The organism is Lachnospira hominis (ex Hitch et al. 2025) (assembly GCF_040096395.1).
Taxonomy (GTDB): domain Bacteria; phylum Bacillota; class Clostridia; order Lachnospirales; family Lachnospiraceae; genus Lachnospira; species Lachnospira hominis.
The window spans coordinates 1-57671 of the sequence record NZ_JBBMES010000014.1 but is presented as its reverse complement, the minus strand read 5'-3'; the positions used below and the strand labels follow the sequence as shown (position 1 = coordinate 57671).

Sequence of the window (57671 nt, the reverse complement as noted above, 5' to 3'; positions counted from 1 at the left end):
GGTTTACATTGTAAACGATAGTCTTTAAATCATTACCAGCTGGTGCAGAAATAACAACCTTCTTAGCACCTGCATTGATATGAGCCTGAGCCTTAGCCTTTGATGTATAGAAACCTGAACACTCAAGAACTACATCAACACCAATTTCGCCCCATGGACAGTTGTTAGCATCTGGCTCTTTATAAATTTTGATTGTCTTACCCTTAACAGTAATTGTACCAGCTTCATCATCAGCAGTAACCTGATCTTCTTCACCGAAGTTTACATATCTGCCCTGTGATGAATCATACTTTAAAAGATGAGCTAACATCTTAGGACTTGTTAAATCGTTGATAGCTACTACTTCGTATCCTTCTGCACCAAACATCTGTCTGAATGCAAGTCTGCCGATACGTCCAAAACCATTAATTGCAACTTTTACTGACATAAAAATTTCCTCCTAATATAAATTAGATTGTTAATTATTAATCAACTAGATTGTATTTTACATAATATAAGTAAAAATATCAAGTATTAATTACCTTTTTTTACAAAATGCAAAAAAAATCTTTCTATAAAGTTCTCCATTTAGTTAATTTGACGAAATTTCTTCCTGAACACACTCCGCAATATTTTTTGCATGATCCGACATTCTCTCAAGATTTGATAATATATCAAGGAAAACAACGCCATTTGAAGGGAGACATTTTCCATCTGAAAGCCTTTTTATATGCTTATCTCTCAATTCTTCTTCGAGATCATCAACCTCATCTTCTATTCTATATACATCACGTATAGCTGCATCATCGCCTGTTTCCCTGGCAACAACTGCCCTGTCAAAACAGCAGAGTACTTTATCCCAGAGCTGTCGTAATTCATCCTGCCCACGCTGTGAGAATACAATATCATGTTCTATTTTATATTTTGTAAGATCTGCAAGATTCTCCGCATGGTCAGATACTCTTTCAATATCAATAACCGCATGGAACAGGTCATTTACAAGAAGATGCTGCTTATCTGACAATGACTGGTTATTAAGTTTTATAAGATACGAAGTCAGATATTTTGAATAGTAATCAACTTCTTTTTCAAGCTCATATATCCTGTCTACAAGTTCCTGACTGTTTTCCCTTACTGCCCTTGACGCAATCTCAATATTGTCATAGGCAAGACGCCCCATGTTAATAACTTCATTTTTAGCACGTTCAACAGCAACAGACGGCTGTCCGAGAATTCTGTCATCAAAATGCCTGCTGATTTCAAGTTCTTCTTTATCACTTATTTCCTCTATCTGTTCGGTCTTCTTTTCAGGAACAATAATACCTGAAAGCTTAACAAGGAGCTTGGCAAAAGGAAACATTACAGCTGTACATGTAATATTAAAAAATGTATGGAATATTGATATCTCAACACCCGTTATATTATGAACTGCAATGTCCGGTCTTATACAGAAAAGAATAAAGCCAGCTGTACCAAACAGCAACGCACCTGCCACATTAAACAATAGATGCATACATGCAGCTCTTTTAGCAGTACGCGTTGTTCCTGCACTCGAAATAAGAGCTGTAACACATGAGCCTATATTTTGTCCAAGTGTTATAAAAATCGCCGCATTCGTCGTTACAACGCCGTTCATGGCAAGAGTCTGTAATATTCCGACAGATGCTGATGAGCTCTGTAAAATCGCAGTAACAACAATACCGATAAGTATTCCAAGAAATGGATTACTGCCTACAATCTTAAATGCATTTGAAAAAATCGGTGCATCTGTGTATGGTGCAATTGATGCACTCATAAATTCAAGTCCTTCAAACAGAAGACCGATACCAACAAACAACTCACCAACTGTCTTTGACCTGTCTTTTTTTGAAAAAAGACTAACAAATGCACCGATGCCTATAAGAAGCGGTGCATAAAAAGACGGCTGCAATGCTTTTGCAGCATCACCAATCTGTCCGAGTGATACAATCCATGCTGTAATTGTTGTTCCTATATTGGCTCCCATAATAACGCCTACAGCCTGAACAAGTGTCATAAGTCCTGCATTTACAAAACCTACAACCATTACTGTTGTCGCACCACTGCTCTGTATAATTGCAGTAATAAGTGCACCAACCAATATTGCCAGAAATCTGTTTCTTGTAAGATAGCCAAGCAGCGACTTCATTTTGCCTCCGGCTGATTTCTGCATGCCGTCTGCCATTCTATTCATACCATAGAGGAACATTCCTATTCCTCCCGCAAATTCAAACAAGCTGCCTATTCCATTCATTATGAACATTTACCGTCCTTTTCGTCACATAGTATTTTAATTTTGTGTTAATTTAATTTTACACTTATTTTACATAATATCAATTGCAATCATTAATTTCAAGTTATATTCAATCGTTTTTATAAAAAAGCCGTAATGTTTTTAAAATTATCACAAATATGGTATACTTAATTTTGAAAAAATAAACACATTACACATGTGCATTTTATACATTTTAATTATTCAGCTATGAAGATTGGAGATTAAACATGAACAGACCTGCCGACTTTCACACACACAGCCTTTTCTCTTCGGATTCTGATGCAAAACCCGAAGAAAACATTAAAGCTGCGATAAATCTTGGACTTTCGTCAATATGCTTTACTGAACACAATGATTTTGATTTTCCACCGGAAGATAACAAAGATGTGTTATTCCAGCTTGATTTTGACAATTATATTTCAAGTATTGCCAGCATCAAAGAATTATATTCAGAACAGATTCCTGTATATATAGGTGTTGAACAGGGACTTTGCCGCTCCGCCGCAGACAGAATTAATGACTACGACAAAAATCATATTCTTGATTTTATAATAGGTTCTTCCCATCTTGTATACGGCAATGATCCTTACTATCCAAAATTCTGGGAAGGCCGCAACATAGATGAAGTAATCTATGCTTACTACGAAAGTATCCTTGATAATTTAGACACTTGTAATAATTTTGATATTTATGGTCATATTGATTATATAATACGTTATATTCCGGATAAATCATACGAGTATAACTATAAGAACTTTTCTGATATCATTGATGAAGTGTTAAAAAAAATCATCTATAATGGCAAAGGAATAGAGATTAACACTGCAGGGCTTCGTTATGGTCTTAATGCCACAAACCCATCAGCCGAAATAGTTTTAAGATACCGCGAACTCGGTGGTGAAATAATAACCATCGGCTCAGATGCACATTACAGCCGCGATATCGGAAGCGGATTTGATATTGCCTACGATATGCTCAAATCATGTAATTTCAAATATTATAATATTTTCAGGAAGAGAAAGCCCGAATTTATACAGTTATAAAAATATATCAAAGCAGGGAATTTCTGCATTAATATGCTTACGTTCCCTGCTTTTGTTATACATATTTTCTTAACTCTTCTACATTTCTTTTTATACATTCCACAACATAATCAACCTGTTTTTTTGATATTTCTTCATTTATTGTAAATCGCACTGTCGAATATGCTCTCTCATCAGAAAGGCCTATTGCTTTGAGGACATGCGATGGCTCTTTTTGTGCCGATGAACAGGCTGACCCGGCAGATGCACATATCCCCTGCTGGTCAAGCATCAATATAAGTGTAGCACCATCAACACCTTTAAACGAAAAATTCATATTATTAGGAAGACGCTCTTGTTCATCTCCATTAAGCCAGACATCTTTTATCTGCGTTGTGACCTTTTTTATCATATAATCACGGAGCATTTTTTCTTTTTTTATCCTCATATCCCTGTTTGTCATTGCTATCTGTGCCGCTTTTGCAAGCCCTATTATTCCGGCAACATTTTCAGTTCCTGCACGCATCCCATATTCCTGACCTCCTCCATTAATAAATGGTGTTTTAAGCTTTCCCTTTTTTATATATAAAAAGCCTACGCCCTTAGGTCCCCTTATTTTATGTGCACTAACACTAAGCATATCAACATTCATTGCATTTACATCTATATATATATTTGTATAAGCCTGGACTGCATCCGTGTGAAATAAGATGTTTCTTTCATGTGCGATTCTTCCTATGGCAGCCACCGGTTCAACCGTTCCAATCTCATTATTGGCTGCCATAACTGATATTAAAAATGTATCACGGAAGATATTACGCTCAATTGCTGCTGTTCTTACTTTACCCTTTTTATCTACCGGAATCTTGATTATTCTGCAATGTCTCTTCTCAAGTGAATCACATGTTCTTAAAATTGCATGGTGCTCTATCGGTGTTGTAATTATGCTTCCATATGGGTGTTCCTGTGCAGCCATTTTCAAAGCCCAGTTATCAGATTCTGAACCTCCCGATGTGAAAAAAATTTCATCCGGCCCTGCTCCTATTGTTGATGCAAGCAGTTCTCTTGCCTGCGTAATATCTTTTTTTATATTTTTAGAAAATGTATATATGCCGGAAGGGTTGCCATATCTGTTTCCCATGTACGGAAGCATCGCCCTGACAACATCCGGGTGCATTTTTGTAGTTGCGGCATTGTCCATATATATCATTACATCACATGCACCTTTCATTATTTTCCTGTTAATATTATATTCATAAATCACATATAATTGATAATAATAAGACTGTTTACTTACGTTTACGGAGGCATTTTGAAAAAGTTTAATAATGTCATAAAAGGCACTCTGATTCTTACTACCGCAGGTATTCTAAGTAAAATTCTCGGCTTTTTTTACAGAATTTATCTGTCACGATGCATAGGTGCCGCCGGCATGGGACTGTTCCAGATTGTTATGCCTGCTGCCGGAATTGTATTTGCAATATGTTCATCCGGAATACAGACAGCTATTTCAAAATTCTGCTGTGATAAAAAAAATGATTTTCTGTGGCTTATATCAGGGCTTTTACTCAGCATTCCAACATCTTTAATTCTTACTTTTATTGTGTATACAAATGCAGATTTTATTGCAACACGATTTATTTTAAATGAAGCATGTTCTTCATTGTTAAAAATTCTTTCATTATCATTCCCATTTGCAGCTTTTCATAACTGCATTAATGGATTTTATTTTGCAAAAAAGAAAACCGCAATTCCGGCATTCTCACAGCTTTTTGAACAGATTATACGATTTTGTGCTGTATACATTTATGTCACCATCTATGCTTCTGACGGAAATGCCTCTGTATTGTGTGCAATATACAGTAATCTGTTCGGTGAAATTGCCTCATTTTTATATTGTACTTGTGCCATTTTTTATACATTTATAAAAAGCAAATACAACAATACACATAAAAAATCCTCTCTTATGTCTAAAATACGTGAAATGTTCAAATTTTCATTTCCACTTACCGCAAACCGCCTGCTTATGCATATTTTCCAGAGTGCGGAAGCTGTTCTTGTTCCCGCACAGCTTATTGTTTATGGATTGTCAAAGAGTGATTCTGTTTCAATCTACGGAATTCTTACAGGCATGGCAATGCCTCTTATTTTATTTCCCACGGCACTGACTAATTCACTTGCAGTTATGCTTCTCCCGGCGGTTTCAGAACTAAATCTTGAAAACAATAATAAAAGTATTAAATCTACAATCAATAAATGCATTACTTTCTGCATATCAACCGGCGTATTAAGTACCGCCATTTTTATATTTTATGGCTCATATGCCGGAGCTATAGTTTTTAATCAGCCTGAAGTTCGTAATTACGTATGTATTCTTGCATGGCTGTGTCCATTTATATATCTTACCGTTACAATGGGAAGTATTCTCAATGGTCTTGGCGAAACAACGGCTACCTGTATACAAAATATTTCCGGTATAATAGTAAGATTGATATTTCTCGTCATTTTGGTTCCAAAATATGGAATAACAATGTATATGGCAGGACTTTTATGTTCGCAGATTCTTGTATGTATCTGCCATTATATAAAATTAAGCCGCATGCTTCATATACGTATGAATGCACACGGCTGGTTTCTGATACCGGGATTTTTTTCATTATTATCAACCGGTATTTCTCTTATTTTTTACAAATATATAAGCAGGCTGGTTTCCGGCTTAATTCCTCTCTTTGGGGGAGCCGTAACTGCCTGCATTATATACATTTTTTTATATGCTACTTTTTATCCTTATCGGAATAAACCGCATTGAGGTCAATGGGTGCTTCCAGTATTGTGGGAGCACTCTCCCATCGTTCCTTATCTTTTTCATACATCTGTTTAAGCCAGTCAACCAGCTGAAGCCGTCCTTCCTCACTTAAAGGAAATGTATCAGAGATTATTTCTTCTTTGGGTGTTGCTGCAAAGCTGTATGGCTTCTGCCACACATATGCCTCGAGAACTTCATCAGGTTTTTCACCCGTTTTTTTTATCCTGTAACGCATACCATGATGTTCACCACTGTATACACCTTTGTACATAAAGAAATTAAGCGGCATTATCTGACTTGCATCTATCATTTCACCCTCCGGAACTCTTTAATATTAATGAGCATGTATAATCTTCTTTGGACACTTCTCAGCACACTTGCCACAACCTGTACACTTGTCATAATCAATATGTGCAATGTTATTTTCAACTGTTATAGCACCGAATTCACACTGCTTTGTACACATCATACAACCGATACATCCTGTCTGACATACTGACATTACATCTTTACCTTTATCTTTTGATGCACATTTAACAACCTGTTTTGCATCATAAGGAATAAGTTCGATTAAGTGTCTTGGACATGTAGCAACACACTTGCCGCATGCCTTACATTTTTCTTTATCAACTACTGCGATACCATTTACAATGTGAATTGCATCAAAAGGACAGGCTTTTACACATGAGCCGTACCCCATACATCCATATGTACAAGCTTTTGAACCACCATTAGGAACAAATGGCATAACTGTACAATCCTGCACACCTGTGTAGTGATAATTTTCTTTTGCTTTTTCACAGTCGCCCGCACATTTCACAAACGCTGTCATTCTCTTTGAATCGCCGACTTCTGAACCCATGATTGCTGCAATCTTCTTTGCAACAGGTTCACCACCGACAGGACATGCTCCAACTTCAGCTTCTCCTGCAGCGATAGCTTTTGCAAGTGCATCACAACCCGCATATCCACATCCGCCACAGTTATTGCCCGGAAGTTCTGCTCTGACATCAATTTCTTTCTGGTCTACTTCAACTGCAAACTTTTTACCCATGAATCCGAGGAAAAGACCAAGAATTAAGCCTACAATGCTGACAACAGCAGCTGCTATAATAATACCTGTCATCTTTATTTCCTCCTTATAAAATTCCTGAGAATCCAAAGAATGCTATCGACATAAGGCCTGCTGTAAGCAGAACAATAGGCATACCCTGGAAACTTTCAGGAACATCGTTATATTCATTTCTCTCACGGATACCGGCCATGATGATAATGGCAATTGTAAATCCGACAGCTGTACCGAAACCACTGATAACTGATTCGATTAAGTTATATGAATTCTGTACATTTGTGAGTGCTATACCAAGCACGGCACAGTTTGTTGTGATAAGAGGAAGGTAAACACCAAGTGCTTCATAAAGAGCAGGTGAACATTTCTTTAATACCATCTCAACAAACTGAACAAGTGCAGCAATTACAAGGATGAATACAATTGTATTCAGATATGTTAAGTCAAGCGGTGTAAGAATATAATCATAAATCAGACTACAAAGTGCTGATGAAATTGTTATAACACCGATAACTGCACCACCCATTCCGGCGGCTGTGTTAATTTTCTTAGATACACCGAGGAAAGGACACAGACCAAGGAACTGGCTTAAAACGACATTATTTACAAGTGCCGCACTAATTGCGATTATAAGTAAATTCATTTAATTTCCCTCCTGGTTTATTCTTCTTTTGTTGTATCATCGCCAACATAGTCAGGAACCTCAGCAGGTTTCATTCCATGTTTTCTCTTGATACGGTTCATAACAGCGATACACATTGCAAGTACAAAGAATGCACCAGGTGCAAGAATAAAAATACTTGCAGGTGTAAATCCGTAATTAGTAAAGTCAACAAGTGCTGAACTTCCTGTTGAGAGGATTGTTCCTGCACCGATAAGCTCTCTTATTGCACCAAGAATTGTAATTGCACAAGTAAATCCGAGACCCATGCCCAGTCCATCAAATGCAGACGGTATAGCCGGATTCTTTGAAGCATATGCTTCTGCACGTCCAAGAATAATACAGTTTACAACAATAAGAGGAATATAAATTCCGAGTGAATCGTAAAGTGATGGCAGATAACCCTGCATAAGGAACTGTACCACTGTAACAAATGAAGCAACAATAACAATAAACGCAGGCATACGGACACCATCCGGAATCACCTTACGAAGCAATGAAATCAACAGGTTTGACATAACAAGAACTACTGTTGAAGAAAGTCCCATACCGATACCATTGATTGCTGATGTAGTAACGGCAAGTGTCGGACACATACCAAGTGTCAGAACAAATGTAGGATTTTCCTTGATTAAACCGTTATAAATTCTCTCAACACATTTATTCAATTGAAGCACCTCCTACCGTCTTAACATTTTCTGACTTTAATTCTTTAAATACAGCAAGTGCTGTATTGATACCTTTCGTAACAGCCTTAGATGTAACTGTAGAACCGCCGATTGCATCAATCTTATCCTCTGATGAACTTCCTGTTCCATCTTTAACAACTGTAAACTTATCTACTGATGCACCGTTAAACTGTGCAAGGAATGCAGGGTCAGTCTTTGCCCTCATACCAAGTCCGGCTGTCTCACTGATTGAAAGAATTGATGTTCCCATATACTTTCCATCTGATGAAATACCTGTTGAAAACTTGATATCTCCGCCGTAACCGTCTCCTGCAACTACTGTTATAACAAATCCGACGATTTTTCCATTTTTAACACCGGCTACTACATCTGTAACCTCATCTTTTGAAAAATCTTCTTCTGTATCCTTTAATCCTGACACAAGTGCTGCAAGATTAGCTTCTGAATATTTTTCAGAATCAATTGCTTCAAAACTGTCAGCATCTGAGAGAACCTCCCTGTAAGCAGTCTGTTTTGCTTTTTCATTCTGCTCTGCTATAGGTCCTTTTGTAATATTGTAAACTGCACCAAGCACGATACCGGCAACAAGTGTTATAGCAAACAAAATACATGCGTCTTTAATAATCTTATTCATTTATTTTGCCTCCTTTACCGGTTTCTTCTTGCCAAATGACTTCGGTACTGTAACCTTTTCAATCAATGGCACTAAGAGGTTAGAGAAGATAATTGCATAAGAAACACCTTCTGCTGAACCACCAAACATTCTGAATATGAATGTAAGCAATCCGAGGATTACACCAAATACTATCTTGCCGTTTGGTGTGATAGGTGATGTTACATAATCAGTTGCCATGAAAAATGCACCGAGCATAAGACCACCGCCACAAAGTTCTTTAAGCATATATTCTGCATCGAACTGATGTCCAGGTGCAAAAAGGAAAATAAGAACTGCAAATGTTAAAATATATGATGCAGGAATTCTTAATGAGATAACTTTTCTCACAAGAAGATAAATTGCACCGATAAGCAGACAGACAACTGATGTCTCACCAATAACACCGGCATGCTTTCCGATAAACATTGTAAGAAGACTTGTTGCCGTTCCAGGCTCCGCACCCGGCTTTAATACTGCAAGAGGTGTAGCACCTGAAAATGTATCTGTGACAAAATTTGTCATCGGACCTGTAAATGCAATAAGAAGGAAACATCTTGCTGCAAGTGCAGGGTTCATGAAATTCTGTCCAAGACCACCAAATAACTGTTTTACAATAATAATAGCAAATACACATCCAACGATTTCATAACCGACATTAAGTGTTGATGGAATGTTAAGTGCAATTAAAAGGCCTGTTACAGCCGCACTTAAATCTGAAACCGTAATTTTTTTATGCATAAAATACTCATATAAAGCTTCGCTGGCCACACATGCCGCAATACCAACAATAATGCGGATAAGTGCACCAAGCCCGAAATTATAAATACCAAATATACTAGCAGGTGTCAGTGCTATGAGAACATCTCTCATAATTGTCTGTGTTGTATCCTTGCTTCGTACATGAGGATTCGCTGATACGTTAAATACTTCGCTCACTTTTATCCTCCTCCTACTTCTTTCTTCTGTTAGCCATAATAGTTCTTCTCATGGCTTTAATCTGCTGCGTAAGCGGTCTCTTAGCCGGACAGACATAAGAACAGCTTCCGCACTCAACACATTCCATACCGTCAAACTTGGTGAATCCAGTCTCATCATTTCTTGATGCAAAACCTGCAAGCTTTGCCGGAAGAAGATGGCTTGGGCATCCTTCACCGCATCTGCCACATCTGATACATGCAGATGATGAAATATGTGATACAATATCCTTTTGCATAACAAGAAGTGAAGAACTTCCCTTTACAACAGGAACATCAAGACTATACATGGCAAATCCCATCATAGGGCCACCAGAAATAAACTTCTCAGGCTCACCGTTAAGACCACCGGCAGCATCAACAAGCTGTCTGTAATTCATACCAAGCCATACATAAAAGTTGCCAGGATTCTTAACACCATCACCTGTTACAGTAACAATTCTCTTAGTAAGAGGCTTACCTTCAATTACGGCCATATAAATTGAATAAATTGTATCAACATTATGTACAATACAACCTGCATCAGCCGGAAGCATTGATGAATTAATGCTTCTTCCTGTTGTTGCATAGATAAGACATCTCTCACCGCCCTGAGGATACTTTGTCTTTAAGACCTTTACTTCAATATTCGGCTCATTAGCTGTCTTTTCCTGCATAATCTTAATAGCATCAGGCTTATTATCTTCAATACCGATAATACCTTTTGCATGATCAAATAAGGCAAGAGCGACTTTAAGACCCATTACTACTTTATCTGACTCTTCAATAAGTCTTCTGTAATCAGATGTAAGATAAGGTTCACATTCCGCACCATTTACAATGATGTAATCAATCTCGTCCGGGTTCTTTGGTGTGAGTTTGACATTGGTAGGGAAACCTGCACCGCCCATTCCGACAACGCCTGCCGCCTTAATTCTCTCTCTTATCTCGTCCCTTGAAAGCTCTGCAAGTGTCTTTGGCACATACTCAACTTCCTTATACTCGCCATCATTCTCAATCACAATGGAATTGCACTTACCACCTGTTGCAAGAGTTCTTGGCTCAATAGCCTTAACTGTTCCTGATACAGATGAATGAATGTTAGCAGAGACAAAACCTCCTGCCTCAGCAATAAGCTGGCCGGCAAGCACATAATCGCCTTTTGCTACAACCGGAACTGCCGGTGCACCAATATGCTGTGAAAGGGGATATACCATATCACCTTCAGGGAATAATTCTTTTATCGGCTTATCTTTTGATAACTCTTTGCCGTCAAAAGGATGTACTCCGCCTTTAAATGTACATTTACCCATGACATACTACTCCTTATAAATTTTTTATCTAAACAATATTTTATCTCAATAAACAACAAAAATCTACTTTTTTTTGTGTATACATTAGTGTATAATAGACAAAAACTGATATTATTTTAACATTTATATAAAATTTGTATGACAATTTTTTCACAAGTGACTAATTTGCACCTGTATACAAATAATTTATCTTATCCGGAGTCTGACTATGCAAATAATAACAAACACATTAGACACATATACTTATCACGAACTGGCAGATATTTTACATTCGTATAACAATACTGCCGCCGTATCTGACTTTTTATTTTTTGATATAGAAACGACAGGATTTTCTGCCAGAAATTCCATGTGTTACCTCATAGGCTGTGTAAGCCTAAATAATGAAAATTTTATTATAAAACAATTCTTTGCAGACAATCCTTCTGATTGTGATGACGAAAAAAAGATGCTCACTGAATTCATGCATTTTGCTTCCGGCTTTAAATATATAGTACACTTTAACGGTGATGTATTTGATATTCCCTATCTGAAAGAACGTATGTATATTAACGGATTGCCAGAACATCAATTTCCGGAAAGCATCGACCTTTTCAAAAAATCAAAATCTTTACGCCTGTTGTTTAAATTAGAAAATTACAAACAAAAAACAATTGAACATTTTCTTGGCATAAACCGCAGCGATAAATCTGACGGCGGTGAACTTATCAATGTATATAAGCAGTATCTGACCGGAAAAACACTTGGAAAAAATGTTACTTCTGAATATAATATGCTTCTTTTACACAACCACGATGACGTTTGCAATCTGCCTTTTATATGCCATGTTCTTTCATATAATCAGATATGGAATGAAGAGACTTACAAATCAACTTCATTTTCAATAACAGATGGATATGCTTTTAATAATAATCCCGTAAAAGAAATAACTTTCAGTATTACACTTCCATGCTGTGTGCCTAAAGACGTATCTTATGGAAATGATTTATTTTACATAAAATTAAGCAAAAATCTGCTGAAACTGCGTACCAAAATACACGAATGCGAATTAAAATATTTTTACACCGATTATAAAAACTACTACTATCTGCCGGATGAAGACTATGCAATCCATAAAAGCATTTCTTCTTTCGTTGATAAAAGCCGCCGAATACCGGCAAAGGCATCAACATGTTATTCAAAAAAGAAAGGCTCATTTATAGCACAGCCCTCAGATATTATTGCTCCGTCATTCAAATATGATTACAAAGATAACATAAGTTATTTTGAAGCATCTGACAGCTTTTTTAACTCTCCACAAAAAATAGATAATTATGTATACAAAACAATAACGTCACTGTTATGAACCACATAACAATGACGTTGTTAAACTTAAATCTCTTTACTCTTTCTATAAAAGAAAAGTTTGTCATATTCATATCCCAAATCACGATAATTAATAATCTGTTCTGTATTACCAACAAAAAGGCATCCATCAACTTTAAGAGCTTTATTAAATTTCTTATAAATCTCCTGCTTTGCATCTTCTGTAAAATAAATCATCACATTACGGCATACAATAAGATTACATCCTGATGGATATGGGTCTTTTAAAAGATTAGCTTTTTTGAATTCAACACATTTTTTAATTTCATCACTTATTTTGAAATATTTTTCACCCATTTTTTCAAAATATTTATTCTTATATTCATCAGGAAGACCTTTCAGGCTTGACGCAGCATATACACCGTCTCTTGCTTTTTCAAGAACCTGATCATCAATATCTGTAGCTATAATATGTATCTTGTTCAAAGGCATCTTTTTTGCAAGAACCATTGCAAGAGAATATGGTTCATCACCTGTAGAACACGCTGCACTCCAAATTTTCAAATTAGAGCCAAACTTCTTAATCAAATCAGGCAGTATTACATCTTCCAATGTCTTCCATAATGCCGGATTACGATAAAACTCAGATACATTAATCGTAAGATAATTGACAAACTGATCCATCAATTCTTTGTTTGTCTTTATTGCTTTACTATAGCTGTCATATCCATCATACTTATTTCTTTCAATAAGAGAGTCTATTCTTCTTTTCATCTGTCTCTCTTTATATGCATTCAGGTCAATACCTGTATTTTGCAGTACAAATTTCTTAAAATCCTCATAATCCTTAATCATAAATCCTCATTTCTGTGATTTAATCACATGCCATACTTATTGTTCGTTTATATTTTAACATATCCCACCGTAAAAATCTCTATATTTAATTATTTTTCTGTTATTTTTTCATACTTTCTGTTAAACTTTTACCTGTATATTATAATTAATATTTATGAAGTTATTTTCAGATTGGAGAAAATATGGATGAAGAAACTCTTTTAAGGCGTAAAATTCTTGACACAGCCAACAAATCGTATAATCAGAATATATATACTTATACAGGATTCTTAGGATTAAGCGAACTTGCAATATATAATTCAATGAAAAAAGAACTTCAATTTGCTTATCCTTCTACTTTTGGTGGAAGTGAATCAAGTGAAAGGCAGATTATACGATTCGGAAGTCCTGAAATTTTTGGATACGATGACAGTTTTCCAATTTCAATACTTAAGATTTCACCGCTCACACCAAAATTTGCCCAGGAACTTGAACACCGTGATTATCTTGGTGCAATTATGAATCTTGGCATTGAAAGAAGCCTCATTGGTGATATTCTGATAAAAGAAAAAGATGCTTATGTATATTGCATGAATCATATAGCTGAATTTATAACTGATAATCTCACAACAGTAAAACATAACCATGTACGTGCCTCTGTCTGTGATGAAATTCCCGACATTATACGCCCTGTACTCACTGAGTTTGAAGTGATTGCGGCATCAGCCAGAATTGATGCAGTTGTTGCAAGCATTACTAAATTATCAAGAAGTTCTGCACTTGAATTTTTTTCAGCTAAAAAGGTGTTTCTTAACGGAATGAATATTGAAAATAACAGTGCACAATTAAAACCAGGTGATATTCTCGTTATAAGAGGTTTTGGGAAATTTATTTTTGACGGCTGTGGCGATGAAACAAGAAAAGGACGCGTTTATGTCCATATGAGACGCTATTGAAACACTACTAAAACATCACATCTACATAAAAGGCAGGACATAATGTCCTGCCTTAATTTTATGAATATTAAGCTTATTAATTATTCAGCATCATCTGTTGAATATTCTGTTGGTTCTTCATCTGCCTGAAGAGCCTTCATGCTAAGGCTTATCTTCTTCTCAGCTTCATTGATATCAACAACCTTAGCTTCAATTTCCTGACCAATTGCAAGAACATCTGAAGGCTTGTTGATATGTTCTCTTGAAATCTGTGATACATGAAGTAATGCATCAACACCATCCTCAAGCTGTACAAACGCACCAAAATCTGTCATTCTTGCTACAGTTCCTTTTACAACTGTGCCAACAGCATACTTTGTAGCTGCATCATTCCATGGATTCTGGTCTGGATACTTAACACTAAGTGCAATCTTATTACCATTAATCTCTTTGATAAAGCACTTAACTGAATCTCCAACTTTGTAAATCTTCTTAGGGTTAGCTGTTCTTCCCCATGACATCTCAGAGATGTGAAGAAGACCATCAACTCCGCCTAAATCAATGAATGCACCAAAATCTGTTACATTCTTAACTGTTCCTTCGATTGTATCACCTTCGTGAATCTTTTCAAGAAGTTCCTTCTGAGCCTTTTCCTTAGCTTCTACGATTAACTTCTTGCAGTCACCGATAATTCTTCTCTTCTTAGGATTATATTCTGTGATAACAAATGATACTTCCTTATCTTTATATACAGATAAATCTTTAACAAATGTATCTGAAACAAGACTTGCCGGTATAAATACTCTTGCCTCATCAACAACTACACCAAGGCCACCGTTCATAACCTGGCTTACTGTTGCTGTGATTACTGTCTGGTTTTCAAATGCTTCTTCAAGCTTCTTGCTTCCCTGTTCAGCTACAAGACCTTTTCTTGAAAGGATAACCTGACCTTCGCCATCGTTAACCTTGCGAACTTTTGCCTGCATCTCGTCGCCTACTTTAACAACATCTCTTAAATCTACGTTTGGGTCTGATGAATATTCATTACGTGTAATAATACCATCAGCCTTGTATCCAATGTTAAGAATAATCTGATCTTCCTTAACATCAATAACAGTGCCGTCAACGATCTCTCCTGTATGTATTTGCTTAATTGATTCCTCTAACATCTCTGCAAAACTTTCTGACATTAGTGCAAACCTCCTCGATAATATTGTTTGGGGTCGATGCCCCTGCTGTAATACCTATGCACTCTGCTCTGCCCAAACTTTCTAAGTCAAGGTCGTTTATCGTCTGAATGTAAAATGTATCGTAACATTCTTTCTTACAGATTTCATACAGTTTTCGCGTATTGGAACTGCTGCTCCCGCCGATTACTATCATAGCATCGACCCGCTTTGCAATTTCTCTTGCCTCTGTCTGTCGTTCCTCAGTTGCATTACAAATTGTATTACGAATGATTATATTGTAACCCTTTTTAGATATAATTTCAACTAATTCTTGAAATTTATTGTAATTAAATGTCGTTTGTGATACAATGCACACCCGCCTCTGGGAATCAAGTACCAGATTTTGTGCTTTTTCTGATGTATCAATCACATATGTATCAGAAAGTGACCATCCCATAATTCCCTCAACTTCCGGATGATTCTCATTTCCTATTATAACAATCTGGCTTCCATTAGCACTTTCTTCCTTTACAATCTTATGTATTTTAAGGACAAACGGACATGTTGCATCAACAATATTTACATTTTTTTCATGTAATGAATCATACACATCTTTGGAAACACCATGTGAACGGATTATAACTGTTGAATCATCATTTATCTCGTCAGCCGAATTAATAACATGCACACCTTTATTTTCAAGATCTTTTACAACTTCTTCATTGTGTATTATCGGTCCATATGTAAATACATTTTTTCCACCACACTGATTGTATACAGTATCAACTGCTCTCTGTACGCCAAAACAAAATCCAGCTGATTTTGCAACTATTACTTCTTTCATATCGCCTCACCTGTTATTTACGCTCATTTATAATATTTTCAATGCACTCTACCACCTGCTCAATATTCATATCTGATGTATCTACTAAAACCGCATCATCAGCCTGTTTCAAAGGCGATATTTCCCTGTGCATATCCTGATAATCACGCTGTTCAATATCTTTTTTTATGATATCATAATCACATTTTTCACCCTTCTGTGCAAGCTCATCATATCTTCTTTTTGCTCTCGCATCTACACTTGCAGTAAGGTAAATTTTGCAAAACGCATCCGGAAGCACAGTTGTTCCAATATCTCTTCCATCCATTATAACATCTGTCTTTTTTGCAAGTTCTCTTTGCAATTCAACAAGCTTTCTTCTCACAGCAGCATATTTTGATGTTTTTGAAGCCATGCTTCCAATCTCTTCTGTTCTTAACATGCCAGTAACATTGTCACCGTTTAAAATCACCTGCTGCACTCCGTCCATATACTCAATTGTTATATTAACACCTGTGACAGCTACATTTATCTCTCTTTCATCATCAGGATTAACATTATTCTGTACAAAATAAACTGCCATTGCACGATACATTGCACCCGTATCAACATATATATATCCCATTTTCTTTGCAAGAAGCTTTGCAATTGTACTTTTTCCGGCTCCTGCCGGTCCGTCTATAGCTACTGAATAACTCATATTTTCCTCCATAAATCAATTATTTCCCGCGGCATACCCAGTTGACCATGCAACCTGAAGATTAAATCCTCCTGTAACTGCATCCACATCCAGCACTTCACCTGCAAAAAACACATTACTAACTATCTTTGACTCCATTGTTGACGGATTAATCTCTTTTACATTAACACCACCCTGTGTAATTATTGCCTCGTTAAATCCTCTGAGTCCTGTTAGTGTCATTCTGAAATCTTTCAATGTGTCAACAAGTTTTTTCCGCTCCTCTTTTGTTATCTCATTAACCTTTTTGTCTTCTGGAATTCTCGTAAGCATTATCACAACCGGAATTATTTTTTTCGGAAGCAGCTTATCAAGTGAATTTTTAAATGATTTATTTTTATTTTCTTCAAAATCACGTAAAACTCTCTCGTCAAGCTGTTCATAGGTCAGTGCCGGTTTTAAATCAATAGAAAGTGTAAGATTTTTCTGTTTTATAATTCCGGCAGTGTAACTGCTGGCTGAAAGAATTGTCGGTCCACTCACACCGAAATGAGTAAAAAGCATCTCACCAAAATCTGAATACACTTCTTTTTCTCCATCAAGAATCCGTACATTCACATTTTTAAGACTCAGTCCTTGAAGTTCCCGTTCCCACTCTTCTTTTACATTAAACGGTACAAGAGCCGGAAGTATAGGCGTTACAGTATGTCCAAGTGATTTTGCAAATTTATATCCGTCACCAGTTGAACCTGTGCTCTGATATGAATTGCCTCCTGTTGCTATTATCAGCTCATCACCTGTGATAACTTCTTTTTTCCCGATTTCATTTTCAACTGTAAGGCTTTCAAATTTTATTTTTCTTTTATCATTATTGTTATCATCATTTTCCTGCGATACAAAACTTGTATTTATATTTACAGCTTTTGTATTAAGTCTGATTTCAACACCTCTATTTTTCATCTCACGATTAAGTGCTGATATCACATCAGATGAATGGTCTGACGTTGGAAAAACTCTGTTTCCTCTTTCGACTTTAAAATCCAGCCCAAGTTCTCCAAAGAAACCCATCGCATCATAATTAGAAAATTTATTAAGTGAACTGTACATGAATTTTTTATTTGTCACAATGCTGTTCATAAGGTCATCTGAATCACCTGCATTAGTAAAATTGCATCTGCCTTTTCCGGTTATAAAAATCTTTTTTCCCAGTTTCTCGTTTTTTTCAACAAGAACAACTTTATTATTATTTCCGGCCGCTGTAATTGCTGCCATCATCCCGGCAGCACCTCCGCCTATAACTATAATTTTTTTCATTTTATTACTCCGAATTTATTTGTTATTTTCGTTTATAAACAAAAGAAACTGTCGTGCAGTAACTGGTTTTGAAAAATAATATCCCTGAACAAAATTTATGCCAAGCTTTGCTATATTTTCAAAATGTTCTTTTGTCTCTATTCCCTCTGCCACGATCTCAAGATTCATTCCCTGTATCATGTGCATTGCAGCATCCATTACGTATTTTGCCCTGCCATTTTCAAAATAAGCATCAAGCATACCTTTGTCAAACTTAACAATATTGACAGGCATGTCAACTATGTAATTCAGGTTGGAATGTCCGGTGCCGAAATCATCAAGTGAAAACTTCACTCCATATTCCATCAATCTGTTCATATTGTCAAGCAGATTTGTCTTATCTTCCATCAATGCTGATTCTGTTATCTCAAGATTGATATTACACGGATTAATATTATATTTTTTCATAACATTTATATAATCATCGCTAAGTTTTTTATATGCACACTGAACCATAGAAAGATTAACTTCTATATATTCCATCCCCATTTTTTCTAATGGATTGTCCTTTATGAACTGGCATACTTTTTCAAAAACTATCAGTCCAAGACGTATAATAAGTCCGCTTTTTTCAGCTGTCTCTATAAACATCCCCGGCAGCATAAGACTTCCGTCACGCTGCCTTATTCTCACAAGAGCTTCTGCACATGTAAATCTTTTTTCTTTAACAGAGTAAATCGGCTGAAAAAACACTTCAACTCCATCCTGGTCCATTGCTTCTACAATCTGTCTTACTACATTACGCTGATTATACATATTTTCAATTATATCATTTGTAATTGAAATAAAATGCTGGTCAGAACGTCCCATATAATCAGATTTTATATGTGCAATAAAATGAAGTATATCTTCCGCCCTTTTTATGCCTGATACATCTCTTAAATATACTATAAACGGATGAAAAATTATATTTTTTCCGGGACCCCATCCTTCTTTGAATCTTTTATCAATAATTTTACCACATTCTGCAGCATCAGATTTATTTTTATATACCATTATAAGCTCATCTTCATAATTTCTGAATACCATTATTTTATCTATATCTGAAAGAAATCTGATAATCTCCGATTTTGCAGTATCTATGTATTCAAAGCTCACATTTCTGTTATACCATCTTTCAAATGAAGCAGAAACTATTGAAATATCTTTATTGCTGCTTAATGCATTATTTACATATATAAGGAATGCTTTCTGATTGTATAAACCTGTCGCTCTGTCAATATTTAATTCGGGATTCTCAAATTTTATATATATTACCATAACACCAAGTGCACTTGCAAATCCAACTATAAGTATATGGTTTCTCATAACTGCCTGTATAACTGCCGCAATGCACCAGAATACAATCCATATAAGAACAGATTCAAATCTTGCTGAACTTATAGAAGTTCTCATGTCAAAAGCAGTATAAATTGTATTGATAAGTATTGCAAAGACAGTTACATAAGTCATTATCACGCTATATCCTGAAGACCATACCGCACCTGTATCTGCATTAATATTAAAATCAATCGGAAGAACACTTACAAGCAATACACACATTGTAATAATTGCATATCTGATGAATACGCCTTTTTTTCCGTCAACAGCAACATAATTCACATCAGATAATACATATATACGGCTCACAAATGCAAGAATAATCAAAGATACAAGATAAGTTTTTGAAACAACCAACACCAAAAGCCCCGGACAGCTTTCTTTATAATAGATTGCTGCCACGGAGCTGATATCAAGCACAAGGCTTATTAATGTTATTATTAATATTTCTAAAAAAATTCTCTCACTTCTTATTCCAAGTTTTTTCTGTCTCGAAAAAATTATCGCAAGAAAAAGCACAATAATTATGGAACATACCTGTATAGAAATATGCATGTAATATACCTACCTCTTTTTACGTCTTTTACATACAGGCTGTGACAATATTTCGTGTATAATCATTGCACTTCTCAGATTATCATGACTTCTTAAAGATGGTATATATTCATTGTTTACAATCATTTTTATTCCGTGTGATTTTTTCTGTCCAATATCACAGTAACTATTCTCAATGTCAAGATTATGCTCATGTACCATCTGCTGCTTCTTAATGGTCTGTTCTGCATGTCTTGCCTGCTCACATCCATCTTTAATGTCATTATCCGTCTGACTGCTTCCATTACATGAAGGATTAACTATCTGTTTGTATTCCGAAGAAACACGTTTTGCCAGATTATTAACCTTCTTACTGCTGCTCATTATAACCGCCTTCAGTAATAGTCTGTGTACTGTCATCACCTGCTATACTATCTCTCATTTTAGTATCTGCTTTGAGATTTTGCAAGTCATAATAATCCATTATTCCCATTTTTCCTTCGCGAAGTGCATAAGCAAGTGCCTTTGGTACTTCTGCTTCTGCTTCAACAACATAAGCTCTCATTTCCTGCTCTTTTGCTACAGCCATAGCTCTTCTCTCTTCTGCCTTTGCCTGGGCGATATTCTTATCAGCCTCTGCCTGAAGACTCTGAAGATGTGCACCGATATTACGTCCAATATCAATATCTGCAATATCAATTGAAAGAATTTCAAATGCTGTTCCGGCATCAAGACCTTTTGCAAGAATAAGCTTTGAAATATCATCAGGATTTTCAAGAACGCTCTTATGTGAAACAGCAGAACCAACTGTAGTTACAATACCCTCGCCGATTCGTGCAATAATTGTTGATTCACCAGCACCACCGACAAGTCTTTCAAGATTTGTACGAACTGTAACTCTCGCTTTTACAAGAAGTTCGATACCATCTTTTGCAACTGCTGAAATATTCGGTGTTTCAATCACTTTAGGATTTACACTCATCTGAACAGCCTCTAAGACATTACGACCTGCAAGATCAATTGCTGCTGCTTTTTCAAATGACAAATCAATTCCTGCTCTTTCTGATGCAATAAGTGCATTAACAACTCCATCAACGTTACCACCAGCCAGGTAATGTGCCTCAAGCTGGTTTACACTGAGTTTAAGTCCGGCTTTTGTTGCCTTTACAAGAGGAAGAATAATTCTTGACGGAACTACTCTTCTTAATCGCATACCAACAAGACTGAAAATTCCGACATGAACTCCTGCTGCCATCGCTGAAATCCAAAGTCCGATTGGAACAAAGCTGAAAAACATAATCAAAATAAATAAAACAACTGCTGCAATAACTATTAAACTTATCATAGTCTTATTTCGTACATGTATAAATGTACTTTCCCCTTTCATATTTTTTGCTTTATCAGATTTAAGTGTTATACACCAAAATCCATGTTATTCCTGAATAAACAGTTCCTTAAAATACGGAAGTTCTGTTACCCAGTCACAAAATGTATGCCATTCATCAAGCTTGTGATTCTTTCTTGAATAATACATGGCAACTGCATTTTCATAGCTGAACGTGCATGTTCTCATCTGATTATAACTCTCAGGAAGAAGCTGTATAATGCTGTACCAGAGAGTCTTATCCTTTGTATCATTATACTTAACACGCAGATTCTCAAGGAATTCAATATTTTTTTCCATAAATTCTATTGTTTCCTCATTCATGTGGTCAGTTGAGAAATCACTCATCTCGAATGGCTTACTGTGTATCTTATGCATTGTACTTGTTGAATTTGCCACTGTTCCGACTTTATATGTATCGTATTCTTTCCACCAGTATAAAGGTGCAGTTATATCTACAGTTATAAATATCTGTCTGATAAACTTTCTGTGGTCAGAACCTGCTTTACACAGACGTTTTGCAAGGTCTAAATCGTTAGGTCCAAATACAAATTTACCATCAACAATGCTGCTGTCCATGCGTCCCCAGCTGTTCAGCGGATTTCTTGCTCCGCGTATGGCATTTTCAAAATTCATTACATTGCATCTTTCGAGCTTAATCATATCACTTTATTCTCCTCATTAAATACTTATTTGTTTAAATGTCTTTATTTCCCAATCAAATGACAATTTTAACGGCGGTGCACCGATTTTGAAAACAGCATGAACATCGGGAATATCTCAAGTCGTCCCGTGAGCATGGCAACTGAAAGTATAACCTGTGCCCAGTCGGCATAACATGAGAAATTTGACATTGGACCAACAAGATTAAGTCCCGGTCCTATATTATTAAAACACGATAAAACTGCTGTCAGATTTGTTGTAAAGTCAAGTCCGTTAAGTGATATGACCAGTGTAAACAGACAAATCAAAATAAAATACGATGCCACATAAACTCTCACCGCTATAAGTGTCTCTTTATCCATAGGCTTGCCATTTGCCCTCACTGCTGTAACAGAGCTAGGATTGATAATATGTCTTATTTCATTAAAAAAACTCTTTACCATAACAATAACACGCGATACTTTGATACCACCGCCCGTTGAACCTGAGCATGCACCGATTATCATCAGTAGAACAAGAAGATGCCTTGAAAACTCCGGCCATTTATCAAAGTCAACCGTTGCAAATCCCGTCGTTGTTATAATACTTGACACCTGGAAAAACGCCTGTCTCAAAGACACGGAAACTGCCGACAGGCTATGGCATATATTGATTGCTATTGCAATAACTGAAACTCCTACAATCCCAAAATACCATTGAATCTCTTCAATCTTTAACGCATCTGTAAATCTCTTTATAAGTATAAGATAATATGCATTAAAATTAACCCCAAATAAAAGCATGAAAATCCCGAGTACAATCTCTATATATGCACTGTCATAACCTGCTATGCCTGTAGATGATGTTGCAAATCCACCTGTTCCCGCAGTACCAAATGCTGTTGCAAAAGCATCAAACACATTCATGCCGCCAAATAACAATAAAACAACAAGTATTGCTGTCATAGCAGTATATATTCCATATAAAATTATTGATGTTTTTTTCATTCTAGGAACAAGTTTTCCGGCTACAGGTCCCGGAACCTCCGCTCTTATAAGATGCATTGAATTTTCATTTTCCATAGGCATTATCATAAGTACAAATACAAGAACGCCCATTCCTCCAACCCAGTGCGTAAAACTTCTCCAGAAAAGTACACCATGTGGCAGATATTCAGGATTTGAAAGAACAGATGCACCTGTAGTCGTAAAACCCGAAACTATCTCAAAAAGTGCAGACCAGTAAGACCTGAACTGTCCTGTAAGAAACAACGGAACAGCACCTATTATGCATATAATTATCCATGCAAGTGCAACTATACAGTATCCATCCCGGCTACCCATCTTACGTTCCGGTGCTTTTACACATGAAAGGATAAATCCTGCTATTGCCGCAAATGCAATTGTACCAATAAAATACATAGCGTCACCATCGCCATATATCAGTGAAACTATCAGAGACGGTACCATAAGCATCGCCTCTGTCATAAGAATTTTACCAAGAATTTTAAGAACTCTTCTTCTATTCATCGCCCTATACTCCTGCAAAAATGTCCTGTAATCTCAAAATACTCTTATTTACAGTACATACTAAAACTGAATCACCCTTTTCAATTACATCATCACCTCGAGGCACAATAAGCCTTCTGTTTCGTATTATAGAAGCAATAATATAGCCTTTTTTAACTTGTAATTCCTTTATCAGCTTGCCAAGATATGCCTCATCTGATGTGACTTTAAACTCAACAAACTCAAGTTTTCCATCCATAAGCCTGTAAAGTGAGGAAATAGCATCAAAATTTTCTGCCGCAAGAAGAGATCTTGAATAACCGATAATAATATCTGTAACAGCACTCTCTTTGGAAACACTGCATATTTTTGTATTCATCTGAAGTTCTTTTAATGCTGAATGTGAATTCATCTTTGTTACAACCTTATATACATTGCGTTTTTCAGCAAGCATACCCGCAATAAGATTATATTCATCATTATTTGTAAGTGTAACGAAAGCATCTGTATTTTTGATGTCTGCCTCAGACATACTCTCAAAATATTCCATTGCATCACTGCACATAACTGATACTCCCGGTACATTTCCTGCAAGTTCAGCTGCTTTGCTGTGAACTTTCTCAACAACAGTTACATTAACACCATCTTTTTCAAGCATCTTTGACAGATAAAATCCAATTCTGCTCGCTCCGGCAATAAGTACTGAACTAATACGTCTTACTTTTATATTCATTTTCTCAAGCGACTCATTTATCGCCTTAGGAGAACCTGTGATATAAAGCACATCGCCTTCTTTTACAATATCATCACCATTTGGTATAAATATATTCTTATCACGCACTATTGCACATATAAGAATATTCATTTTCATTTTCTGGTTTATCTCAAATAATGTCTTGCCAATTATTGCATTGCCATGTTCTATTTTCATCTCGACAAGTTCACATCTGCCTTTGCCAAAAAGTTCAATCTTTGTGGCCTGTGGAAAATGCAGTAATCTTTCTATCTCCCTTGCAGCTGTAAAATCAGGATTTATTGTCATTGACAGACCAAATTTTTCCATATAGAATTCAGACTGCACGGCATATTCTGCATTTCTTACTCTCGCAATCGTATTCTTGGCACCGAGCGAATGTGCTGTAAGACAGCTTAATATATTAAGTTCATCTGAACCTGTGACAGCAATAAATATATCAGCCTCTGCAGCACCTGCATCCTGCAATATCGTAAGCGATGCACCATTGCCCTGATAGCAGATTACATCCATAGAGTTAGAAATCTTATTTATCAAATCAAGATTAGTATCTATTACTGTTACTTCACAGCCATTATCCGTAAGCTGGGCAGCTATCTCTGAACCTATCTTTCCTCCGCCGACAACACAGATTTTGACATTCTTTTTTTTCATGTCTTTTCATTCCTCCGTCATAAATTAAACATTTAAAGACTATGTATGCTATCTTATCACAGAGAATGTTTATTTACAAGTTCCCATACTATGTAAACTAAACATAAAATGGCAGCACCCATATATTTTACGGATGCTGCCGATAAATCAGCTTTTTATAAACTTAATTATTTATATATTATACAGGATATGCTTTATTTTCTGTGTCAGCTGCCTTAGGGTCTACCTTTGACTGCTGTGCTGCTCTGTATTTAAAGAACTCTGTTGCTACAGCAGGGAACAATGCATATGATAATACATCTTCATCCTGCTGCTTGTATTCCTGTACAACTGGGTCATTCTTGAATTTTTCAAGCTGTGGCTCAATTAAATCTGCCGGACGGCATGTAATAGGTGTTGCATCACCAATAGCTTTCTTCTGAACTTCAGGATTGAAAGGCTTGATTGTCTGACCAAATTCACCCATAAGAACCTTCTTAGATTCTTTTGTAATCATCTTGTAACGCTCGCCCTGTAATACATTAAGAACTGCCTGTGTACCAACAATCTGTGATGATGGTGTAACAAGAGGTGGTTCACCAAAGTCTTTACGCACTCTTGGAATTTCCTCGAGAACTGCCTGATACTTATCTTCTGCACCTGCTTCTTTAAGCTGTGATACAAGGTTAGAAAGCATACCACCAGGAACCTGATAAAGCAATGTCTTGATATTAACACCAAGAACTTTTGTATTCATAAGACCTGTCTTTAATGCTTCTTCTCTCATTGGCTGGAAATATGCAGCAATTTCAGCAAGAAGATTCTGGTCAAGACCTGTATCATAAGGAGTATCCTTAAATGCTTCAACCATAACTTCTGTAGCCGGCTGGCTTGTTCCCATTGAGAATGGAGACATAGCTGTATCAATTATATCAGCACCTGCCTCAACTGCCTTCATATATGTCATTGAAGCCACACCTGATGTGTAATGTGTATGCATCTGAATTGGAAGTGATGAACCATCCTTTAATGCCTGAACAAGCTCTGTTGCTTTCTTAGGAACTAAAAGACCAGCCATATCCTTGATACATATTGAATCTGCACCCATATCTTCGATTCTCTTTGCTGTCTCTTTCCAGTAATCAAGTGTATATGCATCACCCAATGTATAACACAAAGCAATCTGTGCATGTGCATTAGGATTTTCTTTCTTTACAAGCTTAACAGCCTCAACTGATGATTTAAGATTTCTTAAATCGTTAAAGCAATCGAAAATACGGATAATATCAATACCGTTTGCAATAGACTTCTGAACGAAATATTCAACTACATCATCTGCATAGTGATTATATCCAAGAATATTCTGACCTCTGAAAAGCATCTGTAACTTTGTATTTTTGAATCCATCTCTTAACTTACGAAGTCTTTCCCATGGATCCTCTTTAAGGAAACGAAGAGATGCATCAAATGTAGCACCGCCCCAGCACTCTACTGAATGATAACCAACCTTATCCATTTTATCTATGATTGGAAGCATCTGCTCTGTTGTCATTCTTGTGGCAATCAATGACTGATGTGCATCACGCAATACGGTTTCCGTTATTTTTAATGGTTTTTTAACCTGTTCTGCCATCTTTAAATCCTCCAAATTATTTCAAATATTAATTAAATTATAATTCCTTAATTTATGTATTTATTTACATAACACCAAACATAGCCATGAATGCACCGGCAGCTACAGCTGTACCGATAACACCCGCAACGTTAGGTCCCATCGCATGCATGAGAAGGAAGTTAGAAGGATCTGCTTCCTGTCCGACCTTCTGTGAAACTCTGGCTGCCATAGGAACGGCAGAAACACCTGCTGAACCGATAAGCGGATTAACTTTGCCATGTGAAACCTTGCACATAATCTTACCAAATAAAACACCTGCCGCTGTACCGAACGCAAATGCAATAAGTCCGAGTGCAACAATCTTTAAAGTATCAAGATTAAGGAATGCTTCAGCACTTGTTGTAGCACCAACTGATGTACCAAGAATAATAACTACGATATACATAAGTGCATTAGATGCTGTCTCTGTAAGCTGCTTAACAACTCCACTTTCCTTGAAGAGGTTACCAAGCATAAGCATACCAACAAGTGGTGCTGTAGTAGGAAGAATTAATACTACTACGATAGTAACAATAACCGGGAAAAGAATTTTCTCAAGTTTTGAAACCGGTCTTAACTGTTCCATCTTAACCTTTCTTTCTTTCTCAGTTGTAAGAAGCTTCATAATAGGTGGCTGGATAATAGGAACAAGTGACATATATGAATATGCCGCAACCGCAATAGGTCCCATATACTTAGTCTGTCCGAGCTTACCTGCAAGGAAGATTGATGTAGGACCATCGGCACCACCGATAATCGAAATTGCTGCTGCTGCTTTATCAGGGAATCCCATAAAAATAGCCATGATATAAGCGGCAAAAATACCAAACTGTGCAGCTGCACCCAAGAGGAAACTCTTAGGATTTGCAATAAGCGGACCAAAGTCTGTCATTGCACCAACGCCAAGGAAAATAAGCGATGGTAAAATACTCCACTCATCGAGGAGATAGAAATAATGTAACAAACCGCCTACGCCGTTGTTTGAATCTTCAATCGAAAGCATAATGTCCGGATAAAGATTAACAAGAAGCATACCAAAAGAAATTGGTACTAAAAGCAGAGGTTCGTATCCTTTCTTAATAGCCAAATATAAGAAAACCAAAGCAACAGCAACCATGAGATAATTACCCCATGTCAAACCAAAAAATGCTGACTGCTGTACGAGGTTTCCCAATGTTGTTATAATATAACTCATCTTTTAACCTCCAGTTTAAATGATTCCTCTAAATAATTAGTTCATTGAAACTAATACTTTTCCTGTTTCAACTGAATCACCAACTGAACACTCAACTGTAGCTACAGTTCCATCCTGTGGTGCGCAGATTTCATTTTCCATCTTCATAGCTTCAAGAACAAGAAGTACATCACCCTTCTTTACAGAAGCACCTGCTGATGCATTAATCTTTAAAATCTTGCCCTGCATAGGTGCATTAACCTTTACGGCACCCTGAGCACCTGCTGGTGCTGCAGCCTTAGGTGCTGCCTTTGGAGCAGCTTTTGGTGCTGCCTTAGGTGCTGCTGAAGCTGTACCTGCAGCTCCTTCTTCAACTGTAACATCATAAACATTACCATTAACAGTAATTGTGTAATTCTTCATTGTACTTATCCTCCATAAATCGATAAATTATTCTAAAATCTTCTTTTAATTGAACGAACAACCAGACCATCAGAGGATGTTCCCTCAGAAGCTGCAATTGCCGCTGTTATAACTGCCACAAGCTCAAGATCATCTGTCTCATCGCTTTCTTCTTCAGCTGTAACTATCTGTGAAATAGCATTTTCTACACCGCCGGCAGGTTTTTCTTCTTTCTTTGCACCAATATTATTTACATATTTAAGTAATGAAATGATGAAAGAAATAAATATTAATACAATAAATACTGTACCCATACCTATAACTGTATTTAAAACTGCTTTTTCCATCTTCTCACCGGTTGTATATACCGGATTGATGGCTGCACTTGAAAGATTGTAATCATCATCAAATACAATTTCATATGTACAGTTTCTCTTTTCATATTCTGTCTTAACTGTAACAGTTCCAAGAGTACTTGTCTCGTCGCTTATCTTTAACTCAACACTGTCAATAGACTTTAATCTGCCTAAATCGCTGCGGCTCTTAACCCAGCTGTTACAAAATTCAACTGTTGCAACATTCATGCCTTCAGGATTAACAATATATAAATCATGGTTAATCTCATCTATGCTTATTGCATTCTCAGCGTTTGCCTTAACATCATCATCTGACGTTACATCAAAATACTTAATCATATCAACTGACCAGTTTTCAAGTTCAGTAGATACAGCTGCAAGCTTCTGTTCTTTCTTTGATTCCTTTGCAGAATCAGAAGAAATAGTCTCTGTACACGCTGTAAGTCCAAACACACACGCTAAAATGCAAAACAACAGTAAGAATTTCTTAAAATTAATCTTCTTCATATTGTCTCACCTCTATATCAGACCGTTCCATGCTTTTTATCAGGTCTATCCTCTCTCTTTGTATAAAGCATCTCAAACGCTGCAGCAACATATTTTCTTGTATCTTCAGGATTAATAATTGTATCAACATATCCTCTTGCTGCTGCTGATTCAACGCCTGACTGAAGTGCTGCATACTCAGCTGCTTTCTCTGATATAACTGACTGGACATCAGCTGACTTTGCAATATCATCAGCATACATAATCTTAGCTGCCTCATTAGCATCCATCATTCCAATGCTTGCATCAGGCCATGCGTATGTAACATCAGCACCGAGTGCCTTTGAATTCATTGTGACATAAGCACTGCCGTAAGCTTCTCCTGTTATAACATTAACCTTTGGAACATTTGCATTTGCAAAAGCATATGTAAGTTTAGCAACTGCCTTTGCAATACTCTTCTCACTTCTGACATCAGCTGCATATCCCTTAACATTAGTAAGTGAAAGTACAGGAATATCATAAGCATCACAGAAATTAATAAAATCTGCTGCTTTATATGCACCATCAACTGTAAGTACAGCATCGAAATCAGCTGACTTTTCTCCATTTTCATCAAAAAGAGCTGTTCTGTTAGCAACTGCACCGATTGTAGAGCCATCTACCTGAATGAAACCAGTTACCATTTCCTTAGCGAACTCTGCTTTTACCTCAATAAAGAGATTGTCATCTGAAATATCAGAAAGTGCAAGTGCAGGATCTGCAATCTCAGCTGCCATATCAGCACATACTCTGTTCAAATCATCTTCACAGTCAGCAAATGCTTCTGTCTCATTATTAGCTGGTAAAATTGAAACAAGCTGACGGATTCCGTTAGCAATTGTCTCTTCATCACCTGTAAAATCTACAACGCCTGCCTCTGCCTGGAACTTTGCACTTGATGTATCAAGCTTTTCTGCATAATTGCCAGCAAGAGCATTAGGGCTGTTTACGAAAAGATGTCCTGTCTTTTCTTCCATAAATGTGAAATCAGAAAGTCCTGCAAGTACAGCAAGTCCACCACCACAATTACCATAAACGGCTGTTATCTGTGGAATAACTCCTGATGCATCCGACATCTTTCTATAAATCTTACCAAAAGCATCCAGTGCATCTGTAGCTTCCTGAAGTCTGATTCCGGCACAATCAATAAGACCAATTACTGGTGCTCCCATCTTTAATGCCATATCATAAATTCCTTCAATCTTCTTTGCATGCATTTCGCCAACTGTGCCGTTCATAACAGCAGCATCCTGACTGTACACATAAACAAGATTGCCGTTAATAACTCCATATCCGGTTATAACGCCGTCAGATGGAGCTGCATTTTTAGTAATGTTAAAATCTGTTGCTCTGGCTTTAACGCCGGCACCGATTTCAACAAAGCTGTTGTCATCCAGAATTGCATCAATTCTTGCTCTGGCTGACACCGGTGTAGTGTTACTCATCTTAAAAAACCTCCTGTTTGAATAATCAAAATCTATTGTTTATTTTATAACAATCCATCTAAAAAAACAAGTATATATCTAGTCTCTTGTCTCAAAAACTACCAATTTTCCTGTGAAAATTTCCACTTTTGCTATGATTTCTGTTATTTCATTACTCTGACATATGCTCTCACCCTGTCTAAGAGTATATCTGTCTAATGGATATTTCACTCCTGATAAAGAAAGCCCGGCTTCAGGTGTCATTGGTGCAAATGATAAATAATCACCAAACTGCTTATCTTTTCTTATTTCAAAACTTTTATCCGCAAGATATATCTTATTATTTTTATCATAAATAGCACATCTGATGCCCGCCTCAAGTGATTCATCCAAAACAAAAATGTTGGTAAATGCATGGTCATATCTTGTTCCCGTGGCACCAATAATTGCTATTTCATCCTCTGTACTGTCTTTTGACGCGTCCTGCATTTTTTTTATTTTTTCTATTGCCTTTTTCAGTGCAAGATGAGTGTCTGTGTAATCTTTTTCGCACGGATAAGTTATTGTCTTTGTGTTTCCATTATATTTTTCAAAAATTTTTTTATCAACCGAATCATAATCTCCCAGCAAAAGGTCTACTGTAAGTCCTAATTTATCTGCCATAACCAGTCCCGAATCAGCTGCTATGCAATAATCCGGCTCATAATCAGCCACCCATTTCCGCCCCCACATTTCATCTATGCTTCCACCGCTTATTATCAATATTTTCATAAAATACTCCTTTCTTGTCTCATTAAAATATATATCTATTTATTTTTTTTATCAACCCTGACAAAAAATCCACATTGTTCTTTTTTTTTTCACATTTTACTGATATAATTTATCCAACAAGAAAAGGGAAATTCATCTTTTCCCGGAACGGAGATAATATGGAAGAAAAAGAAGTAACTAACAAAAAAAATATTACAACAGACACAACTGATAATGAAAATATCATTGAGCAGCTCACAACAGGCAGCAATTATGAAAATTCTAACGAAAAGTATCAGGATAACCTGTCATCAGCAATAACATTTCTCGTATGTGGAATCGGCGGACTTATCGTTGTTTTATTAAATGACATCGGCATACTGAAATTTTTCACTTACAAAGGTGCATCAGGAATATTAACTAACGTTGTTTTAATTGGAATGTTCGTTGCTTTTATAATTATTGCAGTCATTTCATTTAAGGCCGCAAAGAAAGCAAAGTCCAATATCAGCACAGAAGAAAAGACCAATTACGAAATTCAGGACTGGCTCACATCCAACATAACCGCTGATATGATTGATGCATCATATGATGGTTCCCAAATGGCAGAAGAAATGAAATATTTCAGCAGAAGCAGCTACATAAAAAATGAAATCAACAAAAAATACCCTGATTTAAACGATGATATCGTTGATTCAATAGCCGATGAATATATTGAAAAAATCTTTTAAAATCATATAATTATTGCATTATTAATATTTAACAAAATACAAAAACCGTGCTTTGATAATATCCATCCGGATTAATCAAGGCACGGTTCTTTTAATTTACGCGTGTAACGAGCCAAAGTCCGTGCTTGCACGAGACCTTGGCGACTGCCGCGATAACTTGAGAAACTCGCGAAGCGTGTTTCTCATAGTTTAAAATAATTATTTTACTTGCTTAAAAATTCATCAATACCCTTTGCAGCTGCTTTACCAGCACCCATGGCAAGAATAACTGTAGCAGCACCTGTTACAGCATCGCCACCGGCATAAACGCCTTCTTTTGATGTCTGTCCATTCTCTTCTTCTGCCACAATACATTTTCTCTTATTAATTTCAAGACCTTTTGTTGTTGAACTAATAAGAGGATTAGGTGATGTACCAAGTGACATGATTACAGCATCAAGATCCATAACGAATTCTGAACCTTCAATTTCAACCGGTTTTCTTCTTCCTGATGCATCAGGTTCACCAAGTTCCATCTTTACACACTTAATGCCTTTTACCCATCCATTCTCATCCGCAAGAATCTCTGTAGGATTTGTAAGAAGATCAAATATAATACCTTCTTCTTTTGCATGATGTACTTCTTCTGCTCTTGCTGGAAGTTCAGCTTCACTTCTTCTATATACGACATGAACTTCTGCCCCAAGACGGAGTGCTGTTCTTGCTGCATCCATCGCAACATTACCGCCACCAACAACAGCCACTTTCTTAAATCTTGCAATTGGAGTATCATAGCTGTCATCAAAAGCTTTCATAAGATTGCTTCTTGTAAGGTACTCATTTGCCGAAAATACACCATTGGCATTCTCACCAGGAATTCCCATAAATCTCGGAAGACCTGCACCAGAACCGATAAATACAGCATCAAATCCTTCTTCATCAAGAAGCTGGTCAACTGTCATTGACTTACCAATTACAACATTAGTTTCAATCTTTACGCCAAGGCTCTTTACATTCTCAATCTCACTTGCAACAACTGTCTGCTTAGGAAGACGGAATTCAGGAATACCATATACAAGAACACCGCCAGCCTGATGAAGTGCTTCAAATATAGTAACATCATATCCGAGTTTAGCAAGATCTCCGGCACATGTAAGTCCGGAAGGACCTGAACCGATTACAGCAACTTTCTTGCCTTTCTTTTCTGTTGCAGGCTGTGGCTTGATATTATGTTCTCTTGCATAATCAGCAACAAATCTTTCAAGCTTACCAATTGAAATAGGTTCACCCTTAAAACCTCTTATACATTTGCCTTCGCACTGGCTTTCCTGTGGACATACACGGCCACAGACTGCCGGAAGTGCTGATGACTGACTTATTATCTTATATGCTTCTTCAATATTTCCTTCTTTTACCTCATGAACGAAACCAGGAATATTAATTGATACAGGACATCCTTTTATACACTGTGCATTCTTACAATTAATGCATCTTGTTGCTTCTTCCTGTGCCTCTTCCATGTTATATCCCAGACATACTTCTTCAAAATTTTTATTTCTTACGTCAGGAGCCTGCTCTCTGACTGGAACTTTCTTTAAAACATCCATTCTGTATTAACCTCATTCCTTCACTTTATTTAGTTGCAGTGACCGCATCCGCCGTGATGTGTATCCCCTTCAGTAAGTGCAAGCATAGCTCTTCCTTCTTCAGTCTTATACATCTGCTGACGTTTCATAGCCTGATCAAAATCTACCTTATGTCCATCAAATTCAGGTCCGTCAACACATGCAAATTTAATTTCATCTCCAACCTGAAGACGGCATGCACCACACATACCTGTACCATCTACCATAATAGGATTCATACTTACAACAGTTGGAATACTAAGTTCCTTGGTAAGAAGACAGACAAACTTCATCATGATAAGTGGTCCTATAGCAACACAAAGATCGTATTTCTTTCCTTCATTATTTACAAGGTCTTTAAGTACATCTGTACCCATACCTTTTCTTACATAACTACCATCATCTGTTGTAACATACAGATTACCCGCAACTTCACGCATTGGCTCTTCAAGAATAAGCATATCTTTATTCTTTGCACCTACAATAACATCTGCATCCACACCATGCTCATGAAGCCATTTAACCTGTGGATATACAGGAGCTGTACCTACACCACCTGCTATGAATACTATCTTTTTCTTCTTTAACTCTTCAATATCTTCATGAACAAGCTCTGATGCACATCCAAGCGGTCCTACAAAGTCTTCAAAACAGTCTCCTTCTTTCAATTCTGCCATCTTTGTTGTTGATGCACCGATACTCTGGAAAACAATTGTAATTGTACCGGCTTCTCTGTTGTAATCACAGATTGTAAGAGGAATTCTCTCGCCCTTTTCATCCATTTTTACAATAACAAACTGACCAGGCTGACAATGTTTAGCAACTCTAGGTGCTAATACATCCATCAGATAAATTTTTTCAGCCAGCTTTTCAGCCTTTAAAATCTTATACATTTATGTACCCCTTTCAAAGTAATAGTAAAAATTTAATATTGAACGGCAGAGAGTGATCCATTGTTATCAGTTATAACATAACACTGTCCGTTATTTACTCCAACGCCGTAATATCCTTCTGTTTTTGTGCTGTTTCCAGAATTAACATCTAACCTTATATAGTACATCTTAGTGCCACTGATAGTTGTTGTATTCTGATATACCAGCTTGGCAGTTCCGCCACCGCCAACCATTGTTCCTGACTGACTTACTTTATTATTTGATACGAGACGTTTCATAAGAATACTTTCTGCCTCGTCCTTTGTATAGGTCTTCTCTTCCGAAACATTATAGCTTACTCTTGTAACAGGACTTGATAAATTATGTTTATTTATGACAATTACTGATACAACATAATTACCTGCTTTATCAAGAGTAATTCCACCTGAATACTGTGATGAGTTAGCTGACGGAGTGCTTCCGTTTAAAGTATAATACGCCTTTTCGTCATCTGCAAGACCTTCAATAACAATTTTTGTTCCAACTTTTACATCAGATTCTGACGGATTAAGCACAGGTGCATCCGGTGCTTTCAATGATATAGAATACTTAAATTCTGCAACATCTGATGCAACGCCAATCGAATTAACTGCTATCGCCTTAACTGTAACATCATCTTTTTCAATTTTTATAGCTGATGAATACTTGCTGCTCTTTGTTGTCGGCTCACTTCCATCTGTTGTGTAATAAATTGTACATCCATCAGATGCCATAAGATTTATCTCTACAGAATCTTCAAAGCTTCCAGGATTTTCAGATGATGTTGGCTCATCTACCTTATAATCTGAAAGTAAGGCTTCATTCTTTGTTCCCTTATATTTTTTTATAAGCTCAGAAAGCTCTGTTCCCTTTTTCTCATCCTGATACAATTTAGCAAGAAGCGGAAGTGCCTTTTCATTCATCTTATCATACGAAAGTGCTGACTTTAACACTTCTATCGCTTTGTCATTCTGATTAACATGTACAAGTGCATCAGCAAGTTCATACATCATATCAGCATTCTTTTTTCCGTCGTTTGTATTATATGCTTTTGTAAGATATGTAACAGCATTATCATAATCCTGTGTATTGTAATACTGTGTACCCTTTTCAAGATTATATTTATATGACTTCTTATTTTTTGAATTCATATTAACTGCAATAACAATTATTATAATAACTACAAGTGCCGCTATTCCACAGGCTCCTGCAATTATAAGCTTGCTCTTTTTATCGAGTTCTTTTTTATTTTTTCCGTCTTCTGGACTTGTCTGATTTGACATAGTAACCGGATTATCTGAATTCATCTTATTAATTTTCTGCACTGTTTTACTTTCATCCAGATTTTCATCTTCATCCCAATCATTTTCATCATCTTCAATCTTTACAGGCTTGATTGATGTTGTATTTTTTGATGCATTTCCAACATATGGTACATCTATCGTAAAATCAGATGTATCATCAACAGTTTTTATATCCTGTTCATCATTAAGTTTTATAGCAGATGTCAAGCTTTTCACCTTGTCTTTGTCAACCATCTGCGTTGCTCCAAGATTAATATTTTCAGGCTCTTTCTTTATATCTTCTGCCTTTATTTTATCTTCTGAATATGCCGCTTTCGCAACATTAGTTTCTTCTTCTACAAGACGTTCCAGTGAACGTGCAAGTTCATCATCAATATCAAAATTATCTTTATCGCTCATATCGGTGACTCCTGTTTAAAATTCTTAGCATTGTATACTGCAAAGTAATAATAATATACTACGTATTCATTAAAAAAACAAGTCATATAAAATTATATATACTCTTAATATTTTGAATATATAGTGTGCTTTATTTTTTCTTTTGATTTTTAATATTTCTTTAATTAAACGTACACACTTTGCTCACATTTTTTGCATATAATAATTATCAGATAGAGTTAATAATTCTATCTCCCCCTCATATTTTATATTTATACATTGAAACAGATGACACTATGCTTCCACATTTTGTCATCTGTTTCTTTTTATATAATTACGCCAAAATGCCGAACAGCTAAGATTAATTCTTAGCCATCCGGCATTTCTGTTATTTTTTTATATTTTATTACTTAGGTATATTGGTAACTCTTACAGTACATGTCATAGTCTTATTATGAGTAACTGCAGTAACTGTAGTTGTACCTGCTTTTCTTGCAATAACCTGTCCACTTGAACTTATCGTACAAACTCTAGGATTACTGCTTCGCCATATTATTCTATCATCAGTATCTGTCCCAAGAACATCAAGCCAGTATGAATCATATTGTTCAAGTGTTATATATGACCTGCTAAGTCCCAAAGCATGAACAGTACATGTCGATGATACACCATTTGCTGTACTTTCACATACAACATCAGCTGTACCTGGACCTACTGTTGTTATAACACCATCATCATTAACAGTAACAATTCCAGTATCTGTTGAATACCATCCATATGAATCTGTATTCGTAGCTGGTCTTACTCTTACAGTAAGCTGTCTTGATTTACCTGTGAGCATATAAATCTCACTAGAATTAATCTTTATAGATGAAATATTTACAACGGGTGTTACATATACCCAGCAAACACCTTTGATATCATTGCCATCTTTAGACGTTGCTGTAACTTTACATTTACCTGTACTTAATGCAAATATCTCACCGGCTTCATCAACTACTGCAATTGCTTCATTAGATGAAGTCCAATCCACATCCTTTACTGATGCATCTTCCGGATAAATATTTGCTGTAACAATTGTTGAATCACCCACAAGCAGATGTACTGTTGATGGTTCAACGCTTATAGATGTTACCGGATTAACAACTCGTACAATACATGAATCAGACACACCGCTGCCATCCGCTGCTGTTGCTGTTATTACTGCTGTACCCGGATTATAACCAATTATATTACCTTTCTGGTCCACTGAACAAATATCATTATTTGATGATGACCATACTATATTCTTATTAGTTGCTGTAGAAGTTTCAACTGATGCAGTAAGTGTTCCACTCGCACCTATATTAAGGAACTTATTATGTTCACTCAAAGTAATGGAAGAAACATACTCTTTTACTTCAATCGTACATGCAGCCGTAAGCTGACATTCTTCTGTTGTTACCTCAATAACACATGTACCACCTTTTAAAGCAGTAACAACACCATGTTCATCTACTGTTGCAACAGTAGAATCACTTGAGAAATATGTTACATTCTTATTTTCAGCATCAGCCGGCTCAATTGTAGGTATGATTGCATATTTTGAACCAACCCACATAAGCTGGTAATCCGAATTAAGTGTAATACCTGTTACAGGCTGTGTTACCGTAACTACACAATATGCAGTTAGTCCAGTATCAACATTAGTTGCTATAATTGATGTAGTACCAGCACCTGTCGCTGTACATTTACCATCATTTTCAACCTTACAAACACTCTCATCACGGCTTTCCCATGTTACAATCTTATTATCAGCATTTTCCGGAAGACATGTAGCATTAAGCCAGAATACCTGTCCTTTTCTTACCGTAATATCTGTTGTATTAAGCACAATCTGCGTTACAGGCTGTTTTACATAAATGTTACACATTGCTGTACTTCCACCATCTACAGACTTACAAAGGATTGTACAACTACCTGTTCCTACTGCTTCAACAAGACCATTAGAATCTACAATACAAACATTTGTATTTGATGACTCCCAATATACATTTTTATTAGATGCATCTACCGGCAACACTTCAGCTGTAATTCTAAGACGCTGCCCAAGCGACATTATCTCATCTGTATAATCAAGTTTAATTGATGTTACCGGAATACTTATAATAAAGTTACATGTTGCAATAAATGCACCATCTTCGGTCTTACAAACAACAGTTGCATATCCAGGCTTAACAAATGTAACAAGACCATTCTCATCTACTGTAATTATAGATGTATCAGATGATGTCCATGTAACATTTCTGTTTACTCCTTCTCCTGCCGGATTAACTGTAGCAACAAGCTGGAACTTACCAATTGCCATTGATGATTCAACTGTTGTTTCATTTAATGTAATTCCCGTTACAGGCTCTCTTACATAAACATCACAAGTTGCAACTTTAAGTCCATCTTCCGATATAACATTAATTGTGGCTGTACCACCTTTAACACCTGTGATTGTAGCTGTATAACTATCACCTTCAACTGTTGCTACATCAGGATTTGATGTACCCCAGAGAACTTTATTATTAGTCGGTCCTGCCGGATTAAATAAAAGCTGTACAGTGGTTGTTGAACCTCTGTCAACCGTTACCGATGAAGGATTAATTGTAATTTCCCCAACCGGTGTAGTTACATAGACAATACATGTCTCTGACTTCATAACGCCATTGATTGTCTGTGTTGCTGTAATCTTAACAGTACCTGATGCAACACCCTTTACAGTAAGGACTTTACCATTCTGTGTAGTTGTTACAAGTGTCCCTGTAGGAGTTATACCATCGGCAGCCGGCTGATTTTCAACCTTGAATGTTACAGGACTCTTATTTAAGTCTTCATCTGTTACAAGTGCTTTCAAATCAAACGAATCACCAATATTAACAGTTGCACTCGTTGTACTGAGGCCAAATCCATCGATAACTACGAAATCATATTTCAACTGATACGGAAGACCATATACAGTATATAATTCATCCTGTGTTCTTGTTGCAATAATTGTAGCTTTTCCTGCTCCCATTGCTGTAACAAGACCTGTCGTTGCATCTACCTGAAGTACAGAGTTAGAAGTTGTAGACCATGTAACTTCAGATGGTTTTGCTGTTGTTGTAAGCTGTATCTGATCACCTACATTAAGATTAGTTACATTATTACCCATTTTCTTAAATGGAACAACAACATTAATCTCATCTTTCGTAAGTGCAACCTCATTGCCAAGTGTATCCTGTGAATATATACCAGCCGATACTCTTGACACACCTGCATGGACACCAAGAAGGCTTCCTGCCGTATATGTGCAGACGTCTTTATCATCACTTCTGAATGTTACTCCCGAAGTTGCAGGATACATAATATTAGAAGGAACTTCTTCCTGCATGAAATCTTTATATTCTGTTTTATCAAGAACCATATATCTCTTTACACCATTTGAAGGAGTAATTGAAGATGTCTGTATAAAATGATCCTGATCGTTTGCATTGCCCTTTCCATCAAGGAAATGAATCTTACCTGTTACTTTAAATATCTTAACAAGTGCATCTTCCTTTTCCGGATTATCAGTTGTACGTACATAAACCGTTGTCGTACCACCACCAACTACTTCAAGTGTAGCTGTACTTCCTGTACTCTGTACAAGTTTTACAACGCCATCTGATGAAACAGTTCCTGTCTTATCATTAGATGTCTCTATAACAATCCTGTTTGCATCACTCGCATTAGTTGTTATATAAAGCTGTGAACCAACTTCAAGATAATTTGGAATCGATTCGCTTCCATTATATGTAACTGTAACAGAAAGTGGAACAGTAACAGTCGCTTTTCTTGTATCAAGAAGTTCTCTTGAACCAACAATCTCATTATTATCCTCATCAAACTTCTTAGTATAATAATTAGCTGTTATTGTAGCTTTTCCTGCAAAATTTCCATGAATTACAGGTGCAAGCCCTGTAACTGAATCCATATAAACAGGATTATCTTCTGTTCCTGTTGCAAAATCAGCTATCTGTGAATTAGATGTAGACCACTCAAGTCTTTCCGGAACCGGCACCGACTCCTGTGCATTCTCATCCGTTCCTGACAAACTTGCATACAGCGTCTTTGAGGTTTTTCCTTTATAAACCGTAAGCCCACTGACACTCATCGTTATCTTGACATTGGAGCTGGCTGCAACATACATACCGACTCCACCGAAAACAATAAGAGCAAGCATGGCTGCAATAAATATTTTCCAGCCTTTCCTAAGTTTCCTTATCTGTTTCAACTTCTCCATATATATAATTCCTCCAAACATACAACATGGTATACTCTTTCAGTATCGTCATATCTTTTATATAATATTAATCTATTTTAACAATTTTTTCAATGTTTAAAGGAATATTTTTTCAAATTATTTACTTTTTTTATTAAAAAATCCAAATAAATTTCTCACAAGAGGACCTGCAATGAATATCTGCCAGAAAAATGCGACTGGAAAATTCATAAATGTTTTCTGAATCCATACTGCTATCAGCTGATTACCTGCATGTGCAAATAAAAGAGTTGCAATAAAGCTCATTATCGGACACATTATACATACTATCATAGAAGAAATAGCAAGTGTGATAAAAATCGGTCTGTCCTGTGGCGTCACAATTCTGAATGCAAGTTTTGTGGCAGATTTTTCGACAATAAAAAATTCAAGAACAAATGCAACAGGAAGCATAATTACTATTTCATGAAATGCTATGAGAAATATTTCATTGCTCATACCACCTTTATCGAGTGCTATATTATAGCACACAAGAGCATAAACCATGACAAACGCCATGACAATCGTGAATAAAACATTTTGTACCTTTGATTTTGGCATAATTAAAATCTCCTTATTCTTTAATGTAAAAAAATAAATGAAATGTGTGTTGTTCGTTATCAGCCGCATGTTATCAGCATGTGTCGTTTCCAATTTTAATAAAACCAAAATCCTTTATTTTTTGTGCGTCAATTATAATATCATATGTATATACCTCTGCATAAGTATTTTATTAGTATATATATTCCTGTCTATTCATAAAATGAGCTGCCACAGCATGCAATCTTATTGAAATCAAGGTATGACTTTAAGTTGCCTGCATTGCAGGATTCCTACCGCATTTTTAATCAGGATTGCGAATTTGTTTCACAATCACCTAAAAATATTTATTATTTAATATAATAGAATCAGCATTTTTCTTTGTCAATTTATAAAATTTTCAATTAATGTTATAGATTAAATTCAATTTATATGATAAAATACTTTAGTAATAAATTAATTTTTGGAGGTATCTAAAAAATGAAATTAAATTTAAGACCAGCTGAAGAGTGTACTTTTGACGCTGTATCATTAGGTGAAGTAATGCTTCGTCTTGATCCAGGCGAAGGAAGAATCCGTACAGCAAGAAGCTTTAGAGCATGGGAAGGTGGCGGAGAATACAATGTTATCCGTGGTCTTCACAAATGTTTCGGTATGAGAACAGCTGTTATCACAGCTTTTGCTGATAACGAAGTAGGTCTTCTTATGAAGGACTTCATCGAACAGGGTGGCGTTGATACATCACTTATCTGCTGGAAAAAGACTGATGGTATCGGTCGTCTTTGCAGAAACGGTCTCAACTTCACAGAGAGAGGTTTCGGTATCCGTGGTGCCAAGGGTTGTTCTGACAGAGCTAACACAGCTATTTCTCAGGCTACTCCAGATGATTTCGATTTTGATTACATCTTCAAGAACAAGAGCGATGGTGGTTTAGGTGTTCGTTGGTTACACACAGGCGGTATCTACGCTGCTCTTTCTGAACAGGCTTGTGAAACAGTTATCGCAGCTTGTAAAGCAGCTAAGAAGTACGGTACAATTGTATCTTACGACCTTAACTACAGACCATCTATGTGGGAAGCTATTGGCGGTTTAGCTAAGGCTCAGGAAGTTAATAAGGAAGTTGCTAAGTATGTTGACGTTATGATTGGTAACGAAGAAGACTTCACAGCATGCCTTGGTTTTGAAATCGAAGGTAACGACGAAAACCTCAAGACTCTTAACCTTGATGGTTACAAGAAGATGATTAACGAAGCTGCTGCTACATACCCTAACTTCAAGGCTGTTGCAACAACACTTCGTCAGGTTAAGACAGCTACAGTTAACGACTGGTCAGCAATCTGCTGGGCTGATGGAGAAATCTACAAGGCTGCTCAGTATGATGGTCTTGAGATCATGGATAGAGTTGGTGGCGGTGATTCATTCGCTTCAGGTCTTGTATATGGTCTTATGACATTTGAAGATGCTGAGAAGGCTGTTAACTACGGTGCTGCTCATGGTGCATTAGCTATGACTACTCCTGGTGATACAACAATGGCTTCTCTTAAGGAAGTTGAAGGTATCGTTGGTGGTGCTGGTGCCAGAGTTCAGAGATAATCTGATTCATTAATTTAAGATTCATCCAAGATGGGCGGTGTCTTACAGCACCGCCCTTTTTCTTTTGTACATTTGCAATAAAAATAGACAGCATTAAAATTTCAATTTCAGAATTCCAATACTGCCTGTCTTTATTTAATTATTTTTCATTTGTCCCAGATATATCAGTCACTCCAAATAGACATTCTACAATATTTTGTTCCATCAAACAGAAAATTATATTCACTTCCATCCGGATAACCTACTATCCACTGTTGCTGTTTTGCTGTAATATTGCTGTCGCTGCAATTGTTTCTATGCAGCCCGTCAATTTCTTAATCATCCTCATATTTTTTCTCCTTTAAATGTAATTTAAGAATTTCATGTTTAATGAATTCCCTTTTTATTCTACCCCCGATATTTTTTGTCAAGTGCCACATTGCAAAAAAGCCTGCCAAAAGCATCTTTATGATACATTTGGCAGGCTTTTATAAACCTGAAATTATTAAAATTCTTCTATAAAACTATAACCGATATCTTAGAAAAATATCATTATAGCAAGCAATTATAATGTTACACCCTGTTTAAATATTGCTAAATCATGGAAACCTGCAATTTCAGCTTTAACTTTCTTTCCTGAAGCAACATCAAGCACAAGCTGGAAAAGTTCTTTTGCAGCATCTTCAAGTGGAAGGTCATCTGTAACAATTCTACCTGCATTAAAATCAATCCAATTAGATTTATTTCCTGCAAGTCTTGAATTTGTTGCAATCTTAACAGTAGGAACCGGTGATGCAAATGGTGTTCCTCTACCAGTTGTGAAAAGAACCATCTGTGCACCTGATGCTGCACAGGCTGTAGCTGCAACAAGATCATTTCCCGGTGCACTGAGAAGGTTAAGCCCCTTAGTATTAACAGGTTCTGCATATGCAAGAACACCCTTTACAAGAGATGAGCCTGATTTCTGTGTACATCCAAGTGATTTGTCTTCAAGAGTTGTGATACCGCCATCCTTATTTCCTGGAGATGGATTTTCATAAATCTCCTGTCCATTTTTAATAAAGTATTCCTTGAAATCATTGATAAGGTGAACTGTCTTCTCAAAAAGTTCCTTGTTGGCACATCTGTTCATAAGAATTGTCTCTGCACCAAACATTTCAGGTACTTCTGTGAGAATAGTTGTACCACCCTTAGATACAAGCATATCAGAGAAAAGACCTACTGTAGGATTAGCTGTGATACCTGACAATCCATCAGAACCACCGCACTTCATACCAATAATAAGTTCTTTTGCATTAACTTTTTCACGTTTGAAGTTGGCAGCATAAGCCATAAGCTCATTCATAAGCTTCTCTGCTTCTTCCTGCTCATTTTCAACATCCTGAACCTGTAAAAACTTAACTCTGTCCGGATTTACTTCACCTATATAATCCTTGAGAACTTCTATACGGCTGTTTTCACATCCGAGACCGAGTACAAGCACTGCACCTGCATTTGGGTGATTGATAAGGTCAGCAAGAATCTTTCTTGTATTCTCCTGGTCTTCTGTTGTCTGAGAACAGCCATAAGGATGTGTAAATGCAACTACTTCATCTACGCCTTCAGGCTTATTTGCTCTTGCTGTTGCTTCAATTGCTCTTGCGATTGAATTAACGCAGCCTACTGTAGGAACAATCCATACTTCATTACGGACACCAACTTTGCCATTCTCTCTCATATATCCTTCAAAATAAGCTGGTTCTGTCGGCTCTACATCTTTATGTCCTTCAGGCTCATAAGTATAATCAAGTAATTCACCAAGACCTGTCTTTAAATTATGAGTATGAACCCATGCTCCAACAGGAATGTCAGCCTGTGCAAATCCAATTCTGAAACCATATTTAACAACCGGTTCACCCTTCTTGATAGCTTTAATTACAAATTTGTGTCCCTGTGGAATATCTTCTACAGTTGTCACATCAATTCCTGCAACATTAAGAGTAGTGCCTTTTGCAATAGGCTTTAATGCTACAGCAACATTATCATCTTTATTAATTTTAATAAAATCCTGCATCTAATCCTCCTTGTTTTGCGAAGCAAAATGCGACTGCCCTTGCAGGAGCAGAGGATTTGGCCTCCTTGTTTTGCGAAGCAAAATCCGAACCCCTTGGTGAGGAGAGGATTTGCCTCCTTGTTTTGCTCCACTATTTTAATATTAAATAAGAGCGGATGAATATAAAAACATCCGCTCTGTAACATCAAAAAGAGCTGTTAATTAATCATCAAGAGCTAAATCGTTAACAACTGCTCTCATGCCTCTTTCTCTGATATCTGTGATATATTCAGTAATAACTTCTTCAAGATCAAGGACCTTAGAAAGATCTTCACCACCAAAGAACTTAGTATTACTTAAATAAGCATGTGTAAATTCCTTAGGTGACTTACCTGAATTATCTCTGAAGAAATCAAGAACTGCCTTATCATCAGTGATATTGTACTCTTCACCATTTCTGTTACCCTTTAATACAATACCGCCATTAAACTCAGCTTCTGTCTGTGATGTATAGAAGCTCATGAGTGCTGCAATAGAGAATGTAAGGTACTTAGGAAGCTTGTTAAATTTCTTAACATAACCTAAGAATGAAGGTAAACATCTTGCTTCCCACTTAGATACTGAGTTAAGTGAAATGCTTAATAATCTATGATCTACGAATGGGTTAAGGAATCTGTCAATAACAGCCTTAGCGAACTCTTCGCAATCTTCCTTTGAAAGTGAAAGTGTAGGAATTACTTCGTTGTAAAGTGTCTCTTCCATATACTTTCTGATTACAGGATCCTTCATAGAATTCTCTACGTTATCATTGCCGGCAAGGAATGAAGCCAATACAAATGATGTATGAGAACCGTTAAGGATTCTAACCTTTCTTTCCTTATATGGATGATGATCCTTTGTAAATACTACATTAAGACCAGCTTCTTTAAATGGAAGCTCTTTTTCAAGCTGTTCAAGTGGAAGATTTGAATCACTCTCTACAACCCAGAGACCGAATACTTCAGCTCTGTCGATAAGCTGATCTTCATATCCCCATTCTTCGCAAAGCTTAGCTGCATCTTCTCTTGGGTAACCAGGAACAATTCTATCAACAAGTGTTGGGCAGAATGAACAATATTTGTTAACCCAGTCTTTGAAACCATCTTCAAGACCCCAAAGTTCGATAAACTTCATGATGCACTTCTTTAATTCAATACCATTATCAGCGATAAGTTCACATGGAAGTAAAATAAGTCCCTTATCAGCTGCACCATTGAACTTCTGATATCTCTTGTAAAGGAGCTGTGTAAGCTTTCCTGGATATGTCTTAGGAGGACGTGCATTAGGATCGTTATCCGTCTCATCATAAACGATACCAGCCTCTGTTGTATTAGAAACGATAAATCTAAGAGTCTCACTTGTGCCATACTCAATATATTTATCATAATCTTCAATAGCTGCTACAGCATCAACAACAGATGTAATCTGACGTGTGATTTCCTTAGGCTGTCCATCAACAAAACCTCTTAACTGAAGTGTGTACTGGCATTCCTGATCATGGAATCTTTCAAGTGTTCCGAACTCGATAGGCTTAACGATTACAACACCACCGTTAAAATCTGTCTTTTCGTTAGTGACATCAAAAATGTAATCAACGAATGCTCTGAGGAAATTACCTTCACCAAACTGCATAACCTTTACAGGTCTGTCAACTGCATGTGTAATACTCTTGTTTAATCTTTGCATCATTAATCTCCTTTTTATTTAGGGCAATACCCTTTTTTTACTTAAAACAAGTTGAGATAAGTACCTTTCGGTACCATGTCATAAAATAAACATATGACATCTTGTAAGTTTGTAAGTGCATTATGTAAGTGCTTACATTCCTTAAAATAACCTTATTGGCTACCAAAGTCAATATATTTTTACATAAAAATTAAAAATTTAACAATGCACTTGTTTTTATTATCATACCATTGTATAATGATTTTATCAATATGTAAGTGCTTACATTTACGTATTTTTATATTTTGGAGGACTAAATTAACCCTATGAATATTTATGACGTATCAAAAAAAGCAGGCGTTTCCATTGCCACTGTTTCAAGAGTATTAAATGGCAATCACAATGTCAGTGAAAAAACACGCAGCAAAGTTATTTCTGCAATGAAAGAACTTGATTATACGCCTAATATATTTGCAAGGGGACTTGGTCTTAACACAATGAAAACAATAGGAATAATGTGTACTGATTCTTCTGATACATATCTTGCCAATGCAGTTTATTATGTTGAGCAGAAGTTAAGAAGTTTTGGATATGATGCACTGCTCTGCTGTACAGGCAATGACTATATTAACAAAAAAAAATATATGTCACTTCTTTTAAGCAAACGCGTTGACGGAATTATTCTTATTGGTTCACAATTTGTAAATAACAGTCCCGGCTCGGATAACTCGTACATAGTTGATGCTTCTTCTGAAATACCGATTATTCTTGTGAATGGTTATCTTGCCGGTGATAATATTTACTGTGTAATGTGCAATGACCATGATGCTGTATACAACGCTGCATCCGACATGATTAAAGCCGGCCACCGTGACTTTGTATACCTTTATACAAGCACCTCTTTCAGCGGAATGAACAAGCTTCGTGGATTTAAAGATGCAATGGACGAAGCAGGCATACATATTGATAAAGACAGATTTCATCTATGTACAAAAAGCATTTCAAAATCAAATGATTATTTATCTTTTATTTATGAAAAAAATGTACCATTTGATGCAATACTCACATCCGATGACTCACTTGCCGTCGGTGCTGTAAAATTTGCATATAAGCATGGTATTAAAGTACCTGATGAGCTGGAAATTGTCGGATATAACAATTCGGTACTTGCAAATTGCACCGAACCGGAGTTATCATCTATTGACAGTAAGGTTGAACAGTTATCTTCCAATGCTGTTGACCTTCTTATGGAGGTTTTAGGTGGAGGCAGTGTTTCTAATATTAATACTGTCACTGCTGATTTAATAAAACGCCAAACAACAAAATTTTAATTTTAGGAGGAAAGACCATGAAACAATTTATGGACAAAGACTTTTTACTCTCAACACCAACTGCACAGCATTTATTCCATGATTACGCAGACCAGATGCCAATCGTTGACTATCACTGCCACATCAACCCTAAAGAAATCGCTGAAGACAGAAAGTTTGAAAACATCACACAGGTATGGCTCGGCGGCGACCATTATAAATGGCGTCAGATGAGAACTAATGGTGTTGATGAAAAGTACATCACAGGCGATGCTTCTGACAGAGAAAAATTCCAGAAGTGGGCTGAAACTCTTGAAATGGCTATAGGTAATCCTCTCTACCATTGGAGTCACCTTGAATTACAGAGATATTTCGGTTACACAGGTATCTTAAACGGTGATACAGCTGAGGAAGTATGGAATCTTTGTAATGCTAAGCTTCAGGAAGATTCTATGTCAGTAAGAAACTTAATCAAACAGTCAAATGTTAAGTTAATCTGTACAACAGATGATCCTGTTGACTCACTTGAATGGCATAAGGTTCTTGCTGAAGACAAAACTTTTGATGTTAAAGTTCTTCCGGCATGGAGACCTGACAAGGCTATGAACCTTGAAAAGCCTGAATACCTCGACTATTTAAAGACATTATCAGATGTAAGCGGAATTGAAGTTAAGTCATTCGCTACATTAATTGATGCTTTAAAGAACAGAATGGAATTCTTCGCTTCTATGGGATGTTCAGTTTCTGACCACGCTCTTGAGTATGTAATGTACAAGCCATATACAGATGCTGAAATCGAAGCAATCTTCGCTAAGAGACTTTCTGGCGAACAGGTTACAGTTGAAGAAATGAACAAGTTCAAGACTGCATTCATGGTTTCTGTAGGTAAGGAGTACAACCGCCTTAACTGGGTAATGCAGCTTCACTATGGTACAATCCGTGATAACAACGTATTAAGATACAACCAGCTCGGTCCTGATACAGGATATGACTGCATCAACACTTATGACTGCTCAGCTGAAATGGCTCAGTTCTTAAATGCATTAAACAGCACAGACGAACTTCCAAAGACAATCATCTACTCTCTTAACCCTTCAGTAAACGCAGCTATCGGTACTGTTATTGGATGTTTCCAGGATTCTAAGGCAGTAGGTAAGATTCAGCAGGGTTCTGCATGGTGGTTCAATGACCATAAAGTTGGTATGACAAACCAGATGACAAGTCTTGCTAATTTAAGTCTTTTAGGCAACTTCATCGGTATGCTTACAGACTCAAGAAGCTTCCTTTCATATACAAGACATGAATACTTCAGAAGAATCATGTGTGAATTAATCGGCGGATGGGTTGAAAATGGCGAATATCCAAACGATGAAAAAGCATTAAAGAAGATTGTTGAAGGTATTTCATACAACAATGCTGTAAGATATTTCGGATTTGATTTATAAAATATATTTATAGCTATCTAAAATAAAAAACGGATTTTGAGTATCGGTGTTAAGCACACATCTCAAAATCCGTTTTTTTATTTTCTTTTTTATTTTCTTATATGAAGTTTTGTATTACCATCCAGCTTACTCGTAGTTTCCTGTCTTCCAAACCGACGATGTTTCTCATCTTCTCTTCCAATACTGTGCATGCGTCCTGCCATATCCGGTTTATTATGAGGTTTTTCTCCCAAATCAGGCGACCACATTGCCTGTCCGATATTTTTTGCAATCTTCATCATACATTCCGGGCAGTAACGACCGTATCTTATATCAGTTCCACATCTCTGGCACTTAATATATACGTCTGAGCCATCAGGTATCTCAACTCGCCCCTGTTTTAAAAATCCATCAATAACATCAAGGCTTACACCTGTTGCGTCAGCTATGACAATTGCAGGCTGTGGACCATTTGTATCAAGAAAATCTCTTACCTTTCCAAAATCTGTAGGCTCTTTTCTGCCACATCCAGGGCATTCATACATTTCTCCGTATACATATTTCATATTGTTACCGCAAAAAGGGCATATTTTTGCTTTTTCAAACTTAACCTCTTTGCGTTTTTTCATCTTTTCCATACTATCTAAGTGCTTTGAATCCATCTTACCTATACCCTCTTTCCTGAATACATATTCTTAAATACTTTTCTTCTTTCATCCCTGTCAACATTATCAATTTCACGCTTACCTGAAAAATGGGTTACTCTATGCTTCTTCTCCCCTTTTAAAAGTAAAGTATTATTGCTCCTTCTAACATTTCCTGCCGGTGCATCTTCTTCCTGCGACAATGCCGCAACTATCTTACCCTTTTCTTTATCAGATATACTTTGTCTTCCATTAGCCATGTTCTGACGCTGTTTATCATTGATATATCTTGACAATTGATTATTTGTAACACTGAGCCTGCATCCATACAGATACTTCTGTTCATCTATTTTTACTTTTCTTACAATAATTCCCATAAGGCTGATATTATATTCCATGTCATTAAAAACAAGCCTTACAGGCATATTAAGAATAGACTCTATTTCTTTTTCTGAAAGGAATGAAAAACCGGTCTCACTCACATCTTTTACAAGCACTTTGGCAGCACTCTTATTGAGACCAAGCTGTGCAATACCACCACAGCCAACATACAGCCTGAAAGCTTCTCTTCTGTTATTTTCAAACCCCTCGGCAAAAGCTGTAACTTTATAATGCAATTTTTGATTATATGTAATCATTGTACATTTCACATTTTTGAATATAATAGGAGCTTTATTTTCTCTAATACACATCAGATTAACATGAATTGCACTATTATCCAGTCCCAGAAGTTTGCCATTAACTCTTATCGCCTCTGTCACAAGAGCACCATCCTGCACTGTGACGCTTACAGTAGGAAGTTCTATCGTCTGTCCATTCATGCTAATCTGCATAACTATAGCCACTCCAGCCTGTATCTCAACTATTTTCATATGCACCACCAGCCATTATTCTATTTCACTAAATTTAACTTATTATATATTACCATTTATTTAATAAAAATAAAAGTGTTTTATAAAAAAATGCATTCAATCATAATTTCTATGAAAGAATGCATTTTACATGTATATATTTGTACCCGCTCTATAATTATAATCCTCTCATCCCCTCCTGATATAATCAACCTCATAAAAACGTTTCAAGATAATTGTGGACTATAACATTTATCTGGACTCTCCGTTCATAAGTTCCGTTTTTGCAAAAAACTGCTGCAACACACGAAGCAGATGAAGTGCAGATGTGAGAATTATTCCCAGCATAACACAGACTGAATATCTGAAAAAACCAGATGAAAACACTGCCAATGCGGCAACGTCAGCTAAGAAAATCAACACAATTAATATTTTCTTAAAATACTGTTTTTCATCATATGTCAATCTGTAATTTACAGAATCAACCGGACCTAGAACCATCAGTTCAATTGAAGCTGCTGCTGTGATAAATGAAATAATCCACTTATTATCTATATATTGGGACAAATATGTAAATCCTGCTATAAGTCCGCATGATAGAATCAGGCATGTCCATATATTCTTTGTATGATAACCTCCGCTGAATCTGCGGATTATCATAAATGGTATAATAAGAAGTACCGCTTCTTTTATCATGCCCATAAGACTGCCTATTACCAAAGCCGCAACAATAGGACAAATAGTTATTAATACAGATTTCAATGCATACTCGTATAATCCCTTATCTTTTTGTTCTATGACATTTTCATCCGCAAGCCACTGTGATATTTTTCCCAATATTTTTTGCATAATTATCTTACCTTCTTAAATTTTTTAATTTCAGATGGCATCTCTGGCTGATATGCTATCCAGCTTGATGCTGTGTTGGCATCAATTTTTAAAACTGCCTCTAAAACAGTTTTAACAACTTTAACACTTTTTCTGCTGCTGTTTTTTCCTGTCATCGCATTGTCCTCCTTTCTGTATTTCTGCACCATATAAGAATTTTAACTCATTAAAAAAAACATTTCAATAGGCTTGTAACGAACGGTATCTGATTTGCAACGAAAGGTATGAAATTTTACATTTATAAACTTCCTATAGTTATTTTTATTTTTAATAAATAGTATTTTGTGCTTTTTCGGTATTTTTCAGTTTTTATGAAATCATATATCAGCTGTGCACTGCATTTAAAAAAGCTGTGTACCAACTCCTTAGTACACAGCAAAAAAATCACTATTATTATATTTTTTATTCTTCATCTGAATCTGGCTCATCCCAATTATGATATACATTCTGTACATCATCTTCTTCATCGAGAAGTGCAAGAATACGACGCATTTTTTTCAAATCATCTTCTGATGTAAGCTCTACATATGTCTGAGGAATCATTGTAACTTCTGCTGAGGCAAATGTAATTCCGTCATTTGTAAGTGCTTCATTTACAGCATCAAAATCATCCGGTGCTGTTGTGATTTCATAGCAGTCATCTTCCTCGTTGAAATCTTCTGCACCTGCATCAAGTGCCATCATCATAAGCTCATCAGCATCCTTGTCACACTCTTCTTTTGCCACAATCATCTGTCCTTTCTTATCGAACATGAATGATACGCAGCCTGGTGTACCGACATTACCGCCGCCCTTTGTAAATGCATTACGGATATTTGAAGCTGCACGGTTACGGTTATCTGTAAGTGCTTCAACGATGATAGCTGTACCATTTGGACCATATCCTTCATATGTAACTGATTCATAATCTGTCATATCGCTGCTGGCAGCTTTTTTGATAGCTCTGTCGATTGTATCATTAGGCATGTTTGAAGCTTTTGCCTTTGCAACAACCTGTCTTAATTTACTGTTGTTATTCACATCAGGGCCGCCTTCTTTTACAGCAACCATGATTTCTTTACCAAGTCTTGTAAAAATCTTTCCCTTTGCTGCATCATTAGCAGCCTTCTTATGTGCAATATTCGCAAATTTTGAATGTCCTGACATATAAATTATCTCCTTAAAACTTTTAATTTTGATTCAAAGCTTATCTTTTTATGTGATTTTCACACCAAATCCACCTTATCTTTAGATAAGCACTATTGTTTATTTTACCACCTGTGCTTGTCTAATACAAGTATAATGTTTTCAAATTTTCACATACTAAAAAGGATGCAACAATTTGTTTTAAATTGTTGCATCCCTTATTTGATTACATAACATATATCGTCCAACATTTTAAATACTTTAGTGTAAATATTAATTTAATTTATTATTTTCTTTTAATAAATATTATAAATTCACATTAAGAAACACTGAATCCTTATCATCCTGCTTTATTCCCAGATAACGCTTCGTTATCTCATATGATGAATGATTGTATATATCCATAAGAACTGCCGGCGGCGTTCCGCATTTCCACGCATAATAACCAAATGTTTTTCTCATAGAATGGCAGCTTATTCCATTTTCCAGATTAAGTTCTTCCGCTGCATGCTTGATAATCCGAAATGCCTGGGAACGGCTCAGATGCCCACCATTATTTTTTCCTTCAAAAATATAATCCTCACCAGAAATCTTTTTCAGAAACTTCATGTATTCCTGCAAACCATTTCTTGCATTTTCATTTATCGCAATCCATGTTTCCTTGCCTGTCTTTTTCTCATAAGTAATAAGATGTTTCTTGAAATTTTCATCTTTGAAATTGTATACATCCTTCCACTTCAATTCCAATAAATCACTTATCCTTAGTGCCGAATTAACCCCAAGACAAATCAAAACATAATTTCTCATGTTTGGCTCATCTTTCAGATAAAACTCCCTAAGTGCTGTTAAATCCTGCGTGTCTCTTATTGGTTGTGATGTACTCATATGTTTACCTCCCTTGAATCAGGGATGCAACATTTTAAAACAGTTTGTTGCATAGACAAGGAGGTTAATTTGTTAAAGCTCACAATCAAACCGGGTGAGTTTATCGACATTGGAAAAGACATCCGTGTCGTATATTCCGGCGGTTCCAACGGAAACATACATCTACTCATAGATGCTCCACGGGAACTTAATATTGTACGAAGCAAAGTATTGGCAAAAAACAGTGCCGCAAACGATGGCGAAAATTCACGTTTCATATCGCCCTACTACGCTGAGTCAAATCTCTCGCCGGAAACACTCACAAAAATCCGCCGTCTTATCAAAGAGGATAAAGACAACCGCAACAGATAATATTCAGTGTTGGCATGGTAACACTGTCTATTATATATCTGCCACATCATTTTGCATAGCACTTATGTAACAGGTGGCAGGGTTCAAATTCAGGGAACGGAGTCCCTGAAAATAAAATTTTATTAAACACGGAGGTACACACTATGGTAGTACAACACAATTTATCAGCAATGAATGCTAACAGAATGCTTAATGTAACAACATCAGCACAGTCAAAGTCAACAGAGAAGTTATCTTCTGGTTATAAAATTAACCGTGCAGCAGATGACGCAGCTGGTCTTTCTATTTCAGAAAAGATGAGAAAGCAGATTAAGGGTCTTACACAGGCTTCTTCTAACGCTCAGGATGGTGTTTCTGCTGTTCAGACAGCTGAAGGTGCTTTAACAGAAGTTCACTCAATGCTTCAGAGAATGAACGAACTTGCAGTTCAGTCTTCTAACGGTACTAACTCACAGACAGACCGTAAGGCTATTCAGGACGAAATCGACCAGCTTACATCTGAAATCGACAGAGTTTCTGAGACAACAAAGTTCAATGAAACATATCTTTTAAAGGGTGATGCTACAAAGACAGATACAGCTTATTTCATGGAATCAAAATATAATTGTGCAAATGAAATATATGTAGAAGGCTCAACGACAAAAATCGCTAATTCGGATGAATTAGCAAAAGCTATTAAAGATGGCAAAAAGATCTATAAAAAGGCATATGATCAGACTAATAATGAACAGACTGCTGCTAATATTGCCGTTAAAGGTGTAGATTATGCGTATGTAACAAAATTATATGATAAAAATGGTAAAGAGGTATCTGCCCAGAATATTCAGGATTCAAAAAATGCAGATGGTACTGCTGCAACAAACTATTATACAAGTAGTGCAGGAGAGGCTGGTAAAAATGCAACACCTGCAACCAATATGGAAATAGCCAAAGATGATGCTATAAAATTTACAAAAGGTTATGAAGTTAATGGTTCTATCTCTTTCAGTCTTCATGTTGGTGCTGACTCAGCCGAAGACAATAAGATTGTAGTCAATATTGACTCTATGAGTGCAAAAGGAATTGGTGTTTATGGTCTTAAAGTAGATACAGAAGATGATGCTACTGCTGCTATCGACCGTATCGCAGAAGCTGTTCAGAAGGTATCTTCACAGCGTTCAACACTCGGTGCCGCACAGAACAGACTTGAGCATACAATTGCTAACTTAGACAATGTTGTTGAGAATACAACCTCTGCTGAATCTCGTATCCGTGATACAGATATGGCTCAGGAAATGGTTAATTACAGCAAGAACAATATTCTTGCTCAGGCAGGTCAGTCTATGCTTGCACAGGCTAATCAGTCTAACCAGGGTGTTCTTTCACTTCTCCAGTAATCAACATTATCTGATTAATACAGTTTAAGAATTTTTCTTAAATCAATCCCCATACCGGACAATTCCATGCATGTCTGGTATGGGGATATTTTTATGCTTATTGCTTCATTTTGATATTCGTGTTAAACTTTATCCTTCCAACATGAAAATATAACCTTTTGTCTATGTGGCTTTTAAGTGACTTACTGCTTTTCTCAAAAAATATAATAGTATGTACTTTCTTCATATTAGCATATGACCTTTTTTTTGATAATTTTTCATATACTCATCATTTTCATTTTTCTTTGTCATATCCTGCAACATTCTGAACTGTCTTAAAACAAGGTCAGCCGAATAACATGTAATTCTTGCCGCCGGAAAGTCATACGGAACCTTTTTTATCTCAATATTAGTAATACTTCCGTCATCAAGTCTTACAACCATATCCATTATTACAAAAGAATTAATCAGACATAAGATACCCATACATTAATCTGCTAGATGAGTTATCTCTAAGAGACTGCAATGCCATTTCATAATTTGGCAAAGCGTCATGACTAACAACTTTAATGTTGTTATAAGAATTTGTTTCTTTTTGTTTATCTTTCAATAAAAACCATTTACATCGATGCTTTTTCCTTTCCTAATAATAAATATGCATACTCATAGTATATTTATATCATATATATTATGAGTATGCAAGCTATTTTATATTAATAATATTATTTATTATTTAATTAAATTTTTTAACTTTGGAAATTCCAAATGCAACAAAAAGATATACTGCAAGATTCACAACTGATTTAAGGAGCAGCCCAGGTGCCGATGCAATTCCTGCCGCAGCACTTCCATATAAAATTCCGCCAAAGAAAACATATCCTGCAGTCATAAATAATAGTGTAACAACAGCACCTGCAATTCCTCTTATAGAAAATACCTTGCACCTCTGTACATTATTTTTGAAAAATGCACATGCAATAACGGGCATAATAGTCTTAATTAAAAGTGTAGGTAACGCCCATATTGCATAGCCTGTCAAAATATCCGCCATAGCTGAACCGATTCCCCCAGCTAATGCTCCGACAACCGGTCCGAAAAAATAAGCACTGATTAAAATAACACTGTCACCAAGATGTGCATATCCAAGTGGTATTGGAATCTGAACCACCATTGTTGCAACACAAGTCAATGCCATTAATACAGCCGTAACACACATCTGAACAACATTAATATGCAATCCTTCTTTTCCATTTTTCACTTCTGTCTGTTGTAATTCCATAATTCTCTCCTTGTCTTTAAATAAACTTTTATTGAGAATAACAGAATATGTGACATGTGTATATTGCCATTTTAAAACAATTTGATAATGCCAGTTTGACAATTTATTTTTTTAATAAATTTTGATTTATACAAGCATATTTTTTACATATACTAATGCCTTTTTAACTGGCGGACATGAAATCAAAGCCACCGTAAGTGCCGCCTCAAGACCTATATAAGCCCCATTATAGGCAACAGAGTATAAAAATGCACTATTAAAAAATTCAGGCGTATATACAGCAAAAAATATCCATCCTGATAAAAATGAAAATATAAATCTTACTATCACTCCTAACAGATAGCCTTTCACAAGTCCATTTTTTACCTTTGAGAATACTCCAGATAATCCTAACGCACCAAACGCAAATATATAATCAAGGAACATCTGATAAACATTAATTATATATGGGTCAATAAGCATCTGTAAAATGCCATATCCTACTGCCATAAGAATCCCTGTCTTCACGCCAAACCAATATCCTATAAGTGTTATAAAAAACATGCTGAATAGCGTAACTGAACCTCCCATAGGAAGTTTAACAATTTTAATCATAGATGTTACAACCGCAAGTGCAACTGCCATGGCGGAAAAAGCAATCTGCCTGACTCCAATCTTTTTATCCTTTTCAGCTATCATACACCCAATTGAAAAAAGCACGATAAACACGGCTATCAATGCAATATATCCTGCCGCTGTTAATTGATACGTAACTTTGTATTCATCAATATTTTTTAATATAAAAAAGTTCATAATTTTTGAGACCGTTTCAAGTTTTGTGTAAACGTTAAAAACTGATATAAGATTTGTGAATAGTTACAAATGGGCAGAGCCGAT

At 36.3% G+C, this 57671-nt stretch carries 53 protein-coding genes (1 of these 53 running past the window's edge); 10 read left to right on the top strand and 43 right to left on the bottom strand.

What is annotated here, in order from left to right; all coding sequences use genetic code 11:
- Together gap and WMO38_RS11490 are read right to left on the bottom strand one after the other, a co-directional pair.
- Positions 1-427, bottom strand: the beginning of a protein-coding gene (gap, locus tag WMO38_RS11495) for a type I glyceraldehyde-3-phosphate dehydrogenase (protein WP_012739424.1). Its footprint begins 602 nt before the window's first position; the window shows 427 of its 1029 coding nt (coding positions 1-427); it begins with the start codon at positions 425-427; its stop codon lies off the left edge, out of view.
- Between the two features lie 144 nt (positions 428-571).
- Complete coding sequence (locus tag WMO38_RS11490; RefSeq protein ID WP_349162798.1) at positions 572-2260, bottom strand: Na/Pi cotransporter family protein; 1689 nt, start codon at positions 2258-2260, stop codon at positions 572-574.
- Positions 2261-2499: 239 nt separating this feature from the next.
- Between WMO38_RS11490 and WMO38_RS11485 the strand changes: the two genes are divergently transcribed.
- The gene (locus WMO38_RS11485) at positions 2500-3315 is read left to right on the top strand and encodes a histidinol-phosphatase HisJ family protein (RefSeq protein WP_349162797.1); all 816 of its coding nucleotides are present in this window, start codon (positions 2500-2502) and stop codon (positions 3313-3315) included.
- A 55-nt stretch (positions 3316-3370) separates the two neighbouring features.
- Here WMO38_RS11485 and WMO38_RS11480 read toward each other — a convergent pair whose 3' ends face one another.
- Positions 3371-4525, bottom strand: a complete 1155-nt coding sequence (locus tag WMO38_RS11480) for a cysteine desulfurase family protein (RefSeq protein WP_021865339.1) — start codon at positions 4523-4525, stop codon at positions 3371-3373.
- A gap of 81 nt (positions 4526-4606) precedes the next feature.
- Here WMO38_RS11480 and WMO38_RS11475 point away from each other — a divergent pair, with 81 nt between their 5' ends.
- Positions 4607-6103 (top strand): oligosaccharide flippase family protein, encoded by a 1497-nt coding sequence (locus tag WMO38_RS11475; protein WP_349162795.1) that lies wholly within the window; start codon positions 4607-4609, stop codon positions 6101-6103.
- On the opposite strand, the gene WMO38_RS11470 is transcribed toward WMO38_RS11475, so the two are convergent.
- The 7 genes from WMO38_RS11470 to rsxC are packed head-to-tail and all read right to left on the bottom strand — an operon-like array spanning position 6069 to position 11440.
- The gene (locus WMO38_RS11470; RefSeq protein WP_349162793.1) at positions 6069-6410 is read right to left on the bottom strand and encodes a hypothetical protein; all 342 of its coding nucleotides are present in this window, start codon (positions 6408-6410) and stop codon (positions 6069-6071) included. The genes WMO38_RS11475 and WMO38_RS11470 overlap by 35 nt on opposite strands.
- 24 nt (positions 6411-6434) lie before the next feature.
- Positions 6435-7226, bottom strand: a complete 792-nt coding sequence (locus WMO38_RS11465) for an RnfABCDGE type electron transport complex subunit B (RefSeq protein WP_021865342.1) — start codon at positions 7224-7226, stop codon at positions 6435-6437.
- A 13-nt stretch (positions 7227-7239) separates the two neighbouring features.
- Entirely contained in the window at positions 7240-7812 is a 573-nt protein-coding gene (rsxA, locus tag WMO38_RS11460) for an electron transport complex subunit RsxA (protein ID WP_021865343.1), read from the bottom strand.
- Between the two features lie 17 nt (positions 7813-7829).
- Positions 7830-8498, bottom strand: coding sequence for an electron transport complex subunit RsxE (gene rsxE / locus WMO38_RS11455; protein WP_021865344.1), 669 nt, complete (start codon positions 8496-8498; stop codon positions 7830-7832).
- Positions 8491-9153: an RnfABCDGE type electron transport complex subunit G gene (locus WMO38_RS11450; protein WP_021865345.1), complete on the bottom strand. Its 663-nt coding sequence runs from the start codon at positions 9151-9153 to the stop codon at positions 8491-8493. The genes rsxE and WMO38_RS11450 overlap by 8 nt, the downstream gene beginning before the upstream one ends.
- Positions 9154-10110 (bottom strand): RnfABCDGE type electron transport complex subunit D, encoded by a 957-nt coding sequence (locus tag WMO38_RS11445; protein WP_021865346.1) that lies wholly within the window; start codon positions 10108-10110, stop codon positions 9154-9156.
- Positions 10111-10123: 13 nt separating this feature from the next.
- Entirely contained in the window at positions 10124-11440 is a 1317-nt protein-coding gene (gene rsxC / locus WMO38_RS11440) for an electron transport complex subunit RsxC (protein ID WP_021865347.1), read from the bottom strand.
- Between the two features lie 208 nt (positions 11441-11648).
- Here rsxC and WMO38_RS11435 point away from each other — a divergent pair, with 208 nt between their 5' ends.
- Complete coding sequence (locus tag WMO38_RS11435) at positions 11649-12785, top strand: ribonuclease H-like domain-containing protein (RefSeq protein WP_349162791.1); 1137 nt, start codon at positions 11649-11651, stop codon at positions 12783-12785.
- 26 nt (positions 12786-12811) lie between these two features.
- On the opposite strand, the gene WMO38_RS11430 is transcribed toward WMO38_RS11435, so the two are convergent.
- The gene (locus tag WMO38_RS11430) at positions 12812-13600 is read right to left on the bottom strand and encodes a CheR family methyltransferase (RefSeq protein ID WP_349162790.1); all 789 of its coding nucleotides are present in this window, start codon (positions 13598-13600) and stop codon (positions 12812-12814) included.
- A 182-nt stretch (positions 13601-13782) separates the two neighbouring features.
- Here WMO38_RS11430 and WMO38_RS11425 point away from each other — a divergent pair, with 182 nt between their 5' ends.
- Positions 13783-14535 carry a YlmH/Sll1252 family protein gene (locus WMO38_RS11425; RefSeq protein ID WP_349162788.1) on the top strand — a complete coding sequence of 251 codons (753 nt, stop codon included), beginning with the start codon at positions 13783-13785 and terminating at the stop codon, positions 14533-14535.
- 80 nt (positions 14536-14615) lie between these two features.
- Here the strand turns inward: WMO38_RS11425 and rpsA are convergent, their stop codons facing one another.
- From rpsA to WMO38_RS11345, 16 genes are all read right to left on the bottom strand, one after another.
- A complete protein-coding gene (rpsA, locus tag WMO38_RS11420) occupies positions 14616-15704 on the bottom strand; it encodes a 30S ribosomal protein S1 (RefSeq protein WP_021865351.1) in 1089 nt (362 codons plus the stop codon).
- Positions 15664-16527, bottom strand: a complete 864-nt coding sequence (gene ispH / locus WMO38_RS11415) for a 4-hydroxy-3-methylbut-2-enyl diphosphate reductase (protein WP_021865352.1) — start codon at positions 16525-16527, stop codon at positions 15664-15666. The genes rpsA and ispH overlap by 41 nt, the downstream gene beginning before the upstream one ends.
- A 13-nt stretch (positions 16528-16540) precedes the next feature.
- On the bottom strand, positions 16541-17206 hold the full coding sequence (gene cmk, locus WMO38_RS11410; RefSeq protein ID WP_349162787.1) for a (d)CMP kinase: 666 nt from the start codon (positions 17204-17206) through the stop codon (positions 16541-16543).
- Positions 17207-17221: 15 nt separating this feature from the next.
- Positions 17222-18499, bottom strand: a complete 1278-nt coding sequence (locus WMO38_RS11405; RefSeq protein ID WP_349162785.1) for a BaiN/RdsA family NAD(P)/FAD-dependent oxidoreductase — start codon at positions 18497-18499, stop codon at positions 17222-17224.
- A 15-nt stretch (positions 18500-18514) separates the two neighbouring features.
- A complete protein-coding gene (locus WMO38_RS11400) occupies positions 18515-20413 on the bottom strand; it encodes an EAL domain-containing protein (protein WP_349162783.1) in 1899 nt (632 codons plus the stop codon).
- Between the two features lie 9 nt (positions 20414-20422).
- Positions 20423-20776: a hypothetical protein gene (locus tag WMO38_RS11395; RefSeq protein ID WP_349162781.1), complete on the bottom strand. Its 354-nt coding sequence runs from the start codon at positions 20774-20776 to the stop codon at positions 20423-20425.
- On the bottom strand, positions 20763-21779 hold the full coding sequence (gene floA / locus WMO38_RS11390) for a flotillin-like protein FloA (protein WP_021865356.1): 1017 nt from the start codon (positions 21777-21779) through the stop codon (positions 20763-20765). Before floA ends, WMO38_RS11395 begins: the two co-directional genes overlap by 14 nt.
- 45 nt (positions 21780-21824) lie before the next feature.
- Positions 21825-22439, bottom strand: coding sequence for a hypothetical protein (locus tag WMO38_RS11385; protein ID WP_349162780.1), 615 nt, complete (start codon positions 22437-22439; stop codon positions 21825-21827).
- Between the two features lie 68 nt (positions 22440-22507).
- The gene (locus tag WMO38_RS11380) at positions 22508-23947 is read right to left on the bottom strand and encodes a TrkH family potassium uptake protein (RefSeq protein WP_349162779.1); all 1440 of its coding nucleotides are present in this window, start codon (positions 23945-23947) and stop codon (positions 22508-22510) included.
- 4 nt (positions 23948-23951) lie between these two features.
- Positions 23952-25334 (bottom strand): Trk system potassium transporter TrkA, encoded by a 1383-nt coding sequence (trkA, locus tag WMO38_RS11375; RefSeq protein ID WP_349162777.1) that lies wholly within the window; start codon positions 25332-25334, stop codon positions 23952-23954.
- A gap of 178 nt (positions 25335-25512) precedes the next feature.
- On the bottom strand, positions 25513-26946 hold the full coding sequence (locus WMO38_RS11370; protein ID WP_021865360.1) for an oxaloacetate decarboxylase subunit alpha: 1434 nt from the start codon (positions 26944-26946) through the stop codon (positions 25513-25515).
- A gap of 64 nt (positions 26947-27010) precedes the next feature.
- Complete coding sequence (locus tag WMO38_RS11365; protein WP_021865361.1) at positions 27011-28162, bottom strand: sodium ion-translocating decarboxylase subunit beta; 1152 nt, start codon at positions 28160-28162, stop codon at positions 27011-27013.
- A 36-nt stretch (positions 28163-28198) separates the two neighbouring features.
- On the bottom strand, positions 28199-28564 hold the full coding sequence (locus WMO38_RS11360) for a biotin/lipoyl-containing protein (protein WP_021865362.1): 366 nt from the start codon (positions 28562-28564) through the stop codon (positions 28199-28201).
- 32 nt (positions 28565-28596) lie between these two features.
- Positions 28597-29406 (bottom strand): OadG family protein, encoded by an 810-nt coding sequence (locus WMO38_RS11355; protein ID WP_186836111.1) that lies wholly within the window; start codon positions 29404-29406, stop codon positions 28597-28599.
- A 17-nt stretch (positions 29407-29423) separates the two neighbouring features.
- Positions 29424-30872: an acyl-CoA carboxylase subunit beta gene (locus WMO38_RS11350; protein WP_349162776.1), complete on the bottom strand. Its 1449-nt coding sequence runs from the start codon at positions 30870-30872 to the stop codon at positions 29424-29426.
- 78 nt (positions 30873-30950) lie between these two features.
- Positions 30951-31622 carry a thiamine diphosphokinase gene (locus WMO38_RS11345; RefSeq protein ID WP_349162775.1) on the bottom strand — a complete coding sequence of 224 codons (672 nt, stop codon included), beginning with the start codon at positions 31620-31622 and terminating at the stop codon, positions 30951-30953.
- 158 nt (positions 31623-31780) lie between these two features.
- Between WMO38_RS11345 and WMO38_RS11340 the strand changes: the two genes are divergently transcribed.
- On the top strand, positions 31781-32332 hold the full coding sequence (locus WMO38_RS11340; RefSeq protein ID WP_349162774.1) for a hypothetical protein: 552 nt from the start codon (positions 31781-31783) through the stop codon (positions 32330-32332).
- A gap of 203 nt (positions 32333-32535) precedes the next feature.
- Here WMO38_RS11340 and gltA read toward each other — a convergent pair whose 3' ends face one another.
- The 5 genes from gltA to WMO38_RS11315 form a co-directional block, all read right to left on the bottom strand.
- Positions 32536-33918, bottom strand: coding sequence for an NADPH-dependent glutamate synthase (gltA, locus tag WMO38_RS11335; RefSeq protein ID WP_021865367.1), 1383 nt, complete (start codon positions 33916-33918; stop codon positions 32536-32538).
- A 29-nt stretch (positions 33919-33947) separates the two neighbouring features.
- Positions 33948-34829 (bottom strand): sulfide/dihydroorotate dehydrogenase-like FAD/NAD-binding protein, encoded by an 882-nt coding sequence (locus WMO38_RS11330; protein WP_349162773.1) that lies wholly within the window; start codon positions 34827-34829, stop codon positions 33948-33950.
- Between the two features lie 32 nt (positions 34830-34861).
- On the bottom strand, positions 34862-36550 hold the full coding sequence (locus WMO38_RS11325) for a chitobiase/beta-hexosaminidase C-terminal domain-containing protein (RefSeq protein ID WP_349162772.1): 1689 nt from the start codon (positions 36548-36550) through the stop codon (positions 34862-34864).
- Positions 36551-36935: 385 nt separating this feature from the next.
- Entirely contained in the window at positions 36936-40817 is a 3882-nt protein-coding gene (locus WMO38_RS11320) for an Ig-like domain-containing protein (RefSeq protein ID WP_349162771.1), read from the bottom strand.
- Positions 40818-40934: 117 nt separating this feature from the next.
- Complete coding sequence (locus WMO38_RS11315) at positions 40935-41396, bottom strand: DUF2798 domain-containing protein (RefSeq protein WP_349162769.1); 462 nt, start codon at positions 41394-41396, stop codon at positions 40935-40937.
- Positions 41397-41855: 459 nt separating this feature from the next.
- Here WMO38_RS11315 and WMO38_RS11310 point away from each other — a divergent pair, with 459 nt between their 5' ends.
- Positions 41856-42968 carry a sugar kinase gene (locus tag WMO38_RS11310; protein ID WP_186836118.1) on the top strand — a complete coding sequence of 371 codons (1113 nt, stop codon included), beginning with the start codon at positions 41856-41858 and terminating at the stop codon, positions 42966-42968.
- 544 nt (positions 42969-43512) lie between these two features.
- Here WMO38_RS11310 and WMO38_RS11305 read toward each other — a convergent pair.
- Together WMO38_RS11305 and WMO38_RS11300 are read right to left on the bottom strand one after the other, a co-directional pair.
- Positions 43513-45000 carry a UxaA family hydrolase gene (locus tag WMO38_RS11305; RefSeq protein ID WP_186836119.1) on the bottom strand — a complete coding sequence of 496 codons (1488 nt, stop codon included), beginning with the start codon at positions 44998-45000 and terminating at the stop codon, positions 43513-43515.
- A gap of 201 nt (positions 45001-45201) precedes the next feature.
- Positions 45202-46704 carry a tagaturonate reductase gene (locus WMO38_RS11300; protein ID WP_186836120.1) on the bottom strand — a complete coding sequence of 501 codons (1503 nt, stop codon included), beginning with the start codon at positions 46702-46704 and terminating at the stop codon, positions 45202-45204.
- Between the two features lie 305 nt (positions 46705-47009).
- Between WMO38_RS11300 and WMO38_RS11295 the strand changes: the two genes are divergently transcribed.
- Both WMO38_RS11295 and uxaC read left to right on the top strand, forming a co-directional pair.
- Complete coding sequence (locus WMO38_RS11295) at positions 47010-48014, top strand: LacI family DNA-binding transcriptional regulator (RefSeq protein WP_349162767.1); 1005 nt, start codon at positions 47010-47012, stop codon at positions 48012-48014.
- Positions 48015-48031: 17 nt separating this feature from the next.
- Entirely contained in the window at positions 48032-49438 is a 1407-nt protein-coding gene (gene uxaC, locus WMO38_RS11290; protein ID WP_021866427.1) for a glucuronate isomerase, read from the top strand.
- A gap of 89 nt (positions 49439-49527) precedes the next feature.
- On the opposite strand, the gene WMO38_RS11285 is transcribed toward uxaC, so the two are convergent.
- The 6 genes from WMO38_RS11285 to WMO38_RS11260 form a co-directional block, all read right to left on the bottom strand.
- Positions 49528-50079 carry a hypothetical protein gene (locus WMO38_RS11285; RefSeq protein WP_021866428.1) on the bottom strand — a complete coding sequence of 184 codons (552 nt, stop codon included), beginning with the start codon at positions 50077-50079 and terminating at the stop codon, positions 49528-49530.
- A gap of 5 nt (positions 50080-50084) precedes the next feature.
- A complete protein-coding gene (locus WMO38_RS11280) occupies positions 50085-50933 on the bottom strand; it encodes a PilZ domain-containing protein (RefSeq protein ID WP_349162765.1) in 849 nt (282 codons plus the stop codon).
- A 231-nt stretch (positions 50934-51164) separates the two neighbouring features.
- Positions 51165-51761, bottom strand: coding sequence for an accessory gene regulator ArgB-like protein (locus WMO38_RS11275; protein WP_349162763.1), 597 nt, complete (start codon positions 51759-51761; stop codon positions 51165-51167).
- A gap of 2 nt (positions 51762-51763) precedes the next feature.
- Complete coding sequence (locus WMO38_RS11270) at positions 51764-51916, bottom strand: cyclic lactone autoinducer peptide (RefSeq protein WP_186836124.1); 153 nt, start codon at positions 51914-51916, stop codon at positions 51764-51766.
- 286 nt (positions 51917-52202) lie between these two features.
- Positions 52203-52946 (bottom strand): YebC/PmpR family DNA-binding transcriptional regulator, encoded by a 744-nt coding sequence (locus tag WMO38_RS11265; protein ID WP_021865255.1) that lies wholly within the window; start codon positions 52944-52946, stop codon positions 52203-52205.
- Positions 52947-53231: 285 nt separating this feature from the next.
- On the bottom strand, positions 53232-53810 hold the full coding sequence (locus WMO38_RS11260; protein ID WP_349162761.1) for a tyrosine-type recombinase/integrase: 579 nt from the start codon (positions 53808-53810) through the stop codon (positions 53232-53234).
- Between the two features lie 69 nt (positions 53811-53879).
- Between WMO38_RS11260 and WMO38_RS11255 the strand changes: the two genes are divergently transcribed.
- Positions 53880-54161 (top strand): carbon storage regulator, encoded by a 282-nt coding sequence (locus WMO38_RS11255; RefSeq protein ID WP_021865794.1) that lies wholly within the window; start codon positions 53880-53882, stop codon positions 54159-54161.
- A gap of 143 nt (positions 54162-54304) precedes the next feature.
- Entirely contained in the window at positions 54305-55537 is a 1233-nt protein-coding gene (locus WMO38_RS11250) for a flagellin N-terminal helical domain-containing protein (RefSeq protein WP_349162759.1), read from the top strand.
- A 222-nt stretch (positions 55538-55759) separates the two neighbouring features.
- Here WMO38_RS11250 and WMO38_RS11245 read toward each other — a convergent pair whose 3' ends face one another.
- From WMO38_RS11245 to WMO38_RS11235, 3 genes are all read right to left on the bottom strand, one after another.
- Entirely contained in the window at positions 55760-56002 is a 243-nt protein-coding gene (locus WMO38_RS11245) for a hypothetical protein (RefSeq protein ID WP_349162757.1), read from the bottom strand.
- 247 nt (positions 56003-56249) lie between these two features.
- Positions 56250-56795 (bottom strand): ECF transporter S component, encoded by a 546-nt coding sequence (locus tag WMO38_RS11240; protein WP_349162755.1) that lies wholly within the window; start codon positions 56793-56795, stop codon positions 56250-56252.
- A gap of 126 nt (positions 56796-56921) precedes the next feature.
- The gene (locus tag WMO38_RS11235) at positions 56922-57587 is read right to left on the bottom strand and encodes an energy-coupled thiamine transporter ThiT (RefSeq protein WP_349162753.1); all 666 of its coding nucleotides are present in this window, start codon (positions 57585-57587) and stop codon (positions 56922-56924) included.
- Positions 57588-57671: the final 84 nt, after the last annotated feature.

What these genes read in the sequence shown, in the direction of transcription:
- uxaC (WP_021866427.1), top strand. Translation starts at nt 48,032, where the DNA reads ATGAAACAATTTATGGACAAAGACTTTTTACTCTCAACACCAACTGCA.
- WMO38_RS11285 (WP_021866428.1), bottom strand. Translation starts at nt 50,079, where the DNA reads ATGGATTCAAAGCACTTAGATAGTATGGAAAAGATGAAAAAACGCAAA.
- WMO38_RS11275 (WP_349162763.1), bottom strand. Translation starts at nt 51,761, where the DNA reads ATGCAAAAAATATTGGGAAAAATATCACAGTGGCTTGCGGATGAAAAT.
- WMO38_RS11305 (WP_186836119.1), bottom strand. Translation starts at nt 45,000, where the DNA reads ATGCAGGATTTTATTAAAATTAATAAAGATGATAATGTTGCTGTAGCA.
- WMO38_RS11435 (WP_349162791.1), top strand. Translation starts at nt 11,649, where the DNA reads ATGCAAATAATAACAAACACATTAGACACATATACTTATCACGAACTG.
- WMO38_RS11320 (WP_349162771.1), bottom strand. Translation starts at nt 40,817, where the DNA reads ATGGAGAAGTTGAAACAGATAAGGAAACTTAGGAAAGGCTGGAAAATA.
- WMO38_RS11465 (WP_021865342.1), bottom strand. Translation starts at nt 7,226, where the DNA reads ATGACAGGTATTATTATAGCAGCTGCTGTTGTCAGCATTGTAGGCTTA.
- WMO38_RS11350 (WP_349162776.1), bottom strand. Translation starts at nt 30,872, where the DNA reads ATGAGTAACACTACACCGGTGTCAGCCAGAGCAAGAATTGATGCAATT.
- floA (WP_021865356.1), bottom strand. Translation starts at nt 21,779, where the DNA reads ATGAAAGGGGAAAGTACATTTATACATGTACGAAATAAGACTATGATA.
- rsxC (WP_021865347.1), bottom strand. Translation starts at nt 11,440, where the DNA reads ATGGGTAAATGTACATTTAAAGGCGGAGTACATCCTTTTGACGGCAAA.
- WMO38_RS11310 (WP_186836118.1), top strand. Translation starts at nt 41,856, where the DNA reads ATGAAATTAAATTTAAGACCAGCTGAAGAGTGTACTTTTGACGCTGTA.
- WMO38_RS11355 (WP_186836111.1), bottom strand. Translation starts at nt 29,406, where the DNA reads ATGAAGAAGATTAATTTTAAGAAATTCTTACTGTTGTTTTGCATTTTA.
- WMO38_RS11325 (WP_349162772.1), bottom strand. Translation starts at nt 36,550, where the DNA reads ATGAGCGATAAAGATAATTTTGATATTGATGATGAACTTGCACGTTCA.
- cmk (WP_349162787.1), bottom strand. Translation starts at nt 17,206, where the DNA reads ATGAGTTATTCAGTAGCTATAGACGGACCGGCAGGAGCCGGAAAAAGT.
- WMO38_RS11370 (WP_021865360.1), bottom strand. Translation starts at nt 26,946, where the DNA reads ATGGCAGAACAGGTTAAAAAACCATTAAAAATAACGGAAACCGTATTG.
- rsxA (WP_021865343.1), bottom strand. Translation starts at nt 7,812, where the DNA reads ATGAATTTACTTATAATCGCAATTAGTGCGGCACTTGTAAATAATGTC.
- WMO38_RS11295 (WP_349162767.1), top strand. Translation starts at nt 47,010, where the DNA reads ATGAATATTTATGACGTATCAAAAAAAGCAGGCGTTTCCATTGCCACT.
- WMO38_RS11245 (WP_349162757.1), bottom strand. Translation starts at nt 56,002, where the DNA reads ATGGGTATCTTATGTCTGATTAATTCTTTTGTAATAATGGATATGGTT.
- WMO38_RS11315 (WP_349162769.1), bottom strand. Translation starts at nt 41,396, where the DNA reads ATGCCAAAATCAAAGGTACAAAATGTTTTATTCACGATTGTCATGGCG.
- WMO38_RS11380 (WP_349162779.1), bottom strand. Translation starts at nt 23,947, where the DNA reads ATGAATAGAAGAAGAGTTCTTAAAATTCTTGGTAAAATTCTTATGACA.
- WMO38_RS11270 (WP_186836124.1), bottom strand. Translation starts at nt 51,916, where the DNA reads ATGACAGGAAAAAACAGCAGCAGAAAAAGTGTTAAAGTTGTTAAAACT.
- ispH (WP_021865352.1), bottom strand. Translation starts at nt 16,527, where the DNA reads ATGAAAGAAGTAATAGTTGCAAAATCAGCTGGATTTTGTTTTGGCGTA.
- WMO38_RS11490 (WP_349162798.1), bottom strand. Translation starts at nt 2,260, where the DNA reads ATGTTCATAATGAATGGAATAGGCAGCTTGTTTGAATTTGCGGGAGGA.
- WMO38_RS11400 (WP_349162783.1), bottom strand. Translation starts at nt 20,413, where the DNA reads ATGCATATTTCTATACAGGTATGTTCCATAATTATTGTGCTTTTTCTT.
- trkA (WP_349162777.1), bottom strand. Translation starts at nt 25,334, where the DNA reads ATGAAAAAAAAGAATGTCAAAATCTGTGTTGTCGGCGGAGGAAAGATA.
- WMO38_RS11450 (WP_021865345.1), bottom strand. Translation starts at nt 9,153, where the DNA reads ATGAATAAGATTATTAAAGACGCATGTATTTTGTTTGCTATAACACTT.
- WMO38_RS11365 (WP_021865361.1), bottom strand. Translation starts at nt 28,162, where the DNA reads ATGAGTTATATTATAACAACATTGGGAAACCTCGTACAGCAGTCAGCA.
- gltA (WP_021865367.1), bottom strand. Translation starts at nt 33,918, where the DNA reads ATGGATGTTTTAAAGAAAGTTCCAGTCAGAGAGCAGGCTCCTGACGTA.
- WMO38_RS11480 (WP_021865339.1), bottom strand. Translation starts at nt 4,525, where the DNA reads ATGAAAGGTGCATGTGATGTAATGATATATATGGACAATGCCGCAACT.
- WMO38_RS11235 (WP_349162753.1), bottom strand. Translation starts at nt 57,587, where the DNA reads ATGAACTTTTTTATATTAAAAAATATTGATGAATACAAAGTTACGTAT.
- WMO38_RS11360 (WP_021865362.1), bottom strand. Translation starts at nt 28,564, where the DNA reads ATGAAGAATTACACAATTACTGTTAATGGTAATGTTTATGATGTTACA.
- WMO38_RS11300 (WP_186836120.1), bottom strand. Translation starts at nt 46,704, where the DNA reads ATGCAAAGATTAAACAAGAGTATTACACATGCAGTTGACAGACCTGTA.
- WMO38_RS11395 (WP_349162781.1), bottom strand. Translation starts at nt 20,776, where the DNA reads ATGAGCAGCAGTAAGAAGGTTAATAATCTGGCAAAACGTGTTTCTTCG.
- WMO38_RS11240 (WP_349162755.1), bottom strand. Translation starts at nt 56,795, where the DNA reads ATGGAATTACAACAGACAGAAGTGAAAAATGGAAAAGAAGGATTGCAT.
- WMO38_RS11340 (WP_349162774.1), top strand. Translation starts at nt 31,781, where the DNA reads ATGGAAGAAAAAGAAGTAACTAACAAAAAAAATATTACAACAGACACA.
- WMO38_RS11485 (WP_349162797.1), top strand. Translation starts at nt 2,500, where the DNA reads ATGAACAGACCTGCCGACTTTCACACACACAGCCTTTTCTCTTCGGAT.
- WMO38_RS11330 (WP_349162773.1), bottom strand. Translation starts at nt 34,829, where the DNA reads ATGTATAAGATTTTAAAGGCTGAAAAGCTGGCTGAAAAAATTTATCTG.
- WMO38_RS11280 (WP_349162765.1), bottom strand. Translation starts at nt 50,933, where the DNA reads ATGAAAATAGTTGAGATACAGGCTGGAGTGGCTATAGTTATGCAGATT.
- WMO38_RS11425 (WP_349162788.1), top strand. Translation starts at nt 13,783, where the DNA reads ATGGATGAAGAAACTCTTTTAAGGCGTAAAATTCTTGACACAGCCAAC.
- WMO38_RS11470 (WP_349162793.1), bottom strand. Translation starts at nt 6,410, where the DNA reads ATGATAGATGCAAGTCAGATAATGCCGCTTAATTTCTTTATGTACAAA.
- WMO38_RS11260 (WP_349162761.1), bottom strand. Translation starts at nt 53,810, where the DNA reads ATGAGTACATCACAACCAATAAGAGACACGCAGGATTTAACAGCACTT.
- WMO38_RS11405 (WP_349162785.1), bottom strand. Translation starts at nt 18,499, where the DNA reads ATGAAAAAAATTATAGTTATAGGCGGAGGTGCTGCCGGGATGATGGCA.
- WMO38_RS11345 (WP_349162775.1), bottom strand. Translation starts at nt 31,622, where the DNA reads ATGAAAATATTGATAATAAGCGGTGGAAGCATAGATGAAATGTGGGGG.
- rpsA (WP_021865351.1), bottom strand. Translation starts at nt 15,704, where the DNA reads ATGTCAGAAAGTTTTGCAGAGATGTTAGAGGAATCAATTAAGCAAATA.
- WMO38_RS11430 (WP_349162790.1), bottom strand. Translation starts at nt 13,600, where the DNA reads ATGATTAAGGATTATGAGGATTTTAAGAAATTTGTACTGCAAAATACA.
- WMO38_RS11385 (WP_349162780.1), bottom strand. Translation starts at nt 22,439, where the DNA reads ATGATTAAGCTCGAAAGATGCAATGTAATGAATTTTGAAAATGCCATA.
- WMO38_RS11250 (WP_349162759.1), top strand. Translation starts at nt 54,305, where the DNA reads ATGGTAGTACAACACAATTTATCAGCAATGAATGCTAACAGAATGCTT.
- WMO38_RS11265 (WP_021865255.1), bottom strand. Translation starts at nt 52,946, where the DNA reads ATGTCAGGACATTCAAAATTTGCGAATATTGCACATAAGAAGGCTGCT.